The organism is Mycobacterium sp., assembly GCF_035506235.1.
Classification (GTDB): domain Bacteria; phylum Actinomycetota; class Actinomycetes; order Mycobacteriales; family Mycobacteriaceae; genus Mycobacterium.
The window spans coordinates 1-48,793 of record NZ_DATJPU010000099.1 but is presented as its reverse complement, the minus strand read 5'-3'; the positions used below and the strand labels follow the sequence as shown (position 1 = coordinate 48,793).

Annotated in this window: 48 protein-coding genes and 4 pseudogenes; 38 read left to right on the top strand and 14 right to left on the bottom strand. The window is 69.4% G+C overall.

Annotated elements, in window-relative coordinates:
- The first annotated feature begins 418 nt into the window (after positions 1–418).
- From infA to truA, 8 genes and pseudogenes are all read left to right on the top strand, one after another.
- Positions 419–640 (top strand): translation initiation factor IF-1, encoded by a 222-nt coding sequence (gene infA / locus VMD50_RS09225; RefSeq protein ID WP_003418601.1) that lies wholly within the window; start codon positions 419–421, stop codon positions 638–640.
- Between the two features lie 52 nt (positions 641–692).
- Complete coding sequence (gene rpmJ / locus VMD50_RS09220) at positions 693–806, top strand: 50S ribosomal protein L36 (protein WP_003879483.1); 114 nt, start codon at positions 693–695, stop codon at positions 804–806.
- Between the two features lie 156 nt (positions 807–962).
- Positions 963–1,337, top strand: a complete 375-nt coding sequence (rpsM, locus tag VMD50_RS09215; RefSeq protein WP_325427021.1) for a 30S ribosomal protein S13 — start codon at positions 963–965, stop codon at positions 1,335–1,337.
- A 3-nt stretch (positions 1,338–1,340) separates the two neighbouring features.
- Complete coding sequence (gene rpsK, locus VMD50_RS09210; RefSeq protein ID WP_325427019.1) at positions 1,341–1,760, top strand: 30S ribosomal protein S11; 420 nt, start codon at positions 1,341–1,343, stop codon at positions 1,758–1,760.
- Positions 1,761–1,770: 10 nt separating this feature from the next.
- Entirely contained in the window at positions 1,771–2,376 is a 606-nt protein-coding gene (gene rpsD, locus VMD50_RS09205) for a 30S ribosomal protein S4 (RefSeq protein ID WP_325427017.1), read from the top strand.
- 130 nt (positions 2,377–2,506) lie between these two features.
- Positions 2,507–3,550: a DNA-directed RNA polymerase subunit alpha gene (locus VMD50_RS09200; RefSeq protein ID WP_325427015.1), complete on the top strand. Its 1,044-nt coding sequence runs from the start codon at positions 2,507–2,509 to the stop codon at positions 3,548–3,550.
- 37 nt (positions 3,551–3,587) lie between these two features.
- Positions 3,588–4,139, top strand: a pseudogene (gene rplQ / locus VMD50_RS09195) (50S ribosomal protein L17); the annotation flags it as partial.
- Between the two features lie 94 nt (positions 4,140–4,233).
- Positions 4,234–5,088 carry a tRNA pseudouridine(38-40) synthase TruA gene (gene truA, locus VMD50_RS09190; protein ID WP_325427029.1) on the top strand — a complete coding sequence of 285 codons (855 nt, stop codon included), beginning with the start codon at positions 4,234–4,236 and terminating at the stop codon, positions 5,086–5,088.
- Between the two features lie 107 nt (positions 5,089–5,195).
- Here truA and VMD50_RS09185 read toward each other — a convergent pair whose 3' ends face one another.
- Together VMD50_RS09185 and VMD50_RS09180 are read right to left on the bottom strand one after the other, a co-directional pair.
- Positions 5,196–5,816, bottom strand: a complete 621-nt coding sequence (locus tag VMD50_RS09185; protein ID WP_414686030.1) for a cutinase family protein — start codon at positions 5,814–5,816, stop codon at positions 5,196–5,198.
- Positions 5,817–5,872: 56 nt separating this feature from the next.
- Positions 5,873–6,715: a cutinase family protein gene (locus VMD50_RS09180; RefSeq protein WP_325427011.1), complete on the bottom strand. Its 843-nt coding sequence runs from the start codon at positions 6,713–6,715 to the stop codon at positions 5,873–5,875.
- A 129-nt stretch (positions 6,716–6,844) separates the two neighbouring features.
- Between VMD50_RS09180 and eccB the strand changes: the two genes are divergently transcribed.
- Positions 6,845–8,236, top strand: a complete 1,392-nt coding sequence (gene eccB, locus VMD50_RS09175) for a type VII secretion protein EccB (RefSeq protein WP_325427009.1) — start codon at positions 6,845–6,847, stop codon at positions 8,234–8,236.
- Here eccB and mycP read toward each other — a convergent pair.
- Positions 8,201–9,502 carry a type VII secretion-associated serine protease mycosin gene (gene mycP / locus VMD50_RS09170; RefSeq protein ID WP_325427007.1) on the bottom strand — a complete coding sequence of 434 codons (1,302 nt, stop codon included), beginning with the start codon at positions 9,500–9,502 and terminating at the stop codon, positions 8,201–8,203. The genes eccB and mycP overlap by 36 nt on opposite strands.
- A complete protein-coding gene (eccD, locus tag VMD50_RS09165; RefSeq protein WP_325427005.1) occupies positions 9,499–10,851 on the bottom strand; it encodes a type VII secretion integral membrane protein EccD in 1,353 nt (450 codons plus the stop codon). Before eccD ends, mycP begins: the two co-directional genes overlap by 4 nt.
- Positions 10,852–10,980: 129 nt before the next feature.
- Between eccD and eccCb the strand changes: the two genes are divergently transcribed.
- From eccCb to VMD50_RS09120, 9 genes are all read left to right on the top strand, one after another.
- The gene (gene eccCb / locus VMD50_RS09160; RefSeq protein WP_325427003.1) at positions 10,981–14,619 is read left to right on the top strand and encodes a type VII secretion protein EccCb; all 3,639 of its coding nucleotides are present in this window, start codon (positions 10,981–10,983) and stop codon (positions 14,617–14,619) included.
- Positions 14,616–15,866 carry a type VII secretion-associated protein gene (locus VMD50_RS09155; protein WP_325427001.1) on the top strand — a complete coding sequence of 417 codons (1,251 nt, stop codon included), beginning with the start codon at positions 14,616–14,618 and terminating at the stop codon, positions 15,864–15,866. The genes eccCb and VMD50_RS09155 overlap by 4 nt, the downstream gene beginning before the upstream one ends.
- Before the next feature lie 50 nt (positions 15,867–15,916).
- Positions 15,917–16,228, top strand: coding sequence for a WXG100 family type VII secretion target (locus VMD50_RS09150; RefSeq protein ID WP_325426999.1), 312 nt, complete (start codon positions 15,917–15,919; stop codon positions 16,226–16,228).
- 14 nt (positions 16,229–16,242) lie between these two features.
- Complete coding sequence (locus tag VMD50_RS09145) at positions 16,243–16,539, top strand: WXG100 family type VII secretion target (RefSeq protein WP_325426997.1); 297 nt, start codon at positions 16,243–16,245, stop codon at positions 16,537–16,539.
- A gap of 217 nt (positions 16,540–16,756) precedes the next feature.
- Positions 16,757–17,200 carry a 50S ribosomal protein L13 gene (rplM, locus tag VMD50_RS09140; RefSeq protein ID WP_325426995.1) on the top strand — a complete coding sequence of 148 codons (444 nt, stop codon included), beginning with the start codon at positions 16,757–16,759 and terminating at the stop codon, positions 17,198–17,200.
- Complete coding sequence (gene rpsI / locus VMD50_RS09135; RefSeq protein ID WP_325426993.1) at positions 17,197–17,685, top strand: 30S ribosomal protein S9; 489 nt, start codon at positions 17,197–17,199, stop codon at positions 17,683–17,685. The genes rplM and rpsI overlap by 4 nt, the downstream gene beginning before the upstream one ends.
- Before the next feature lie 128 nt (positions 17,686–17,813).
- Complete coding sequence (gene glmM, locus VMD50_RS09130) at positions 17,814–19,151, top strand: phosphoglucosamine mutase (RefSeq protein ID WP_325426991.1); 1,338 nt, start codon at positions 17,814–17,816, stop codon at positions 19,149–19,151.
- 47 nt (positions 19,152–19,198) lie between these two features.
- On the top strand, positions 19,199–19,486 hold the full coding sequence (locus VMD50_RS09125; protein WP_325426989.1) for a hypothetical protein: 288 nt from the start codon (positions 19,199–19,201) through the stop codon (positions 19,484–19,486).
- Positions 19,487–19,488: 2 nt separating this feature from the next.
- Complete coding sequence (locus VMD50_RS09120) at positions 19,489–20,775, top strand: hypothetical protein (RefSeq protein WP_325426987.1); 1,287 nt, start codon at positions 19,489–19,491, stop codon at positions 20,773–20,775.
- A 4-nt stretch (positions 20,776–20,779) separates the two neighbouring features.
- On the opposite strand, the gene VMD50_RS09115 is transcribed toward VMD50_RS09120, so the two are convergent.
- The 3 genes from VMD50_RS09115 to VMD50_RS09105 are packed head-to-tail and all read right to left on the bottom strand — an operon-like array spanning position 20,780 to position 22,938.
- Positions 20,780–21,823: an LLM class F420-dependent oxidoreductase gene (locus VMD50_RS09115; RefSeq protein WP_325426985.1), complete on the bottom strand. Its 1,044-nt coding sequence runs from the start codon at positions 21,821–21,823 to the stop codon at positions 20,780–20,782.
- A gap of 46 nt (positions 21,824–21,869) precedes the next feature.
- Positions 21,870–22,709 (bottom strand): dienelactone hydrolase family protein, encoded by an 840-nt coding sequence (locus VMD50_RS09110; protein WP_325426983.1) that lies wholly within the window; start codon positions 22,707–22,709, stop codon positions 21,870–21,872.
- A gap of 25 nt (positions 22,710–22,734) precedes the next feature.
- Complete coding sequence (locus VMD50_RS09105) at positions 22,735–22,938, bottom strand: Rv1535 family protein (RefSeq protein WP_325426981.1); 204 nt, start codon at positions 22,936–22,938, stop codon at positions 22,735–22,737.
- Positions 22,939–23,542: 604 nt separating this feature from the next.
- Between VMD50_RS09105 and glmS the strand changes: the two genes are divergently transcribed.
- Positions 23,543–25,420: a glutamine--fructose-6-phosphate transaminase (isomerizing) gene (gene glmS, locus VMD50_RS09100; RefSeq protein ID WP_325426979.1), complete on the top strand. Its 1,878-nt coding sequence runs from the start codon at positions 23,543–23,545 to the stop codon at positions 25,418–25,420.
- A gap of 159 nt (positions 25,421–25,579) precedes the next feature.
- Entirely contained in the window at positions 25,580–26,287 is a 708-nt protein-coding gene (locus tag VMD50_RS09095) for a rhomboid-like protein (protein WP_325426977.1), read from the top strand.
- A 102-nt stretch (positions 26,288–26,389) separates the two neighbouring features.
- Here VMD50_RS09095 and VMD50_RS09090 read toward each other — a convergent pair whose 3' ends face one another.
- Positions 26,390–27,316 carry a class I SAM-dependent methyltransferase gene (locus VMD50_RS09090; RefSeq protein ID WP_325426976.1) on the bottom strand — a complete coding sequence of 309 codons (927 nt, stop codon included), beginning with the start codon at positions 27,314–27,316 and terminating at the stop codon, positions 26,390–26,392.
- A 70-nt stretch (positions 27,317–27,386) separates the two neighbouring features.
- Between VMD50_RS09090 and VMD50_RS09085 the strand changes: the two genes are divergently transcribed.
- The 8 genes from VMD50_RS09085 (at position 27,387) to tsaD (ending at position 35,324) form a co-directional block, all read left to right on the top strand.
- On the top strand, positions 27,387–28,817 hold the full coding sequence (locus VMD50_RS09085; protein ID WP_325426974.1) for an NAD(P)H-hydrate dehydratase: 1,431 nt from the start codon (positions 27,387–27,389) through the stop codon (positions 28,815–28,817).
- A gap of 27 nt (positions 28,818–28,844) precedes the next feature.
- Positions 28,845–30,227, top strand: a complete 1,383-nt coding sequence (gad, locus tag VMD50_RS09080; RefSeq protein ID WP_325426972.1) for a glutamate decarboxylase — start codon at positions 28,845–28,847, stop codon at positions 30,225–30,227.
- 214 nt (positions 30,228–30,441) lie between these two features.
- Positions 30,442–31,608 (top strand): alanine racemase, encoded by a 1,167-nt coding sequence (gene alr / locus VMD50_RS09075; RefSeq protein WP_325426970.1) that lies wholly within the window; start codon positions 30,442–30,444, stop codon positions 31,606–31,608.
- 52 nt (positions 31,609–31,660) lie between these two features.
- The gene (locus VMD50_RS09070) at positions 31,661–32,713 is read left to right on the top strand and encodes an alpha/beta fold hydrolase (protein WP_325426968.1); all 1,053 of its coding nucleotides are present in this window, start codon (positions 31,661–31,663) and stop codon (positions 32,711–32,713) included.
- The gene (gene tsaE, locus VMD50_RS09065) at positions 32,706–33,221 is read left to right on the top strand and encodes a tRNA (adenosine(37)-N6)-threonylcarbamoyltransferase complex ATPase subunit type 1 TsaE (protein WP_325426966.1); all 516 of its coding nucleotides are present in this window, start codon (positions 32,706–32,708) and stop codon (positions 33,219–33,221) included. Before VMD50_RS09070 ends, tsaE begins: the two co-directional genes overlap by 8 nt.
- Positions 33,218–33,838, top strand: coding sequence for a tRNA (adenosine(37)-N6)-threonylcarbamoyltransferase complex dimerization subunit type 1 TsaB (gene tsaB / locus VMD50_RS09060; protein WP_414686029.1), 621 nt, complete (start codon positions 33,218–33,220; stop codon positions 33,836–33,838). Before tsaE ends, tsaB begins: the two co-directional genes overlap by 4 nt.
- Positions 33,835–34,302, top strand: a complete 468-nt coding sequence (rimI, locus tag VMD50_RS09055; protein ID WP_325426962.1) for a ribosomal protein S18-alanine N-acetyltransferase — start codon at positions 33,835–33,837, stop codon at positions 34,300–34,302. Before tsaB ends, rimI begins: the two co-directional genes overlap by 4 nt.
- Complete coding sequence (tsaD, locus tag VMD50_RS09050; protein ID WP_325426960.1) at positions 34,299–35,324, top strand: tRNA (adenosine(37)-N6)-threonylcarbamoyltransferase complex transferase subunit TsaD; 1,026 nt, start codon at positions 34,299–34,301, stop codon at positions 35,322–35,324. The genes rimI and tsaD overlap by 4 nt, the downstream gene beginning before the upstream one ends.
- Before the next feature lie 15 nt (positions 35,325–35,339).
- Here the strand turns inward: tsaD and VMD50_RS09045 are convergent, their stop codons facing one another.
- Positions 35,340–35,969 carry a C39 family peptidase gene (locus VMD50_RS09045; protein ID WP_325426958.1) on the bottom strand — a complete coding sequence of 210 codons (630 nt, stop codon included), beginning with the start codon at positions 35,967–35,969 and terminating at the stop codon, positions 35,340–35,342.
- 301 nt (positions 35,970–36,270) lie between these two features.
- On the opposite strand from VMD50_RS09045, the gene groES reads away from it, so the two are divergent.
- Positions 36,271–36,573 (top strand): co-chaperone GroES, encoded by a 303-nt coding sequence (gene groES / locus VMD50_RS09040; RefSeq protein ID WP_156687331.1) that lies wholly within the window; start codon positions 36,271–36,273, stop codon positions 36,571–36,573.
- 80 nt (positions 36,574–36,653) lie between these two features.
- Positions 36,654–38,282, top strand: a complete 1,629-nt coding sequence (gene groL, locus VMD50_RS09035; protein WP_325426936.1) for a chaperonin GroEL — start codon at positions 36,654–36,656, stop codon at positions 38,280–38,282.
- Positions 38,283–38,850: 568 nt separating this feature from the next.
- Here the strand turns inward: groL and VMD50_RS09030 are convergent.
- Positions 38,851–39,333: pseudogene (locus tag VMD50_RS09030) on the bottom strand (LLM class flavin-dependent oxidoreductase); the annotation flags it as partial.
- Positions 39,334–39,722: 389 nt separating this feature from the next.
- Here VMD50_RS09030 and VMD50_RS09025 point away from each other — a divergent pair.
- Positions 39,723–40,190 carry a cupin domain-containing protein gene (locus VMD50_RS09025; protein WP_325426934.1) on the top strand — a complete coding sequence of 156 codons (468 nt, stop codon included), beginning with the start codon at positions 39,723–39,725 and terminating at the stop codon, positions 40,188–40,190.
- Positions 40,191–40,479: 289 nt separating this feature from the next.
- Positions 40,480–41,580: a ferritin-like domain-containing protein gene (locus VMD50_RS09020; protein WP_325426932.1), complete on the top strand. Its 1,101-nt coding sequence runs from the start codon at positions 40,480–40,482 to the stop codon at positions 41,578–41,580.
- Positions 41,581–41,631: 51 nt separating this feature from the next.
- On the opposite strand, the gene VMD50_RS09015 is transcribed toward VMD50_RS09020, so the two are convergent.
- Both VMD50_RS09015 and VMD50_RS09010 read right to left on the bottom strand, forming a co-directional pair.
- Positions 41,632–42,033, bottom strand: coding sequence for a styrene oxide isomerase (locus tag VMD50_RS09015; protein ID WP_325426930.1), 402 nt, complete (start codon positions 42,031–42,033; stop codon positions 41,632–41,634).
- A 168-nt stretch (positions 42,034–42,201) separates the two neighbouring features.
- Positions 42,202–42,729 (bottom strand): annotated as a pseudogene (locus VMD50_RS09010) (superoxide dismutase family protein).
- 137 nt (positions 42,730–42,866) lie between these two features.
- On the opposite strand from VMD50_RS09010, the gene VMD50_RS09005 reads away from it, so the two are divergent.
- The gene (locus VMD50_RS09005) at positions 42,867–43,286 is read left to right on the top strand and encodes a nuclear transport factor 2 family protein (RefSeq protein WP_325426928.1); all 420 of its coding nucleotides are present in this window, start codon (positions 42,867–42,869) and stop codon (positions 43,284–43,286) included.
- 60 nt (positions 43,287–43,346) lie between these two features.
- Here the strand turns inward: VMD50_RS09005 and VMD50_RS09000 are convergent, their stop codons facing one another.
- On the bottom strand, positions 43,347–43,655 hold the full coding sequence (locus VMD50_RS09000) for a WhiB family transcriptional regulator (RefSeq protein ID WP_067873618.1): 309 nt from the start codon (positions 43,653–43,655) through the stop codon (positions 43,347–43,349).
- 390 nt (positions 43,656–44,045) lie between these two features.
- Here VMD50_RS09000 and VMD50_RS08995 point away from each other — a divergent pair, with 390 nt between their 5' ends.
- The 3 genes from VMD50_RS08995 (at position 44,046) to VMD50_RS08985 (ending at position 46,275) form a co-directional block, all read left to right on the top strand.
- On the top strand, positions 44,046–44,834 hold the full coding sequence (locus tag VMD50_RS08995) for a hypothetical protein (protein WP_325426924.1): 789 nt from the start codon (positions 44,046–44,048) through the stop codon (positions 44,832–44,834).
- 81 nt (positions 44,835–44,915) lie between these two features.
- Positions 44,916–45,491: a sigma-70 family RNA polymerase sigma factor gene (locus VMD50_RS08990; protein ID WP_325426922.1), complete on the top strand. Its 576-nt coding sequence runs from the start codon at positions 44,916–44,918 to the stop codon at positions 45,489–45,491.
- Complete coding sequence (locus VMD50_RS08985; protein ID WP_325426920.1) at positions 45,484–46,275, top strand: anti-sigma-D factor RsdA; 792 nt, start codon at positions 45,484–45,486, stop codon at positions 46,273–46,275. Before VMD50_RS08990 ends, VMD50_RS08985 begins: the two co-directional genes overlap by 8 nt.
- Before the next feature lie 23 nt (positions 46,276–46,298).
- On the opposite strand, the gene VMD50_RS08980 is transcribed toward VMD50_RS08985, so the two are convergent.
- The gene (locus VMD50_RS08980) at positions 46,299–46,712 is read right to left on the bottom strand and encodes a DUF5319 domain-containing protein (protein WP_325426918.1); all 414 of its coding nucleotides are present in this window, start codon (positions 46,710–46,712) and stop codon (positions 46,299–46,301) included.
- A gap of 150 nt (positions 46,713–46,862) precedes the next feature.
- On the opposite strand from VMD50_RS08980, the gene guaB reads away from it, so the two are divergent.
- Complete coding sequence (gene guaB / locus VMD50_RS08975; RefSeq protein ID WP_325426916.1) at positions 46,863–48,461, top strand: IMP dehydrogenase; 1,599 nt, start codon at positions 46,863–46,865, stop codon at positions 48,459–48,461.
- Positions 48,462–48,475: 14 nt separating this feature from the next.
- Positions 48,476–48,793, top strand: a pseudogene (locus VMD50_RS08970) (GuaB3 family IMP dehydrogenase-related protein); the annotation flags it as partial.

Below are 48,793 nucleotides of genomic sequence, written 5' to 3'. Positions count from 1 at the left end.
AGCGTCTCCAGGGCGTCGGGACCCGACTCGGTGCGCACGATCCGGTGCCGGTCACCGTACTGGCGGCGCAGGTCACGGGCGACCGCGCGCGAGACCGAGGGGTCGTCGTCGACGGTCAGCAGGACGGGTTTGCGGGGCTCGGCGGTGGGGCCTGCGGCGCTGCTCATCGCCGTCAAGTATGCCCTCGTCAGGCACGGTTCGGCAGGTCGTGAAGACGGGGCCGATTTCTCCGGCGGCGATTTTGGGTAGGGCCCATTACCAGGTACCATTGACCAACGGTGCGATTTCCGCGCCGACTTTTTGTGTGCCCAGTCCCTAGGAATTTCCTGTCACCGGCTCACGTTCGAAGTCGGTGTGTACGTCGCGCCGATCCGGGCGCTGACGCGAACGAAACGAATGACGAGGATTTCTGACAAGTATGGCCAAGAAGGACGGTGCCATCGAGGTCGAGGGCCGCGTGGTCGAGCCCCTGCCCAATGCGATGTTCCGCATTGAGCTGGAGAACGGCCACAAGGTGCTCGCCCACATCAGCGGCAAGATGCGGCAGCACTACATCCGCATCCTGCCTGAGGACCGGGTGGTGGTGGAGTTGTCTCCCTACGACCTGTCCCGGGGCCGCATCGTGTACCGGTACAAGTGATACCTGCCCGAACCGATAACTGACGAGTAGACAAGAACAGGATCGACCAGCCGTGAAGGTGAACCCGAGCGTCAAGCCAATCTGTGACAAGTGCAGGGTGATCCGTCGGCATGGGCGGGTCATGGTGATCTGCTCGGATCCGCGCCACAAGCAGCGTCAAGGCTAGCGGGGATCGCGACACAACTGAATGCAGACCTCCCAGCACCAGTGAGCGGATACGCTGCTCATCCACGCCCGGACGGAGGCCGGGCCCCGCTTCAAACTTTGGGGCGGGAACGGGCTGGGATCAGACCTCCGCTTGAGATAAGAGGAAACGCCACCTATGGCTCGACTAGTAGGCGTCGATCTGCCGCGTGACAAGCGGATGGAGATCGCGCTGACCTACATCTACGGCATCGGCCGTACCCGTTCCAACGAAATTCTCACTGCCACCGGCATCGACAAGGACCTGCGCACCCGCGACCTCACCGATGACCAGGTGACCCACTTGCGCGACTACATCGAAGCCAACCTGAAGGTGGAGGGTGACCTGCGCCGGGAGGTGCAGGCCGACATCCGCCGCAAGATCGAGATCGGCTGCTACCAGGGTCTGCGGCACCGCCGCGGCCTGCCGGTGCGCGGCCAGCGGACCAAGACCAATGCGCGCACCCGCAAGGGCCCCAAGCGCACCATCGCAGGCAAGAAGAAGGCCAGGTAACCGATGCCACCGAAGAAGGCAAGCGGCTCGGCCCCCAAGAAGGGGCAGCACAAGACCCGTAAGCGGGAAAAGAAGAACATTCCGCACGGCGCCGCGCACATCAAGAGCACCTTCAACAACACGATCGTGACCATCACCGACCCGCAGGGCAACGTCATCGCCTGGGCGTCGTCCGGGCACGTCGGCTTCAAGGGCTCGCGTAAGTCGACCCCCTTCGCCGCTCAGCTGGCCGCGGAGAACGCCGCGCGCAAGGCCCAGGAGCACGGCGTGAAGAAGGTGGACGTGTTCGTGAAGGGCCCGGGCTCGGGCCGCGAGACCGCGATCCGGTCGCTGCAGGCGGCGGGCCTGGAGGTCGGCGCCATCTCCGACGTCACCCCGCAGCCGCACAACGGATGCCGTCCGCCGAAGCGCAGAAGGGTCTAGGGAAAGAATCATGGCTCGCTACACCGGACCCATCACCCGCAAATCGCGCCGGCTGCGCACCGACCTCGTCGGCGGCGACCAGGCGTTCGAGAAGCGCCCCTACCCGCCGGGCCAGCACGGCCGCGCGCGGATCAAGGAGAGCGAGTACCTGCTGCAGCTGCAGGAGAAGCAGAAGGCCCGCTTCACCTACGGCGTGATGGAAAAGCAGTTCCGCCGCTACTACGAGGAGGCCGTGCGGCAGCCCGGCAAAACGGGTGAGGAGTTGCTGCGGATCCTCGAGAGCAGGCTGGACAACGTCGTCTACCGCGCCGGTCTGGCGCGCACCCGACGGATGGCCCGCCAGCTGGTGAGCCACGGGCACTTCAGCGTCAACGGCGTGAAGGTGGACGTCCCCAGTTACCGGGTGTCGCAGTACGACATCGTCGACGTGCGGGACGGCTCGCTGAACACGGTGCCGTTCCAGATCGCGCGGGAGACCGCGGGCGACCGCCCGCTCCCGAGCTGGCTGCAGGTCGTGGGGGAGCGTCAGCGCATCCTGATCCACCAACTGCCGGAGCGCGCGCAGATCGACGTGCCGCTCACCGAGCAGCTGATCGTCGAGTACTACTCGAAGTAAGGACTTTCGAGCCGGCCGGCTCGAAAACCCGCGGCGATCGCAAGCGCGGCGAAGCCGGGCGTAGCGGGTCGCAGCGGGACAACACAGCGGCATCAAATAGCGGGTGCCGAGAAGGAGAAGAAGAAACACCATGCTGATCTCACAGCGACCCACACTGTCCGAGGAAGTCCTCACCGACACCCGGTCCCAGTTCGTCATCGAGCCGTTGGAGCCGGGATTCGGTTACACCCTGGGCAATTCGCTGCGGCGCACGCTGCTGTCGTCGATCCCCGGCGCGGCCGTCACCAGCATTCGCATCGACGGCGTGCTGCACGAGTTCACCACCGTGCCCGGCGTGAAGGAAGACGTCACCGACATCATCCTCAACCTCAAGGGCCTGGTCGTGTCCTCCGAGGAGGACGAGCCGGTCACCATGTACCTGCGCAAGCAGGGCCCGGGCGAGGTCACCGCGGGCGACATCGTGCCGCCCGCCGGTGTGACCGTGCACAACCCCGGCATGCACATCGCCACCCTGAACGACAAGGGCAAGCTCGAGGTCGAGCTCGTCGTCGAGCGCGGCCGCGGCTACGTCCCGGCGGTGCAGAACCGGGCCTCGGGTGCCGAAATCGGCCGCATCCCGGTCGATTCCATCTACTCGCCGGTGCTCAAGGTCACCTACAAGGTGGACGCCACCCGCGTCGAGCAGCGCACCGACTTCGACAAGCTGATCCTCGACGTGGAGACCAAGAGCTCGATCAACCCGCGCGACGCGCTGGCGTCGGCGGGTAAGACGCTGGTCGAATTGTTCGGCCTGGCACGCGAACTCAACGTCGAGGCCGAGGGCATCGAAATCGGGCCGTCGCCGGCGGAGGCCGACCACATCGCGTCGTTCGCGCTGCCGATCGACGACCTGGACCTGACCGTGCGGTCCTACAACTGCCTCAAGCGCGAGGGCGTGCACACCGTCGGCGAGCTGGTGAGCCGCACCGAGTCCGACCTGCTCGACATCCGCAACTTCGGCCAGAAGTCCATCGACGAGGTGAAGGTCAAGCTGCACCAGCTGGGCCTGTCGCTCAAGGACAGCCCGCCGACCTTCGACCCGTCGGAGGTCGCCGGCTACGACGTCGCGACCGGCACCTGGTCCACCGAGGCTGCTTACGACGACCAGGACTACGCGGAAACCGAACAGCTCTAAAGCCTTTGCTTTGAGTATCTAGACAGGAGCGACAGCAATGCCCAAGCCCACCAAGGGCCCTCGCCTCGGCGGGTCGTCTTCGCACCAGAAGGCCCTACTGGCCAACCTGGCGACGTCGCTGTTCGAGCACGGCCGGATCAAGACGACCGAGCCGAAGGCCCGTGCGCTGCGGCCCTACGCGGAGAAGCTGATCACGCACGCCAAGAAGGGCACGCTGCACAACCGCCGAGAGGTTCTCAAGAAGATTCGCGACAAGGACGTGGTGCACGCCTTGTTCGAGGAGATCGGGCCGTTCTTCGCCGACCGCAACGGCGGCTACACCCGCATCATCAAGGTCGAGGCGCGCAAGGGCGACAACGCCCCGATGGCCGTGATCGAGCTGGTGCGGGAGAAGACCGTGACGTCGGAGGCCGATCGGGCGCGGCGGGTGAAGGCTTCCAAGAAGTCTGCCGCGCCCGTGGCGGCAGCCGCGGCGCCGCAGGCTGCGGTGGAGCCCGAGGCGGCGGAGGGCCCGACGGCCGAGGAGGTCGTGGAACCTGCCGAGACCGAGGCCACGGAGACCGAGGCTGCGGAGGGCGAGGCGGCCGAGGCTACGGAGGCCCAAGCCAAGGCCGAGGAGAAGGCCGACAAGGCCGTGGCCGCGAGGGCCGAAGCCGAGGCCGCCCCCGAGGCGGACGACGAGGCTGACGAGAGTTAACGACGGCGTCCGTCTGCGGCTCGACATCGCTTATGACGGAACGGAATTCGCGGGCTGGGCGGCCCAGGCCGGGCAGCGGACCGTCGCCGGCGTCGTCGACGAGGCGCTGACGACGGTCTTCCGCGTTCCGGTGCGGCTGCGCGCGGCCGGGCGCACCGACACGGGAGTCCATGCCACCGGACAGGTCGCCCACGTCGACGTTCCCGCCGATGCGTTGGCGAACGCGTACCCGCGCGCATCGCGCGCCGGTGAGCCGGAGTTCCTGCCGCTGGTGCGCCGGCTGGGCCGATTCCTGCCCACCGATGTCCGGGTGCTCGACATCGCCCGCGCCCCAGCGGGTTTCGACGCCCGATTCTCGGCGCTGCGACGCCATTATGTGTACCGGCTATCGACGGCGCCCTACGGGGTGGAGCCGCAGCTGGCGCGTTACGTCACCGCCTGGCCCCGCGACCTGGACATCGACGCGATGGCCACCGCGTCGCGGGACCTGGTGGGGCTGCACGACTTCGCGGCGTTCTGCCGCCAGCGGGAGAACGCCACCACCATCCGCCACCTGCAGCGGTTGGACTGGTCACGCCACGGCGACCTGATCACCGCCCACGTCGCCGCCGACGCGTTCTGCTGGTCGATGGTGAGGTCTCTGGTCGGGGCGCTGCTGGCCGTCGGCGAGCACCGGCGCCCGGCGTCCTGGTGCCGCGAATTGCTTACGGCCACGGACCGCTCCAGCGACTTCGCCGCCGCGCCGGCGCACGGGTTGACGATGGTCGGCGTCGATTACCCGCCCGACGACCAACTGGCCGCGCGGATTCTGATCACGCGGGATCTCCGCACGCCCGGCTAGTGGCGATCGCGAGCGCGGCGTAGCCGGGCGATGCGGGTCGCCACCGTCGGGCTCGTGGCGATCGCGAGCGCGGCGTAGCCGGGCGATGCGGGTCGCCACCATCAAAACTAGACGCGGCCCGCGACGAAACTCGCGGCCTGGTTGGTCAATCCGGGCACGTAGCCCAGGTGCGCGCTCCACTTGTTGCCGTTGGAGCAGATCGGGTCGCCGGTGTTGCACAGGTCGATGGTTTTGCCGTCGAAATCCGGGGTCAGGGCGCTCATCAGCCCGCCCGCCCGGGCGGACGGGTTCCCGAAGAGGGCGACGGCCGCGACGTGGTCGGCGGCGACGGCGGGCAGAGGCTGATGGAAGCCGAGGCCCGGAAGCGGTGCGGCGGTGACGATGTCGATGACGGCCGCACCCTGCGAGTACCCACCGAGCACCATCTTGGTCTTCGGGCAGTTGTTGGCCATCTGCTGGACGTGGTTGCTGGCGTCGTCAGCGCCGTCGGTGGCGGCCAGGAAGTCCTTGTTGGCGGGGTAGTTAACCCCATAGGCGCCAACGCTTTTACGGGTGTCCTGGCGCAGCGAGTTGACGAAGGCCTGGCCCACCTTCCCGACGCCCGGCGGCTCGTCGGTGCCCCGGGCGAACACCACCTCGACGTCGGGACACGACGCCGAGGCCAGCGGCAACAGCTTCGGGACGACGAAAAGCCCGACCGCCGCAAGGAATGCGACGGTCAGCCCCAAGCGGATCAGCCTCACACAACGAGGCTACGGGCCCATGATCAAGCGCCGGTAACGATTTAGACAAGCGGCGCTTGAGGATTCGGCGTGGCCGGCGCGTTGGGCGGCGGGACGTTTCCGGGCATCGACGGGCCGGAACCCGGGGTCTGCGGCCCGTAACCGGGCGCTTGCGGGCCGTATCCGGGCGTTTGCGGCGCGTACTGGGGCCCGTAGCCGGGCACCTGCTGGTTGGACCCGGCCATCAGCCTGGACGCGACGTAGGCCGCCGCCTGCGTGGTGTACGCGGGAACGTAGCCCTCGGTGTGTCCGCTCCACTCGTTGCCCTGACCCGCGTGGCAGATCGGGTCTTGCGGATTGCACAGATCGATCGCCTTGGACCCGAGCAGCGCGCTCTGGGTCGGCAGCGTTCCGCCGGCGCGGTCGGCGATGTCACCGAAGGTGGCGACGGCCGCGATGTCGTTGGCGTATTGCGGCGGCAGCGAGTTGCCCCAGTTGATGCCGCCGATGGGAACCCCGGCCACGATGTCCATCACCGAGGCGCCCTGCGAGTAGCCGCCCAGCACGATCTTGGTGTTCGGGCACTTCTCCACGCTCTTCTTGACGCGGTCGATGGTGTCGTTGGCGCCGTCACCGCCATGCAGCTGCAGCTTGCTGGCCGCGTAGTTCACCCCGTAGGGCAGGATGTTCAGGCCGGTCTGTTGGCGCAGCGAGTCGACGAACGCGTCGCCGACACGGCCCAGGCCGGGTGGCTCGTTGGTGCCCCGGGCGAAGATGACCTCGACGTCCGGGCAGTCATCGGCGGCGGCGACCGGCGTCGCTGTTGGGGTGAGGAGCAGGCCGGCGGCGGTGAGCACTGCAGAAACCCCCGGGCCCACCCAGCGACCTAAGCGGTGGGAAGACACGCCGAGATGGTACCCGCAACCAACGAAGAGAAGAAAATTCGCTGCCCTGTGGATGGACGGAGCCGCGGCGGCCCACCTGCGGCTTAACTGGAGCGGGGAGACGGATTCCACAAATTCGCCGAGGGTATTTTGGACCGTTCACAGCTGCACGCGCCGACGACCCGGCTACAGGTCAGCGGTTACCGATTCCTGCTGCGCCGCCTCGAGTGTGCCTTGCTGGGCCGGGACATTCACACCGCGAACGAACCGCTGCGCACCCAGAGCGCATCGCTCACGGTCGGGTGCGCGGTGGCGGCCATTGCGGTGGCGGGATGCGCGTTGCTGGGTTTGCTGCGGCCGCAGGCGGATCTCGGTCAGGCCCGGATCGTCATGGGGCGACAATCCGGGGCGCTGTACGTGCGGGTGGGCGATGTCTGGCACCCGGTGCTGAATCTGGCCTCGGCGCGGTTGATCGCGGCGACGGCCGCCAACCCGCAGCCCGTGCAGGAGTCCGATTTGGCCCGCACCAAACGCGGTCCGTTGCTCGGTATTCCGGGTGCGCCGCAGTTCATCGGCGAAACGCTGCCCACGGACGCGTCGGCCTGGACGATCTGCGATTCAGACGGGACTGGCGCGACGACCGTCGTCGTCGGGCCCACCGGCGAATCGCCGGCCCACGGCCTCGCTTCCGGACGTGGCCTCCTGGTCGCACCCGCGTCGGGTTCGCCGGCCTACCTGCTTTTCAACGGAGAGCGGTCCGTGGTGGACCTCGCCGATGCCGCGGTGGTGCGCGCACTCCGGCTGGAGGGCCGTGCGCCGCGGATCGTGTCGCAGGCGTTGCTGAACGCGGTGCCCGAGGCCCCGCCGATCCAAACTCCACGGATTCGCGGCTTGGGCGCCGCGGCGCCCGGGCTGCCCGGATTTCCGGTCGGCAGCGTGCTGCGCATCCCGCGTGGGGATGCCGACGAGTTTTACGTCGTGTTGCCCGCCGGGGTCCAGCGGATCGGGCGGGTCGCCGCCGAGCTCCTGCGCTTCAGCGATTCGCAAGGAACCGCCAACACGATCACCGTCGCGCCCGACGCGATCCGCGCCGCAGCGGTCGCGAACGCGCTACCGGTGGCCGGTTTCCCCGACCGGGCACCGGAGTTGGACGGCGGCAGCACCCTGTGCGTCACGTTGCGGCCCGACCCATCCGGGGATTTCGACATCGCGTTTCTGATCGGCAGCGGCCTGCCGGTGCCGGCCGGCCGCGTGGCGGTGAACCTCTCCCAAGCCGATGGCCGCGGTCCGGCGCTGGACGCGGTATTCCTGCCGCCCGGCCGGAGTGCCTATGTGCGGGCCGGTAACCGGGTCGGCACGCGTTACCTGGTTGCCGACACCGGCGTGCGCTTCGCGATCCACGACGACGATGCGGCGCATGATCTCGGTCTTGCGGCCCCGGTTCCGGCGCCGTGGCCGGTGTTGGCCGCCCTGCCGTCGGGACCGGAACTGAGCAGGCAGAGCGCGTCAGTCGCGCGCGACACGGTTGCCGGAGCCCCGTAATCGCCCGGCTGCCAGCAATGCCAGCACCGCAACGAGGCAGATGGCCGCGCCGCGCAGCGCGATGCCGCGGGCGCGCGAATCCGGCGAGCGTGGAGGCGGCGGCGTGACGATCGGTACGGGCGCCGGTGTGGGTCTGGCGGTGGTTGCGGGCGGACTGGAGTCGGTGCTCGCTGCCGCCAGCACATCGATGGGGCCGTTGCCCACGAACGGATCCCACCCGGCGGGCGGGTGGTGGGCGGTCGACTCGATGCGCTGCATCACCTGCCGCGCGGTCAATGCGGGGAAGCGGGCCCGGATCAGCGCGGCCAAACCACTGACCACCGGCGCCGCGTAACCGGTGCCCGAAACCGGTTGTGCGCCAAGCGCAGTCACCTCCTCGCCGGTGGCCGCGACATCAACCCAGGGCCCGGCAAGCGTGAACGCCGACGGTGCCCCTTCGGCGTTGATGGAACCCACGGTCAGCACGTAGTCGTCGTACCAGGCCGGACTGGCCACGACCGTGAGCGTCTGCCAGGTCGGATCGGGCCTCTGACGCGGACATTGGCCGGTGCCGCCGGTGTTGCCCGCCGCGGTCACGACGACGGCGTTCTTGACGTCAACCGCGTACGCTAGCGCGGCGCCCACCGCGCGGTCCTCGAGTGCCGAGCCCACCGGAACGCAGGCCACGGAGGAGATGTTGACCACCGATGCGCCGAGATCGGCGGCCGTTCGGATGGCCTTGGCCATGGTGTCCACGTCGCCGACTCCGGTACGGGAACGTTCGGCGGCGGGGGCGAATTTCGAACTGGACTGGCGGATGCCGATCACGGTGGCCTCGGGCGCCACCCCGGTGAAGCTGTCGGCCTTGGGATCGGCTGCAGCCGCGATGATTCCCGCAACCAGGGTGCCATGCGCGTCACAATCCTCGGCGCCGTCGCCGGTTGATACGTAGTCGCCGCCGGGCACCACGTCGGGCAGCCGGGGGTGGGGCGAGACGCCGGTGTCGATGACCGCGACGCGTTGTCCCGCACCGCGGGTGAACTGCCAGACCCGGGGCAGGCCGACGAGGTCGGGGAGTTGATCGCCGCCCTTTGCCGGGCCCGTCGTCATCGTCGCGCAAACCTCGCGTTGCAGGGTCGGCCATGGCGGTGCCGGCAGCGTCGGCTTGGGCAGCCACTTGTCGTCGATACCCGGCGGCGAAACCGCCTGTGCGGCCGGCATACCCAGCTGAGAAACCGCCGCAAGCGCCGATACCGCCAAGAGGCGCGCGAGGCGGGACGCGTTCACGTGAGATTCCATCCGCGAACGGCGCTGTAGAGGCCGCATACCCAGCACGTCATGGGCACCATCGCCGCCAGGCCCAGACACTCCAGCGCGTCGACGCCGCGTCGCACCACGGGTGAGGGCGATATCGCCGAAGCGACAAAGCCCGGGTAAATCGCGGCCGCAACCAGCGTCGCCGTCATCGCGGCCGTCCACGCCGCATTGGACATCCGGAGGGCGGCTACGGCGAAAGTCGTTGCAATAACGACTGTTCCGCATGTGACAAACACCGGCCCCCTTCTCCCGTCGCCCGAGCGAGCGCGCAGCAGCAGCAACGCGCCGGTGAGGGCGCCGAACGCGATGTATTGCGGCCGCGGTGCGCCGGCGAGCGCGGTGACCACCGCACCCACGGCGGCCCCGGAAGCGAACGCGGCGAGCAGACTGGTCAGCCACCTGTCGGCGCGGACCGCCCTGGCGTCCAGGCCCGGTGCGGGCGGCAGGTGAGGTGATAACCCGGCCAGAACGATCGACATCCGCGCCGCCACACCGAGCAGGCCCAGGGATATCAACGCGGATACCGAGCCAATGACGCGCGGCGGTGCGGCGGTGAGCACACCAACCAACGCCGCGGCGGCGATAATGGTCGCGGTGCAGGAGATCGCGGTCAATGTCGTGGCGCCGCAGCCCGACAGGCGCATCGCCAAGACCGAGGTGGCGACCCCCGCCGTTGCGGCCAGCACCACGCTGGGGAGACCGGGGACACCGGGCACCGCGAGGTAGCCGGCGACCGCCGCGAATGCGGTGGCGATCACGCTGAGCGCCAGCCCGGCGATCGTATCCCCATACGTGCGGCGCGCAATCGCGGCACAGAGCAGGGCGACCAAACCGGCCGCTGCCGCGACGCCGACGCCGACGGCGACGCCGGTGGCGTTGGCGCTGAACGCGTTTCGGATGATCGCCAGCCCACCGATGCCGGTAAGGACGCCCGCCGCGATCGCGCCGGTCAGACGGGCCGCTTGCCGGGTGTGGCTCCCGGGCCGGGCCGTCGAGCCCAGCGTCGCCGACACCGCCTCGGCCAGGTCCTCGTAGCGCGGAGCGGGCGGGGGGTCAGCGGACTCGGTCAGAACCAGCACCTCACCGTCCCGGATGCCGTTCTGCTCCAGCGTTCCCGTCAAAACGGTTGCGCCGGGCCGGGACAGCTGGTAGCGCGTCGCCACCAATGCACCGGAACCCTCGACGCCGCGGCCGTCGAGGATGTCGACGATCGACGGCATCAGGACGCCGACCGGGACGCCCGCCGGCAGGGCCAAGTCGACGACGGCGGCGCCGGCGTGGATCGACACGCGGCGCAGCCCCCGAGCGGATCCAGGCAACGGTGACCCCTTCAGTAGGACTAGGGGCACGGTAAGCGGTTCCCGATCTCGCGGTGTCCGCTTATCCACAGCTGACTTGCCACCGATTTCGGCGCTGCTTACCGTCGCCCAACGGTGAGAGGGACCGAGATGACTCAGTGTTTCGTGCCCGTGGCGCGGCGCCTGCCACCGGCGGTCGCGACGGCGGACATCGCTGTCGAGGCGCCGCCCAGCCCTCCGCCGCCCCGATCACCCAGGTGGCTACCGGTTGTCGTGTCCATCGCGGGTCTCGGGGTGATGGCGGCCGCCTCCTTCTCGGGGTCGACCGTCGCCCGCAGTCCGACTCTCCTGGCCTTCCCGGCGGTGACGCTGATATCGGTGGCGGTGGCCGCCGCGCGTGGCCAACGGCAGGGGCGTGGCATCGACGCCGACCGCCTCGAGTACCTCGGATACCTCAGCCGGCTTCGGGCGACTGTCACCGAAACAGCGAGCGCACAGCGCTTTTCGCTGATGTGGAGCCATCCCGACCCCGATACGCTGTGGACGTTGATCGGCGGTCCGCGAATGTGGGAGCGGAGAGCGTCCGATCCCGATTTCTGCGTCGCCCGCGTCGGGCTCGGGACACGGCCGCTTTCCACCCGCCTGGTCGCCCCGGAGAGTCCAGCCGGTGAACCCTCGGATCCCGTCACCGCGGAGGCGCTCCGTCGCTTCCTCCAAGCGCATTCGGTCGTCGCGGACGCGCCCGTCACGGTCGGCATGTTCGGGGTTGGGACGGTGACGATCGAGGGGGATTTGGCCGCGGTACGCGGACTGTTGCGCGCGGTGATCTGCCAGCTGGCCGTGCTGCACCCTCCGGATCAGTTGCTGATCGCCGGCGCGATCAGTGATCCGAATCGAGAACGCTGGGAGTGGCTGAAGTGGCTGCCGCACAATCAACATCCGACCGCCACCGCTGCCATGGGATCCGCCCGCATGGTGTATCGGAGCCTGGCGGAGGCACAGTGTGCGCTCGGCGATGCGGTACCCCACGCGATCGTGGTCGTAGACCTGGGCGAGCGCGCGACCGTCGGCGCTATCACGGCAGCAACCCTCCTCGAGGTGGGTGCCCGCCCCGACGGCACAGCGGTGATGATCCGACGGGGTGACGAACCTCAACCGTTGCCGTGTCCCGACCGGATGGAATTGGTCGACGCGCTGACATGTGCCCGCCGGCTCGCCGCATACCGGGTCGGCCCGGCGGGCGCGGCGAACGGCGCCTGGCCGGATCTGGTGGGGCTGGGCGACCTCGCCGATTTCGACCCGATTACGTTGTCGCGCGGCAGAAACCACCGCGATCGGCTCCGAGTTCCCCTGGGAACGACGCTCGACGGCGCACCCCTCGAACTGGACATCAAAGAAGCGGCGGAAAACGGTATGGGCCCGCACGGGCTTTGCGTGGGCGCCACCGGGTCGGGCAAGTCTGAGCTGCTACGCACCATCGCGCTGGGGATGGTGACCCGGAACTCACCGGAAGCGCTCAATCTGCTGCTTATCGACTTCAAAGGGGGCGCAACGTTTCTCGATTTGGCGCGGGCGCCGCACGTCGCGGCCGTCGTCACCAACCTCGCCGACGAGGCGCCCCTGGTGGCGCGCATGCGCGATGCGCTGGGCGGTGAGATGGACCGCAGGCAACGGGTGCTGCGAACGGCACGCTGTGCCAGCGTCGGGGCCTACGAAGGCGCGCGCGTTGCCGGCGGCCGGTTGGACGCCCTGCCGACGTTGATGATCATCATCGACGAGTTCTCCGAAATGCTCAGCCAGCACCCCGAGTTCGCCGACGTGTTCGTCGCGATCGGCCGCCTCGGCCGGTCGCTGGGCATGCATCTGTTGCTGGCCAGTCAGCGGCTCGACGAGGGCCGCCTGCGCGGCCTGGAAGCCCACCTCTCCTATCGGATCTGCCTGAAGACCATGACTGCCGCCGAATCGAGAGCGGTGATGGGAACGCCTGACGCATACCAATTGCCGAACACCCCCGGCGTGGGCCTGCTGCGCGCGGGCAGCGGCGAGCCGATCCGCTTTCAGGCCGCGTTCGTCTCGGGAGCGCTGCCGGCGGACAGGCCCGCGGATGCGCCGACGGCGACGGCGCGGGTGTTCAGCACGCGGGCGGCCGGCCCGGTCACCCGCGCGTCCGGGAGGGACGGGCCGGCCAGTCGGACCGTGCTGGAATCCGTCCTCGATCGGCTGACCGGACTGGGACCGCCCGCGCACCAGGTCTGGCTGCCCCCGCTCGGGGCGCCACCGGCGCTCGACGCCCTGCTCCGCGACGCCGCACCGGCGCCGGGCGGCCTCACCGTGCCGATCGGCGTCGTCGACCGGCCCTTCGACCAACGCCGCACGCCGCTGATGGTCGAATTGTCCGGAGCGGCGGGCAATGTGGCGATCGTCGGCGCGCCCCAAACGGGCAAGTCGACGGCACTGCGCACGCTCGTCACGGCGTTTGCGGCCACCTACGGTCCGGGGCGGGTGCAGTTCTACTGCCTGGATTTCGGCGGCGGAGCGCTGGGCTCGGTGGGCGCTCTGCCGCACGTGGGCGCCGTCGCCGGCCGGGCCCAACCGGAGCTGGTCCGGCGCGTGGTCGCCGAGATGGAATCCGTTGCCCGGCAACGCGAGGACCGTGGAGCTCGTGCGGCGGGGGACAGCGATCCTTTCGGCGACGTCTTCCTCGTCGTCGACGGCTGGGCGAGCCTGCGTCAGGAGTTCGAGGAACTCGAGGCGCCGATCAGCTCCCTTGCAGCCCAAGGACTTTCGTTCGGCGTCCACGTGGTGTTGTCGGCGTCGCGCTGGGCCGAGATCAGGCCGTCGCTGAGGGATCAGATCGGCACCCGCATCGAGCTGCGGCTGGGCGACCCCGCCGAGTCCGACATTGACCGCAAACGGGCGCAGCAAGTACCCCCCGACAGGCCGGGCCGCGGACTGTCCCGCGAGGGCCTGCACATGGTCATCGCGCTGCCCACCGACCGGTTCTGTCAGGGTGGATCGGCCGCGCCGCCGATACCGCTGCTTCCCCGGCACGTCGCCCACGACGCCGCCGTGCAGGCAGCGGGTGCGGAATTCGGTGCGCGGATCCTGCTCGGTCTGGAAGAGCGCGGATTGGCGCCGGTCCCCGTCGATTTCGGAAACCACTCGCACCTCGTGATCCTCGGGGAAAACGAGTGCGGAAAGACCACCACGCTGCGGACCCTGTGCCGCGAAATCGTTCGGACCAAGACCGCCGCGGAAGCCCGACTGCTCATCGTCGATTTCCGCCGCTCCCTGCTGGGCGTCGTCGAATCCGAACACCTCGGCGGCTACGCCGCGTCCCCGGCCGGGCTGGGCGCGCTGGTGCCGGACCTGCTCGACGTTCTGCGGCGGCGGACGGCGCCGCCGGACGCCGGCCAGGCACAGCTGCGAGCCGGGTCCTGCTGGTCCGGGCCCGACCTCTATGTCCTGGTCGATGACTACGACCTGGTGGCCACGCCGGCGGGCAACGCGCTCGCCGATGTCGCCGAATTTCTGCCCTACGCAAAGGATCTGGGGTTGCATCTGGTGGTGGCGCGGCGCAGCGGTGGCGCCGAGCGCGCCCAGTTCGAGCCGCTGTTGGCGGCCCTGCGTGACCTCGGCTGCATGACGCTGATGATGAGCGGGTGCCCGGACGAAAGGGTGTCGTGGGGGTCCGGGCGTCCGCAGCGGCTGCCGACGGGCCGTGGCGTTCTGAGGACTCGCGCCGGTGACGAACGGCTTGTCCAAGTGGCCTGGAGCCCGCCGCCGTGACACGCCATCGGGCAGTCCTCGAGGCCGGCCCCGGCACGATCCGCCGATTATGTTGTGGGACAGGTGAGGTCGCAGACCGCGACACCTCCGAGATCGTGCGGGAGGCGCTGGGCGCGATAGACGATCGGGTCGCGTTGGTCGGTGGGCGCCCGGTCGCCGTCGATTCGCTGTGGCGCGCGGCGCTGCGGTCGGTGATATGTGCGGACCGCGACGGCGTGGTCGTCGTGCACCCGTCCTGGTGGCCGTCGACCCGTGTCGACGTGGTGACCCGGGCCGCCAAGGCGCTGGCCGCTGACGCGCTGGCACGTCCCCGGTCGTGGCTGCTCACGCGTGCGTCCGATGCCCGCAGCGGGGAGACGGTGGTGGTGGAGATCGCCGAGCGGCTGGTGGCGATCACCGGCGCGGAGGTCGCCGCGATACCGCGCGGTGCACAACCGCATCCGGTTGCCGAGGAGGTCGCGGCGGTCATCGCCGGCATGACCAGACATCCATCGGCGGTCGTCATGATCGACGCGCCCGGCACGGTGGCCGGGTCGCCGCCCCTCGCGGTATTGATCGCCGGGGCGGTGCGGGGTAGCGGGTGCGCGGCGGTGGAGATCGGTGACGCCCGGCTGGCACGGCTTGCGCGGCTGGCGCCGGACGAGGGGTGCGCGGTACCCGGGGTCAGCGCCGGAACCGGGGGTGTCCGACCCCGCGCACGCACGATCGGCGGGCTTGCGGCGGCCGTCGTCGCGCTGACGGTGTTGCCGCTGGCGATCTCGGGCGGGGCGCCCGGCGGCCCCGAGGGCGCGTCGCCGCCGGGCACAGTGCAGACGTTGCCCACGACATTTCTGGTCGAAGGCCGCATCGCGCTGACGGTGCCCGCGAACTGGCCGGCGCAGCGGGTGGTCACCGGGCCCGGGTCGGCACGGGTACAGGTCACGTCGCCGACGGATCCCGAGGTCGCGTTGCACGTCACGCAGTCGCCGGTGCCCGGCGAGACGCTGAGCGGCACCGCCGAGCGGTTGAAACGCGCGATCGACGCGGAGGCCACCGGGGTGTTCGTCGATTTCAACCCCTCCGGAAGCAGCGCCGGCCGGCCCGCGGTGACGTACCGCGAAGTGCGCGCCACACACCAGGTGCGCTGGACCGTGCTACTGGACGGGCCGGTCCGGATCAGCGTCGGGTGCCAGAGCCGTCCCGGCGATGAGCAGGCCGTCCGGGACGCGTGCGAGCAGGCGGTGCGGTCCGCCCACGCGATCGGATGAGTCGGCAAATCGGGCGGAACCGAATGCGGCCCTATGCGGTCCAATCTGATATGGCGAACACACTGAGCACAGACTTTGGCCTCATGCGCTCGGTCGCGGCCACGACGGACGCGCGCAACGACGAGATCCGGGCGATGCTGCAGGCCTTCATCGGCCGCATGAGCACAGTGCCGCGCTCGGTGTGGGGTGGGCTCGCGGCCGCGCGGTTCAAAGATGTGGTGGATCGCTGGAATGCCGAATCGACGCGGCTGTACCACGTCCTGCACGAGATCGCCGAGACCATCCGGCGCAACGAGGCAGCGCTGCTGGAGGCCGGCGAGAACCACGCCGATCACGTCGCGGCCGCTTGCGGAAACCTGTGAGGAAGGGATCCCCCGTGGACCAGGTTCTGTCCTACAACTTCGGCGAAATCGAATACTCGATCCGCCAGGAGATCCACGCGACGGCGGCCCGCTTCAACGCGGCGCTGGACGAGTTGAACTCGCAGATCGCCCCGCTGCGGGAGCTGTGGACCCGCGAGGCCGCCGCCGCGTACCAGGCCGAGCAGCTGAAATGGCACCAGGCGGCCACGGCGCTGAACGAGATACTGGTCGACCTGGGAAACGCGGTGCGCGACGGCGCGGAAGAGATGGCAGACGCGGACCGCCGGGCGGCCGGCGTCTGGGCACGGTAATTGCTTCTGGCCCCTGTGTGGTCCCGGCGGGGGAGAGCCGCTGGGACCACACAGTCATTTTGACCTGCGGGGACGACGATCGGTAAGCTGCTCCGTTGGCGTGCGGTACGCCGGGGCCTCGGGTCAATGTCGGTCGCCGAGATCAAACCCCACCGTGAACGCCTGACCGGCACCCGGCTCGACCCGGGATCCACCTCGAGAAGAAAAGGTAAGCGCTGTGCCCACCTATGCGCCCAAGGCGGGTGACACCACGCGGTCGTGGTACGTCATCGACGCCACGGACGTGGTGCTTGGCCGCCTTGCCGTCGCGGCAGCCAACCTGCTGCGCGGCAAGCACAAGCCGACGTTCGCCCCCAATGTCGATGGCGGTGACTTCGTCATCGTCATCAACGCCGATAAGGTCGCCCTGTCCGGCGACAAACTGCAGCAGAAGATCGCTTACCGCCACTCGGGGTATCCCGGCGGGCTGCACAAGCGCACGACCGCCGAGCTGATGGAAAAGCACCCGACCCGGGTCGTGGAGAAGGCGATCGTCGGCATGCTGCCCAAGAACAAGCTCAGCCGCCAGATTCAGCGCAAGCTTCGCGTCTACGCCGGCCCGGAGCATCCCCACGCCGCTCAGCAGCCGGTTCCGTACGAGATCAAGCAGGTGGCCCAGTGACCGAAACAACCGAGGCCCTGGAGACCCCGGCGACCCCGGAGACCCCGGAGGCGCCGGCGGAGGCTCCGGCCGCCCGGCCCGCCGACGCGTTCGTGTTCGAACGGCCCATCCAGACCGTCGGCCGCCGCAAGGAGGCCGTCGTGCGGGTGCGCATCGTGCCCGGCACCGGCAAGTTCGACCTCAACGGCCGCAGCCTGGAGGACTACTTCCCCAACAAGGTGCACCAGCAGCTGATCAAGGCCCCGCTGGTCACTGTCGACCGGGTGGAAAGCTTCGACGTCTTCGCCCTCCTGCACGGCGGCGGGCCGTCGGGTCAGGCCGGTGCGCTGCGCCTGGGCATCGCCCGGGCGCTGATCATGGCCTCGCCGGAGGACCGGCCGGCCCTGAAGAAGGCCGGCTTCCTCACGCGTGACCCGCGTGCCACCGAGCGCAAGAAGTACGGGCTGAAGAAGGCGCGCAAGGCGCCGCAGTACAGCAAGCGCTGATCGACCATCACTTTCTGGCCGCAACTTCGCAACGTTGCGGCGTGTCTGCGTACCGACGGACAAGGTTTCGGTCAGAAAAGAACGGGCACGTTAGGTGAACGACCGCCAACTGTGAGAGGTTTTTCGGCATGGGTCGACTATTCGGCACCGACGGTGTTCGCGGGGTCGCCAATCGCGAGTTGACCGCCGAGCTGGCGCTGGCCCTGGGCGCCGCGGCGGCCCGGCGGCTGGCGCGTTCCGGTGGACCGGGCCGGCGGGTCGCCGTGATCGGGCGCGACCCCCGGGCCAGCGGCGAAATGCTGGAGGCCGCGGTGATCGCCGGGCTGACCAGCCAGGGCGTCGACGCGCTGCGGGTCGGGGTGCTTCCCACCCCCGCCGTGGCGTACCTGACCGGCGCCTACGACGCCGACTTCGGGGTGATGATCTCCGCGTCGCACAACCCGATGCCCGACAACGGCATCAAGATCTTCGGTCCCGGCGGCCACAAGCTGGACGACGACACCGAGGATCAGATCGAGGAGCTCGTCGCGGGCGGGCCGGGCTTGCGTCCGTTCGGCGCCGGGATCGGCCGCCGCATCGACGCCGAGGACGCCGCCGACCGCTACCTGCGCCACCTCAGCAAGGCCAGCACGCTGCGGCTGGACGGGCTGACCGTGGTGGTCGACTGCGCGCACGGCGCCGCATCGTCGGTGGCCCCGCGCGCCTACCGCGCGGCCGGCGCCCGGGTGATCGCGATCAACGCCGACCCCAACGGCCTCAACATCAACGACGGCTGCGGCTCGACGCACCTGGACTCGCTGAAGGCGGCCGTCATCGAGCACTGCGCCGATCTCGGCCTGGCGCACGACGGCGACGCCGACCGCTGCCTGGCTGTCGACGCCAACGGGAACCTCGTCGACGGCGACCACATCATGGTGGTGCTCGCGCTCGCGATGCGCGAGGCCGGCGAACTGGCCTCCGACACGCTGGTGACCACCGTGATGAGCAACCTCGGGCTGCACCTGGCGATGCGCGCGGCCGGCATCGCGGTGCGCACCACCGGCGTCGGCGACCGCTACGTCCTGGAGGAGTTGCGCGCCGGCGACTACAGCCTCGGCGGCGAGCAGTCCGGCCACATCGTCATGCCCGCGGTGGGCTCCACCGGCGATGGCATCGTCACCGGGCTGCGGCTGATGACCCGCATGGTGCAGACCGGCTCGTCGCTGGCCGACCTCGCCTCGGCGATGCGGGCGCTGCCGCAGGTGCTGATCAACGTCAAGGTCGCCGACAAGGCCACCGCCGCCGCGGCGCCGTCGGTGCAGGCCGCCGTCGAGAAGGCCGAGGCCGAACTGGGTGACAGCGGACGAATCCTGTTGCGCCCCTCGGGAACCGAGCCGATGATCCGCGTCATGGTGGAGGCGCCCGAAGAGGGCATGGCGCAGCGGGTGGCCGCCGCGGTCGCCGAAGCGGTGAGCGCCGCGCGCTGATCGGTTAGCGCGGGAACCCCGGCGCGGGGTCGGGCGTCGGATTAGGCATGGAATTCGATAGCTCGGGCGTCTACAGAGTCGCTGACCAGCTAAGTGCGGCCGCCGAACTCCTCGATCGCGCCGTGGGAGATCACCTGGCGCGCTTGGCTTTCGGCGGGGCCAGCGCCGGCCGTGCGCACACCGCCCGCGGCGACGCCCTGCGCGTCCAGCTGGAGCGACTGACGGCCGAGGTGACGCGGTGGTCGCGGGCGACAATCGAAGCCGCCGCCGCGCTGCGCTCCGGCGCCGGCCGCTACGGCGACGCCGAACTGTACGCCGCGGCGCGGATCGCCTGATCATGGCCGCGCGGTTGGACGTCGCCGAGCGCCTCGCCGAGGGCCGGCCCGCCGTCGAGCACACCGAGTCCTATGTGCGGGCCTGCCATGCGCTCGGCTACCAGTACCCCGAAATGACCTCGAACCCCTCCCGGATTCGCGATTGGTACGACAGCGAAGGCGGCCTCGACCTCCGCGCGCTCGATCGCGACTGTGGGGAACTGCGGGCGGCGGGCGTGGCGGTCATGGAGGCGCTGCGGATCCAGCGTGCGCAGATTTCCGAGCTGGCCGCGGCGTGGGCCGGCCCGGGCGGGGACTCCGCGGTTCGGTTTCTGGAGCGCCATTGCGACGCCGCGAGCGCCGTGGCCCTGGAGGTCCGCGCGGCGGCCCAGCGGTGTGAGTCCCTGCGGGACAACCTGTGGTACCTGGTCGACTCGAAGGTCGCGACGGCCATCGCCATCGACGATCGCACGCGGGCGCAGCAGGCGGCGTGGTTGGCCGCTGCCGCCGCGATCACGACCGGGGCGGGGGACCGGGCGAGCGCCGAGGAGGTGGTCCGCGCGCAGATACAGCCGTACGTGGACAACGAGATTCGCGACGACTGGCTGGCGACGATGCGTTCGACGGTGGAAGGGGTCGACACGTCCTACGACATGGTCATCGACCGGATGGCCGCCGCGCCGGCAGCGCACTTCGAGGTCCCTGCCGATCTCGGCCCCGGCTACCAACCACGCGCGGCAAGCGCGCCGGCTCCGGCGGCAGTGGTCGCGCCCGCCGCGTCCCCCGGCCCAACCGTGAATCCTGCGCCCGCGCCGACGTTGGCGGCCGCTGCGCCGGTCCCCGGCCCCGCGATCCCGGCTCCGCCTCTGCCCGACCTGGGGACCGCTTCGGGCATGCCGACGGCCGACGTGGGCGGCGGCCTGGGTGGGCTGGGCGGCCTGGCCAGCCGGATCGTCGAGGCGATGAGCTCGCTGCTGGGATCGGCCGACGACCGGCCGGGCATCGCGGATCCTTTCGGCGACGAGGATCCGTTCCAGGCCGGCGACCCTGAGGACGGCGAGGACAAGCCCGACAAGCCCGACGAGGTCAAAGAGGTCGACAAGGCCCCGGCCACCGAGACGGCCAAGCCCGCCGAGGCGCCGCCCGCCCCGGTCGATGCGGCGGCCGCCCCGGTGGCCGCGCCGCCTGCCTCAGTCGATGCGCCGGCCGCCCCGGTTGCCGCGCCCCCGACCCCGCCGGCGCCACCGGTCGACGAGAAGAAAACGCCGTGCGAGATCGCTGCGGACCAGCTTCCACAGGCGGGGCGATGACGGGTCAGGCGGGCCGCAGCGCGAGCACGTCCTCGACGAAGCGCACGCCTTCGCCCGGGTCGGCGGCCAGCGGGCTCACCAACAGCGTCGTCACGCCGGCCTCGGCGAAGGCGGCCAGGCGCTCGGCGACGTATCCGCGGGGGCCGACGAGCGACATCCCGCGCACCAGTTCGTCGGGCACCAGGGCGATGGCCTCGCCCTTGCGGCCAGACAGGTACAGCTCCTGGATGCGGTCGGCGACCTCGCCGAACCCGTAGCGGGTGGCCAGGTTGTGATAGAAGTTGCGGCCCTTGGCCCCCATCCCGCCGATGTAGAGGGCGAGCTGCGGCTTGACCCAGGCCAGTCGCTGTTCGACGTCCTCGCCGATGGCCAGCGACGCGTGCACCATGACGTCGAGCGGCCCCAGCGCCGGATCCCGTTTGGCGGCCCCGGCGGCCAGCGCCTCGCCCCACACCAGATGGGCCTTCTCCGGAAGGTAGAAGACGGGCTGCCAGCCCTCGGCGATCTCGGCGGTGAGCTCGACGTTCTTCGGGCCCAGCGCCGCAATGGTGATCGGAATGCGTTCGCGCACAGGATGATTGATGAGCTGAAGGGGCTTGCCCAGGCCCGTCCCGCGGTCGGCGGGCAACGGGATCTGGTAGTGCTTGCCGGCGTACTGCACGCGCTCGCGTCGCCACACCTGCCGGCAGATCTCCACGATCTCGCGGGTGCGGCCCAGCGGGGCGTCGAACTCGACGCCGTGGAACCCCTCTATCACCTGGGGCCCGGACGTGCCGATGCCGAGGCGGAATCGCCCGTCGGACACGAAATCCAGGCCCGCCGCGGTCATCGCCAGCAGCGACGGCGTGCGGATGTAGATGGGAAACACCCCCGACGCCAGCTCGACTCTGCTGGTCTTGGCGGCCAAATACCCCAGTTGGCTGACCGCGTCGAAGGAATAGGCCTCGGCCACCACCGCGATGTCGATGCCGGCCTTTTCCAGTTCGACGATGCGGTCGACGCCTTCGTGAAACCCGCCCGAATAATCCAGAGCGATCCCGATTCGCACCACCGAGAGATACCACGACGGGTGCGGGGCGCCACGGCGGGGCGCGTTACTTCAGCAGCGCGACGACCTTCTCTTCGAGGGCGATCGGCTCGGCCTCGGGATCCACCGGGTCCGTGCGCGGCAGCTTCGCGTCGGGGTCGGCGAAGTCGCGGTACGTCTTGTCCCCGCCCAGCGCGTAGAGCAGGTAGCCGGTCAGCAGCGCGCGGACCGAGCGCTGCGTGCGCCGGTCCGGGCCGGCCAGCCCGAACACCTTGGCCAGTCGGCGGCCCTCGACGAGCCCGCCGGATTCGGCCTTGTGCACGATGCGCAGCGTCGCCGTGTCCCACGCGGCGGCCAGAGCCAACGCGTTGGAGTTCAGCGATTTCGGATCTCCCGGCGCGGTCAGGATCAGGCCCGGAACCTTCAGCGTCGCGGCGGGCTGCTCGGGCGGAGGACTGGTGACCGACGGGAAGAGCGCCGCCGCCGCCGCGGGTTTGTCGGGCATGCCGGCCGCGGCGAACACAGCGGCCGAGCCGCCGAAACCGTGGCCCACGACGCCGAGCTTGGCGGGATGCACGCTGATGTCGCCGGGCCCGAGGCGCACACCGGCCACGATGTCGAGGGCGGTGCCGAGGTCGAAGGCGAAGTTGAGCACCGAGGGCGCCAGGCCCCGCTGGGTGTCGGGCGCCCCGGCGACGATGCCCCACGACGCCAGGTGCTCGAGCAGGCCCGAGTAGCGTGCGGCGCCGGCGAGCCAGTCGTGGCCGAACGCGACGCCCGGCAGGTTGAGCCCCGCCTCGGGCGTGTACACCACGCCCGGCAAACCGGCGAAGGCCAGGTCACCGCGCAAAACCCGGTGTGGACCACGGCGGCTGAGGGCTGCGACGAGCTTGCGGATGCGGGCCACCCGTCGACGTTAGCGCATAGCGTCGCTAGGCCGTGACCTCGATCAGACCCACCCGCCAGAGCACCGCGTACAGGTGGCGCAGCGGGATGCTCAGCAAACGAGAGGCCGCGTCCACCATCGGGTCGCCGCCGGCGACCGGCGGGCGGGGGTTCCGCTTCGGGGCGGGCGCTACGGCCGCCCGCGGCGCGGCCGGGGCGGTCACCGCGTCCTCGACCAGAACAGCGGTCATCATTCCCTCCTAAAGGTCCAGACGGGCGGTCGGAGCAGAAGTCGGCTATTCGAATGCGATCCGCTCCCGGATTCCCGAATCAGGTTTTAACATTTGCTAGACGGTTATTTTCGTGACGTTGACGAATAGTTGAACTATTGGAGATTGGCTGCTATCGGAAAGTTATGTCGGAAGACCGTTGGCTGGATTTGACAGCGCGTCCTGTTACGTTAACACCCTGTCGTCTAATGCAATTCGCCGGTAGGGCCGCTGAAAGACACTTCCGATCGTGATCAGGCGAGCGTCACCCCCGTTATTTCTTCCGCTGGCCGCGGGTTGTAGCCAGCTTCGACCCGACATTTCGCAGTGTAAGGCGGCCGGTTGCTGGCTACCGGAAGCCAACGGTAACGACACGAATACATCAGGTGAAATTAGCGCCGATCGTTTGTTAAGTCGGTGTGAATGCATCGCCACGGTCCTTCCCCCATGCCGGTTCGATGACCACAGCGTCCCGCCCGCACCTGGTGGGATTCGCAACGCATTCCTGGCGCGACGGGCGCGCGGTATCCGCTGGTCGGGCCCGTGCTGGCGTGTCCGCCGCGGCCGCTGCACTACCCTGTTCAGGATGTGCGGGATTGTCGGCTACGTCGGGCAGCGCCCGGCCTGCGAGGTCGTCATGGACGCGCTGCGCCGGATGGAGTACCGCGGGTACGATTCATCGGGGATCGCACTGGTCGACGGCCAGGGCAAACTCACCGTCCGGCGTCGCGCCGGCCGGCTGGCCCACCTGGAAGAGGCCATCAAAGAAACGGCCGAGACGACACCCGGGTCGCTCGCCGGCACCACCGGCCTGGGCCACACCCGCTGGGCCACCCACGGCCGTCCCACCGACCGCAACGCGCACCCGCACCGCGACGCCGCCGGCAAGATCGCCGTCGTCCACAACGGCATCATCGAGAACTTTCCGGCGCTGCGCCACGAGCTGGAGGCGGCCGGCGTGGAGTTCGCCAGCGACACCGACACCGAGGTGGCGGTGCACCTGGTGGCGCAGGCCTACCGAAATGGGGCGACTGCTGGTGATTTCGAGGCCTCGGTGCTGGCGGTGCTGCGCCGGCTCGAGGGCCACTTCACCCTGGTGTTCGCCAACGCCGACGAGCCGGGCACCATCGTGGCGGCCCGCCGTTCGACGCCGTTGGTGATCGGGGTCGGCGACGGCGAGATGTTCGTCGGCTCCGACGTGGCGGCGTTCATCGAGCACACCCGTGACGCCGTGGAACTCGGCCAGGACCAGGCCGTGGTGATCAACGCGGACGGCTACCGCATCACCGACTTCGACGGCAACCCGGATGACGCGAATGCCCGCGTCTTCCACATCGACTGGGATCTGGCCGCGGCCGAGAAGGGCGGCTACCCGTACTTCATGCTCAAGGAGATCGCCGAGCAGCCCACCGCGGTGGCCGATACCCTGCTCGGGCACTTCGTCAACGGCCGGATCGTCCTCGACGAGCAGCGCCTGTCCGATCAGGAACTCCGCGAGATCGACAAGGTGTTCGTGGTGGCCTGCGGCACCGCGTATCACTCCGGGCTCCTGGCGAAGTACGCGATCGAGCACTGGACGCGGCTGCCGGTGGAAGTGGAGCTGGCCAGTGAATTCCGCTACCGCGACCCGGTGCTGGACCGCAGCACGCTGGTCGTCGCGATCTCGCAGTCCGGCGAGACCGCCGACACGCTGGAAGCGGTCCGGCATGCCAAGGAACAGAAGGCCAAGGTGCTGGCGATCTGCAACACCAACGGCTCGCAGATCCCGCGCGAATGCGACGCGGTGCTCTACACGCGCGCCGGCCCGGAGATCGGCGTGGCCTCCACCAAGACCTTCCTGGCGCAGATCGCCGCCAACTATCTGGTCGGCCTGGCCCTGGCGCAGGCCCGCGGCACCAAGTACCCCGACGAGGTCGAGCGCGAGTACCGCGAGCTGGAGGCGATGCCCGACCTGGTGGCCCGGGTGCTGGCGACGATCGAGCCGGTGGCCGCGCTGGCGCACCGGTTCGCCCAATCCTCGACCGTGCTGTTCCTGGGCCGCCACGTCGGCTACCCGGTGGCGCTGGAGGGCGCGCTGAAGCTCAAGGAGCTGGCCTACATGCACGCCGAGGGCTTCGCCGCCGGCGAGCTCAAGCACGGCCCGATCGCGTTGATCGAGGACGGCCTGCCGGTCATCGTCGTGATGCCCTCGCCCAAGGGGTCGGCCACGTTGCACTCCAAGCTGCTGTCCAACATCCGCGAGATCCAGACCCGCGGCGCGGTGACCATCGTGATCGCCGAAGAGGGCGACGACACCGTGCGTCCCTACGCCGATCACCTCATCGAAATCCCCTCGGTGTCAACGCTTTTGCAGCCGCTGCTGTCCACCATCCCGCTGCAGGTGTTCGCCGCGTCGGTCGCGCAGGCCCGCGGTTACGACGTCGACAAGCCGCGAAACCTCGCCAAGTCCGTCACCGTCGAATAGCGGCAGCCGCTTCTTCCGTTGCCCCGCGGGCAGGGCGGTGCTGGTGATCTCGATGCTGCTCTACATCGCCTGCTGGTGGCGCCAGCTCAGGCCGATGCGTAGCCGGCAGTATCAGCCGAAGTTGTACGGCGCACCGCCGGGCGTGCAAAAGTTGAACTCGTGGCGAACGCATCGGTGGGGACGCGGCTGCGGCGGATCTGGCTCGCGGTGTGGCATTTCGTCATCGGCGCGCCGCTGACCTACGCCTGGCTGCTCGTGCTGACGATCACGACGATCATCCAGAACCAACTGCCCGGGCGACAGCTGCACTGGTTGCTACTGCACCGTTCCACCAACATTCACGCGCTGGGAACCGATCCGCTCGACGTGCTGTTTTCCAGCCTGCTGTGGCTCGACGGCAAAAACCTGGAACCGTACCTGCTGCTGTTCACCCTATTTCTCGCGCCCGCCGAACACTGGCTTGGCCAATTGCGTTGGCTCACCGTCGGATTGACCTCCCACATCCTGGCCACCTATATCAGCGAGGGCATCCTCTACTACGCGATCGAGGAACACGCGGCGCCGGAGAGGCTGGTGCACGCCCGCGACATCGGGGTCAGCTACTTCCTGGTGGGCGTGATGGCCGTGCTGACCTACCATATCGCGCGCCCGTGGCGCTGGGGCTACCTCGGCGTGTTGCTGGTCATCTTCGGCTTCCCGTTGCTGACGATGAGTCGCCACGGGGTGAACTTCACCGCGATCGGTCACTTCTCCGCGATCCTGATCGGGCTCTGCTTCTATCCGATGGCACGCGAACGCAAGCGCCCGCAGCTGGATCCGGCAAGCTTCCGAGCGGCTTTCCGGCGGGTCGGTTCGCGTGAGGGGTAGCGATGGTGCACCAGGTCCGCGCGCTCTCGTCAAGCGCGAGAACCACGCGGCGCTGGCCGCGGCGATGACCGAATGGCTGACCGGGGCGTTCGCCCGGCCCGGCTAGGTTCGCTTGGCGGTGACGTACTGCAGACCGGCCATGGTCTCGGTCCCGGGGTCAGCACTGCTCGGCAACGAAAGGCCATGCGCTGCAGCCAATTCCGGGATACCGACCGCGGCCGTTGCCCAGCCGTGGGTGCTCAGGTAGTCGACGACGTCGTTGCGGTCGCCGGCGTACCACAGGTCGGTCATCTCGATGTCGAAGCCGTGTTTCCGCCATTGATCGGTGACCTCGCGCATGCGATCCGCCATCGTCTGCACAGCATCGCCGGCCCCCCGCAGGTTCTCGGTGGCCAGCTGACTTCCCTGCGGGCTCAGCGCAGTGATGTTGTCCAGCAGGCGATCCTGGGCGTCCGGCGGCAAGAACGGCAGCAGGCCTTCGGCGCTCCACGCCGTCGGTTGGGTGGGATCCAGTCCGGCCGCGCGCAGGGCCGCGGGCCAGTCGTTGCGCAGGTCCACGGGCACCGCCCGCCGGTCGGCGGTTGGGGCGGCGCCCAGGTCGGCCAGGGTCGCGGTCTTGAACTCGATGACCTGAGCCTGGTCGATCTCGAAGACCGTGGTGCCGGCCGGCCACGGCAGCCGGTAGGCGCGGGCGTCGAGGCCCGAGGCCAGGATCACCGCCTGCCGAATCCCGTCATCCACTGCGGCCATGAAGAAGTCGTCGAAGAAACGGGTGCGCAAGCCCATCATGACGCCCATCCGCGCCATCCCGAAGTCGCCATTGTCGTCGACCTCGGCGGGATTCAATTCGCCGCTGGCCAGCCGGGTGAAGAAGTCCACCCCGACCGCGCGCACCAGCGGCTCGGCGAACGGGTCGTCGATCAGTGGGTTGGCGCCGCGGCCGGCCAGCGCGCGCCCCACCGCGACGCCGGTTGCGGTGGCGCCCACGCTGCTCGCCAGGTCCCAGGTGTCGTTGTCGGTCCGTGCCATCCGCCCCCCTTGTTGCCGTTTGATTCGAGCCGTGCGCGAGGGTACGCCTCGACGTGGAATGCTTGCGGTGATGCGGCATTACTACTCCGTGAACGCGATCCGCGACGCCGAAGCTCCGCTGCTGGCCAGCCTGCCCGACGGCGCTTTGATGCGCCGCGCGGCATTCGGGCTGGCCACCCAGATCATCGCCGAGTTGACCGCCCACACCGGCGGCGTCGCCGGGCGCCGGGTGTGCGCGGTCGTCGGCTCCGGCGACAACGGCGGTGACGCGCTCTGGGCGGCGACCTTCGTGCGCCGTCGCGGCGCGGCCGCCGACGCGGTGCTGCTCAACCCCGAGCACACCCACCGCAAGGGGCTCGCCGCGTTCCGGAGAGCTGGTGGGCACGTGTTGGAGAACACTGAGACTGTCTCGACGACAACCGATCTCGTCATCGACGGGGTGGTGGGGATCTCCGGTTCGGGTCCGCTGCGACCGGCGGCGGCGCAGTTGTTCGCCGCTGTGGACGACGCGGGCATCCCGGTGGTCGCCGTCGACATCCCCAGCGGCATCGACGTGGCGACCGGCGCGATCACCGGGCCCGCGGTGCACGCCGCGCTGACCGTCACCTTCGGCGGGCTCAAACCCGTACACGCGCTCGCCGACTGCGGGCGCGTCGAGCTGATCGACATCGGCCTCGACCTGCCCGACACCGACTTGCTCGGCTTCGAGGCGGCCGACGTCGCGGCGCGCTGGCCGGTGCCCGGACCGCACGACGACAAGTACACCCAGGGCGTGACCGGCGTGATGGCCGGCTCGTCGACCTATCCGGGCGCCGCCGTGCTGTGCACCGGCGCGGCGGTCGCGGCCCACTCCGGCATGGTCCGCTACGCCGGCAGCGCGCACAAGGAGGTCCTGGCCCGGTGGCCCGAGGTGATCGCGTCGCCCGGCCCGGCGGCGGCCGGGCGGGTGCAGGCCTGGGTCGTCGGGCCGGGATTGGGCACCGACGAGGCCGGGGCCGCGGCGCTGTGGTTCGCGCTGGACACCGACCTTCCGGTGATCGTGGACGCCGACGGGCTGACCATCCTGGCGGCGCACCCCGAGTTGGCGGTCAATCGCGCCGCGCCGACCGTGCTGACCCCGCACGCCGGTGAATTCGCCCGGCTGGCGGGTAACCCGCCGGGGGACGACCGCGTCGGCGCGTGCCGCAAGCTGGCCGACACGTTCGGCGCCACCGTGCTGCTGAAGGGGAACGTCACGGTCATCGCCGACCCCGGCGGGCCGGTGTACCTGAATCCCGCCGGGCAGTCCTGGGCGGCCACGGCGGGGTCCGGCGACGTGCTGTCCGGGATGATCGGCGCGCTGCTGGCGTCGGGGTTGCCGGCCGCCGAGGCGGCCGCGTCCGCGGCCTTCGTGCATGCGCGCGCGGCGGCGCTGTCGGCCGCCGACCCAGGCCCCGGCGAGGCGCCCACGTCGTCGTCGCACATTTTGACGCACATCAGAGCGGCCGTGGCCGCCCTGTAGCAGCAAGCCAACGAGAAAGGATCCGCCGTGTCCAGCCATCCGTCCGTGCCGGGGCATTCGATCGCTCCCGCCTACACCACGCGCATGTTCAGCGCGCCGATCCCCGCGCTGCGGCTGCCCGACGAGTCGATGGATCCCGAAGCCGCCTACCGCTTCATCCACGACGAGCTGATGCTCGACGGCAGTTCGCGGCTGAACCTGGCGACGTTCGTCACCACCTGGATGGATCCCGAGGCCGGCAAGCTGATGGCCGAGACGTTTGACAAGAACATGATCGACAAGGACGAGTACCCGGCCACCGCGGCCATCGAGCAGCGCTGCGTCTGCATGGTGGCCGACCTGTTCCACGCCGAAGACCTGCGCGACGACGACCCCTCGAGCGCCATCGGGGTGTCGACCATCGGGTCCAGCGAGGCGGTGATGCTGGGCGGGCTGGCGCTGAAGTGGCGCTGGCGGCAGAAGGTCGGTAAGGACTGGAAGGGCCGCACGCCCAACCTGGTGATGGGCTCCAACGTGCAGGTGGTGTGGGAAAAGTTCTGCCGCTACTTCGACGTCGAGCCGCGCTATCTGCCGATGGAGCGGGGGCGCTACGTGATCACCCCCGAGCAGGTCGTCGACGCCGTCGACGAGGACACCATCGGGGTGGTGGCGATACTGGGCACCACCTACACCGGCGAGCTCGAGCCCATCGCGGAGATCTGCGCGGCGCTGGACAAGCTGGCGGCCGCCGGTGGTGTGGACGTCCCGGTGCACGTCGACGCGGCCAGCGGCGGCTTCGTGGTGCCGTTCCTGCATCCGGATCTGGAATGGGATTTCCGGCTGCCCCGGGTGGTGTCGATCAATGTCAGCGGCCACAAGTACGGGCTGACGTATCCCGGCATCGGGTTCGTGGTGTGGCGCAGCGCCGAGCACCTGCCAGACGAACTCGTCTTCCGGGTCAACTACCTGGGCGGCGACATGCCAACCTTCACGCTGAATTTCTCCCGCCCCGGCAACCAGGTGGTCGGCCAGTACTACAACTTCCTGCGGCTGGGCCGCGAGGGATACACCAGGGTCATGCAGACCTTGTCGTCAACCGCGCGCTGGCTGGGCCAGCAGCTGCGCGAGGGCGAGCACTGCGAGCTGATCTCGGATGGCTCGGCTCTCCCGGTGGTCAGCTTCCGGTTGGCCCGCGACCGCGGGTACACGGAGTTCGACGTCTCCCACGAGCTGAGGGGATACGGCTGGCAGGTGCCCGCCTACACCATGCCGGACAACGCCACCGACGTGTCGGTGCTGCGCATCGTGGTGCGGGAGGGGCTTTCGGCCGACTTGGCGCGCGCGCTGCACGACGACGCCCGAAACGCGCTGGCATCCCTGGACAAGGTCAAGCCCGGCGGCCACTACGACGCCCAGCACTTCGCGCACTGAGGCGGGCGGTCGAGCGTCGTCGTGTCGCATCCGTCACATCGGCCCCGGCTCGGGAAGGGATGCTCTTTTCGTCCACCTAGCAGCGACAGGCCTGCGACGTAGGAATTTTGTCGCTCGAAGGCGGGGAAACCGTGCGCCTGCCGGGATAGAGACTCCTGTGGCGGCTGTGACCGGGGAGCGCTCGATCCCGCCCGACTCTGGGAGAATGGCGGCCGTGGCCGTTACGCCGATATCCCTGACGCCCGGCGTCCTCGCCGAGGCCGTGGTGGACCTGGGCGCCATTGCGCACAACGTCCGGGTGCTCCGCGAGCACGCCGGTGGCGCGCAGGTGATGGCCGTCGTCAAGGCCGACGGTTACGGCCACGGCGCCACCCGGGTCGCCCGCGCCGCGCTGGCGGCAGGGGCGGCCGAGCTGGGTGTCGCCACCGTCGACGAGGCGCTGGCGCTGCGCGTCGACGGAATCACCGCGCCGCTGCTGGCGTGGCTACATCCCCCCGGCATCGACTTCGGGCCGGCGCTGCTGGCCGACGTGGAGATCGGCGTGTCCTCGGTGCGCCAGCTCGACGAGGTGGCCGACGCGGTGCGCAGGACCGGCCGTACGGCGACGGTGACCGTCAAGGTGGACACGGGCCTGAACCGCAACGGCGTCCCCCCGGCGCAGTATCCGGCGATGCTGACCGCGCTGCGCCGGGCCGTCGCCGAGGACGCCATCCGGCTGCGGGGGCTGATGTCGCACATGGTGTTCGCCGACCAGCCCGAGAACCCCGTCAATGACCTTCAGGCCCAGCGCTTTTCCGACATGCTGACGCAGGCGCGCAGCGAGGGCGTGCGGTTCGAGGTTGCGCACCTGGCGAATTCGTCGGCCACGATGTCGCGCCCCGACCTGGCCTTCGACCTGGTGCGTCCCGGCATCGCGGTATATGGCCTGAGCCCGGTACCCGAGCTCGGCGACATGGGCTTTATACCGGCGATGACGGTGAAATGCCCTGTCGCGCTGGTAAAGTCGATTCGTGCTGGCGAGAGCGTGTCCTACGGGCACACCTGGACGGCGCAACGGGACACCAACCTGGCGCTGCTGCCGATCGGCTACGCCGACGGCGTGTTCCGCGCGCTGGGCGGGCGCCTGGAGGTGCTGATCAACGGCGCGCGGCGGCCCGGCGCCGGCCGGATCTGCATGGACCAGTTCGTCGTGGACCTGGGTCCCGGGCCCGTCGATGTGGCCGAGGGCGACGAGGCGATCCTGTTCGGGCCCGGCACCCAAGGCGAACCCACGGCACAAGATTGGGCCGACCTGCTCGGCACCATCCACTACGAAGTGGTCACCAGCCCCCGGGGGCGGATCACCCGAACCTATCGCGAGGCCGAAACCGTTGAGCCCTGACAAAACCCGCAGGCGCCACAGGGGCAGGGCCTGGCTTGCGGGAGGCGCCGGGGTGACCGCCGTCGCCACCATCGTCGGAGCCTCCGCCCGCCGGTCGATGATCCAGCGCGCCACCGCGCTCGAAGACCCTTACGCCGATGAGGATTTCGACAGGATCGAGGACGACCGCGCCTACGTGGTGACCACACCCGACGGGGTGCCGCTCGCGGTCCGCGAGGCCGGCCCGGTGGACGCGCAGGTCACCATGGTCTTCGTCCACGGATTCTGCCTGCGCATGGGCGCCTTCCATTTCCAGCGGACCCGCCTGCCCAACCGGTTGGGTGCGCCCGTCCGGATGGTGTTCTACGACCAGCGCGGGCACGGGCGCTCCGGCGCCGGCGAGCCCGAGACCTACACGCTGACCCAGCTGGGCGAGGACCTGGAATCGGTGCTGATGGAGGTCGCGCCACGCGGGGTGGTTGTGCTGGTCGGCCATTCGATGGGCGGCATGACGGTGTTGTCGCACGCCCGCCAGTTCCCCGAGCAGTACGGCGGCCGGATCGTGGGCGCCGCGATCATTTCCTCTGCGGCCGAAGGGGTCACGCGTTCCCCGCTGGGCGAGATCCTGAAAAACCCCGCGCTGGAAGCCTTCCGGTTCACGGCCCGCTCCGCACCCAAGCTGATGCACCGCGGCCGCAACGTGTCGCGGTCGCTGATCGGCCCGATCCTGCGGGCCGCGTCCTACAGCGACCTGCAGGTCAGCCGGAGCCTGGACGCGTTCTCGCAGCGGATGATGAACGGCACCCCGATCGCCACCATGGTGGGCTTCCTGGACGCCCTGGAAAAGCACGACGAAACCGCCGGGCTGTGGACGCTGCTCAAGGTCCCCACCCTGATCGCGTGCGGGGACCACGACCTGCTCACCCCGGACGAATACTCGCGCAAGATGGCGGCTTCGCTGCCGTTGTCGGAGCTGGTGATCGTCAGCGGCGCAAGCCATCTGGCGCTGCTGGACAAGCCCGAGGCCATCAACGACGGGCTGGTCCGGCTGGTGCACCGCGCCGTCCCGGGCAAGATGGCCCTGCGCTACCGGCGCCTGCGGGAACGGTTGCGGCGCCATGGCTAATGGCGGCGACCCGCCGCGCCCGGCTTCGCCGCGCTTGCGGTCACCGCGGGGTGAGCCTTCCGGCACGGCGACGCTTGAGCGCGTCGAGGACACCGTCGCGCTGGGCTCGCGGCTGGGCGAGCAGCTGCGGGCCGGCGACGTGGTGGTGCTCTCCGGTCCGCTGGGTGCGGGAAAGACAGTGCTGGCCAAGGGAATCGCGGCGGCGATGGACGTCGACGGGCCCGTCACGTCGCCGTCGTACGTGCTGGCGCGGGTGCATCCGCCGCGGCGGCCCGGCGAGCCGGCGATGATTCACGTCGACATGTACCGGTTGCTGGATCACGGCGCGGACCTGCTGGGTGAGCTCGACTCGCTCGACCTGGACACCGATCTCGACGACGCCGTCGTCGTGGTCGAGTGGGGCGAGGGCCTCGCCGAACGCCTCTCGGAGCGGCACCTCGACGTCCGCCTGGAGCGGGTCAGCCATTCCGACGTGCGGATCGCGACCTGGCAGTGGGGGCGGTCGTGAACCTGGTGCTCGCCCTCGACACCGCCACCCCGGCCGTGACGGCGGGCGTCGTGCGCCTGCCCGATCAGGTGCTGGCCGAGCGGGTCACCGTCGACGCCCGGGCGCACGCCGAGCGGCTGACGCCCAACGCGGTGGCCGCCCTCGCCGACGCCGGGCTGACGATGGCCGATCTCGACGCCGTCGTGGTGGGCTGCGGGCCGGGCCCGTTCACCGGTCTGCGGGCCGGGATGGCGACCGCCGCCGCCTACGGGCACGCGCTGGGCGTCCCGGTGCGCGGGGTGTGCAGCCTGGACGCCATCGGGGTGCGCACCACCGGCGACGTCCTGGTGGTGACCGACGCCCGCCGGCGCGAGGTGTACTGGGCCCGCTACCGCGACGGCGTGCGGACCGACGGCCCGGCCGTCAACGCCCCCGCCGACGTCGACCCCGGCACCGCCCGCGCGGTGGCCGGCTCGCCCGAGCACGCGGCGCTGTTCGGCCTGCCGGTGTGCGGGCCCGTCTCGCCCACGCCGGCCGGCCTGGTCGCGGCGGTGCCCGACTGGTCAGAGCGCCCGCTCCCGCTCGTGGCGCTTTACCTGCGCCGGCCCGACGCCAAGCCCCTGGCGGCCCCCCGATGACGGCCTGCAGCGAGCCCGTGACCATCGGCGCACTGACACAAGCCGACGCGCAGCGGTGTGCCGCGCTGGAGGCCCAGCTGTTCCCCGGCGACGACCCGTGGCCGGCGGTGGCGTTCAACCGGGAGCTGGCGGCCAAGCACAACCACTACGTCGGCGCGCGCGTCGCCGGCACGCTGGTCGGCTACGCCGGCATCTCGCGGCTGGGCCGCACCCCGCCGTTCGAGTACGAGGTGCACACCATCGGGGTGGACCCGGCCTATCAGGGCCGGGGCATCGGCCGCCGGCTGCTCGACGAGCTGCTTGCCTTCGCCGCCGGCGGGGCCGTCTACCTGGAGGTGCGCACCGACAACGAGGCGGCCATCGCGCTGTACCGCAGCACGGGATTCGAGCAGATCGGCCTGCGCCGGCGCTACTACCAGGTCAGCGGCGCGGACGCGTACACGATGCGGCGGGAGGCCCGATGACGGTCATCTTGGCCATCGAAACCTCTTGCGACGAAACGGGAGTCGGCATCGCGCGCCTAGACTACGACGGCACCGTGACGCTGTTGGCGGACGAGGTCGCCTCCAGCGTCGACGAACACGTCCGCTTCGGCGGCGTCGTCCCCGAGATCGCCTCGCGCGCGCACCTGGAGGCGCTGGGCCCGGCCATGCGCCGGGCGCTGGCCGCCGCCGGACTGACCAAGCCGGACGTCGTCGCGGCCACCATCGGGCCCGGGCTGGCCGGCGCCCTGTTGGTGGGAGTCGCCGCGGCCAAGGCGTATTCGGCGGCCTGGGACGTGCCGTTCTACGCCGTCAACCACCTGGGCGGGCACCTGGCCGCCGACGTCTACGAACACGGGCCGCTGCCCGAGTGCGTGGCGCTGCTGGTGTCGGGCGGGCACACCCACCTGCTGCGCGTGCGGTCCCTCGGCGAACCGATCGTCGAGCTGGGCAGCACCGTCGACGACGCCGCCGGCGAGGCTTACGACAAGGTGGCCCGGCTGCTGGGCCTGGGCTATCCGGGCGGCAAGGTGCTCGACGACCTGGCCCGCTCCGGCGACCGGGATGCCATCGCGTTCCCACGCGGCATGACGGGCCCGGCCGACGACGCGTACGCGTTCAGCTTCTCCGGGCTCAAGACCGCCGTCGCGCGGTATGTGGAGAGTCATCCCGACGCCGCGACCGCCGACATCGCCGCCGGCTTCCAGGAGGCCGTCGCCGATGTGCTGACCAGAAAGGCGGTGCGCGCGGCGAGCGCGCTGGGCGTTTCGACTCTGCTGATCGCCGGGGGAGTCGCCGCGAACTCGCGATTGCGGGAGCTGGCCACCCAGCGTTGCGCGGCGGCGGGCCTGACGCTGCGCATTCCCCGGCCTCGGCTGTGCACCGACAACGGGGCGATGATCGCCTCCTTCGCCGCGCACCTGGTGGCCGCGGGGGCGCCGCCGTCGCCCCTGGATGTGCGTAGCGACCCCGGCCTGCCGGTGGTCAAAGGGCAGCTGCCGTGATGGGTGATTCCCGGTCTACTGGGTGACGATGAGCAGGTCGTTGCCGGTGGCCCAGGCCTGGGTGAAGGTGCCCAGGGGGATCTGCTCGTCGCGGCCGTTCGGGGTGCCGCTGTCGTTGAGGTGGACGACGTCGGTGCGGGTGTCGACTCCGGTGACTACCACCGCGTGATCGGCCTCCGTACGCGTCCCCTGGCCCGACGGGTAGTTCCAGATGGTTTCGGCGTTGAGCGCGGCGATCACTTTGTGGCCGCCCGCCAGATCCTGTTCCAGTCCGCCCATGGTGTTCCCGGTCGTGAGCTGGGATTGAATGCCGTATTTGCCCAGCAGCACCACCAGGTCTTCGGGGGCGGTGCCGTCAAAGCGGTAGATGCGGCCGCGATGGGCTTCGCTCTTAGTGAACGCGCCGCGTAGCTCGATGCCGATTTGGGTGGGCTCTCTTCCGGTGATCTGGCCGACCACGTCGGCCACAGCCATCAGGCCGCAGTCTTGCTGGTGCTGGTAGCGCCAGTAGCGCGCCGCGGCTTGGGGATTGCCGTACATCTGCCCATTTGCGTCGGCGTGCGCGTCGGCCAATCCGATGGCGACCGCGACGACGAGCATGGACAGGCCCGCGGCGCGGGCCCGGTTTAGGATGCCGCTGAACATGACCTAATTGTTAGCACTCGGCGGATTCCCGGGGCCGAAAATTAGAAGCACCGGGGCGGCCTTGAGTGCTAGCACTCGCATGTATAGAGTGCTAGGTGGCAATCGGCCGAGCCCTGTGCCGGCACCCGCGACGACGGCGCTCGGGCAACGGACGGATGCTGGATCAACTGATGATTCGGGCGGTTCGGGGCTGGCCCCGGACCGGCCGCCAACTCCGGCCGGGGCACCCCGCCCCGGACCGAGATCTACAAATTCCGGGGTGAAGGCCCCGGACCCGACTAACTAGTGGAGGGCTCCAATCGTGGCGAAGGTGAACATCAAGCCACTCGAGGACAAGATTCTCGTGCAGGCCAACGAGGCCGAGACCACGACCGCGTCCGGTCTGGTCATTCCTGACACCGCCAAGGAGAAGCCGCAGGAAGGCACCGTCGTCGCAGTCGGCCCCGGCCGGTGGGACGAGGACGGCGAGAAGCGGATCCCGCTGGACGTTTCGGAAGGTGACACCGTCATCTACAGCAAGTACGGCGGCACCGAGATCAAGTACAACGGCGAGGAGTACCTGATCCTGTCCGCCCGCGACGTGCTGGCTGTCGTAAACAAGTAAGGACCGTGTTCCGCCCCGGCGATCCCCGTCATTGCGCGGGTGATTTCCGGGGCGGCATGCGTTCGGCGTGAAGGAGCCTGATGAGCAAAATTATCGAGTACGACGAAACCGCGCGCCGCGCCATGGAGGCCGGCGTGAACAAGCTCGCCGACACGGTGCGCGTGACGCTCGGGCCGCGCGGCCGGCATGTGGTTCTGGCCAAGGCATTCGGCGGCCCGGCGGTGACCAACGACGGCGTCACCGTCGCGCGCGAGATCGATTTGGAGGATCCGTTCGAGAACCTGGGCGCCCAGCTGGTGAAGTCGGTGGCCACCAAGACCAACGACGTCGCCGGCGACGGCACCACCACGGCGACCGTGCTCGCGCAGGCGTTGATCAAGGACGGCCTGCGCATGGTCGCCGCCGGTGTCAACCCCATCGAGCTCGGCGTGGGAATCGGCAAGGCGAGCGACGCGGTGTCCGAGGCGCTGCTCGCGGAGGCCACCCCGGTGGCCGGCAAGGAGGGCATCGCGCAGGTGGCGACGGTGTCATCGCGCGACCAGCACATCGGTGAGCTGGTCGGCGAGGCGATGACCAAGGTCGGTGCCGACGGCGTGGTCAGCGTCGAGGAATCCTCCACGCTGAATACGGAGCTGGAGTTCACCGAGGGCGTCGGCTTCGACAAGGGCTTCCTGTCGGCGTATTTCGTGACCGACTTCGACTCGCAGGAAGCCGTGCTCGACGACCCCGTGATCCTGCTGCACCAGGAGAAGATCAGCTCGCTGCCGGACCTGCTGCCGATGCTCGAGAAGATCGCCGAGACCGGCAAACCGCTGCTGATCGTCGCCGAGGACATCGAGGGCGAGGCCCTGGCGACGCTGGTCGTCAACTCGATTCGCAAGACGCTGAAGGCCGTGGCGGTCAAGGCGCCGTTCTTCGGCGACCGCCGCAAGGCGTTCCTCGAGGACCTCGCGGTGGTCACGGGCGGCCAGGTGATCAACCCCGACGCCGGCCTGCTGCTGCGCGAGGTCGGCACCGACGTGCTGGGCTCGGCGCGGCGCGTGGTGGTTGGCAAGGACGACACCATCGTCGTCGACGGCGGCGGCTCCAAGGAGGCGGTCGAGGGCCGCATCAAGCAGCTGCGCGCCGAGATCGAGAGCAGCGACTCCGATTGGGACCGCGAGAAGCTACAGGAACGGCTGGCCAAGCTGGCCGGCGGCGTGGCCGTCATCAAGGTCGGCGCCGCCACCGAGACCGCGCTCAAGGAGCGCAAGGAAAGCGTCGAGGACGCCGTCGCGGCCGCCAAGGCCGCCGTCGAGGAGGGCATCGTCGCGGGCGGCGGAACGGCGCTCATCCACGCCCGCAAGGCGCTGAAGGAACTGCGCGGGACGCTGAGCGGCGACGAGGCGCTCGGGGTCGACGTGTTCTCCGAGGCGTTGGCGGCGCCGCTGTACTGGATCGCCGCCAACGCCGGGCTGGACGGCGCGGTCGCGGTCAACAAGGTCAGCGAGTTGCCCGTCGGGCAGGGGCTGAACGCCGAGACGCTCGCCTATGGCGACTTGCTCGGTGCCGGCGTCATCGACCCGGTCAAGGTGACCCGGTCGGCCGTCGTCAACGCGGCCTCGGTGGCGCGCATGGTGCTCACGACCGAGACGGCGGTGGTCGACAAGCCGGCCAACGAGGAGGGTGACCACGGCCATGGCCACGGTCATGGGCATCACCACCACTAGAAGCACCTTGTAACGAAGCACCCCCGGTTCTCGCCGGGGGTGTTTTCGTACTGCCGCTGGCGCGACGTGAATCGAACGCAGGCGGAGCAGCTCTGTCTGTTCGGCGCTACTGCGCAGCAGCTGGAGTAGGTAGCCGGGGTCGAAGTTGACCCTCATCACTAGCCGAGTCGGTGCCCCATGACCTCACAGCAGATAGGTAGCTGTGGCCCAGCCCGCCGTGACTACGAAGCGGTAAACATTCGTTGTGGGGCATCAAACCCCGCGACCGCGTGCATCTCGAGGAGAGGGATGACATGACAACTCAGCACTACCAAGTGATCACGAAAATAATGGTCGGCGCCGCTATCACTCTCGGCTTCTGTGTTGTGGGAGCAGCGCCGGCCAGCGCCGACCCGAACCCGTTTGGCGGCCTCAGGTGTAGCTGCCGAGAGACAGCTCCAGCCGGCAGCCCGGCTCTGATGGCCGAGATCGATCGGGGAATCCAGGAAGGTCACTCGGCCTGGTTGCCAGGGCTAGCGCCACCGGCCCAGCCCAGGCAACCGGTGCAGTAACCACCGAGACGGCCTCGTGGAGAAGACTGCCGAGGAAGACGACCACCGCCACGGCCATCGCCACGGCCCGACAGCTTCAGCACCCGCGGTCCAAGCGCGGCGAGCACACGTTGATTCGCCGGTACGCCGTATTCGTCGAGCTCATCGAGGTACGACACCAGCGCGTCGTACGGCTTGCGGTACTGCGCCTGGGCTTCGGGATGGCCGACTCCGACGCCGAGCACGAAGCGGCCCGGGTAGGCGGTGTTGATGCGGTGGAACGACTCGGCGACGGGCTTGGCGGCCGCCGTCCAGATGTTGACGATGCCGGTGGCCACCTTCAGGGAGCGAGTCGACTCCAAAAGTGGTTCAACGAAGGACAATTCGGCCGGAGGTGAACCGGCGACCCAAATCGCGCCGTAGCCAAGCCGTTCGATTTCCTGGGCCTGCTCGGGGGTGGCGCCCATTCCGAAGAGACCGAATCGGCCGAGGTTGGTTGTGACGGTGTCTGGTGCGGTCATTGTTGTTGCAACCCCCGCATTGCGCACACCTATTCCGCCGCGGGGGGCGACTTCAGCGGGCAACTCCGCGTCAGGGGGCGCGCCTCGGCTGTAATCCAACACCACCGAGACGGCAGTGGTCGAGAAGCCCGCCGACGCCGACGAGCACGACCACGGCCATGGCCACGGTCACCACCACCACTAGAAGCGCCTTGCACGAAGCACCCCCGGCCTTTGGTCGGGGGTGCTTCGATTTCCGGTCGTGTATCGCAAAGCATCCGGTGGGGTTGCACTCGCACATCACGCAATTGCTTCGCCGAGGCTACTGTCGACATCCGACATTGAAGTCGCCCAACTGACCGACTCGCGAGCACCTCGGTGCTCCCGCCGACAACGAAAAGGGGCGGCGCATGAGCATGGCATACTTGGCGCAACCTGAGCAGCAGCAGCAGTTGGAATGGCTCGACGGCGGCACGCTGGCGATCTTGCTCGACGGCAAGGCCACAGATGGCCAGCTGATGATCGGACGCTTCGATGTCAGCGAGGGCGAGGCACCCCCGTATCACAAACACACGCGTGAGGATGAGGTCTTCATGCTGATCAAGGGCACTGCGTTGCTCTGGTGCGACGACCAGGAGATGGAGCTATCGGAAGGCGGCATCGTCTTCTTGCCCAAGAACATTCCGCACGCATACCGCATCACATCCAAGAAAGCGGATCTGCTCATGATCAACACTCCCGCGGGAATCGAAGGAATGTTCCGCTACGCCGGTCGTGACAAAGCAACACCGCGCCCGGACGGTTTCGAAATCTCGCCCGCACGGATGGCCGAGGGAGCGGACAAGTTCGGACAGGTCATTCTTGGCCCCCCGCGCTGACCTCGCCAGGCGGCATCGGCTGCAATCGGCCACCACTGACACGGCGGTTCGACAAGCCCGCCGAGGCGGAAGACGACCACGGCCACGGCCACGGTCACCACGACCACTAGAAGGCTCCTTTCAACGAAGGCCCCCCGGTCAATTGGCCGAGGGTGCCTTCGTTTGTTGGGCGTTGGAGCACGCCCGGTCAAGTTGGCCCGCCCGTCAGGGTTGACGCGCTGCCGCAAGCGGCGCAATGTGATACCCATCATATGACCACCGGTCATACCGGGCAGGGAGGCGGGAGCTCATGACCACGAGGGACAAGTACACGGACGTGCCCGCGCCCTACTCGTGGGAGGTCCCCAGCGCCGGCGACGCGCGCTTCACGTGGGAGTACGACGAGGGGCGCGCGCGGCTCCTTTCCCTGTACCAGAAGGGAAAGGACAAGCAATGGGATGCCCAGACGCGCATCGACTGGGCCCAAGACGTCGACCCGATGAACCCGGTCGGGCTGCCCGACGAGTTCCATCCGCTGTTCGGCAGCCCGATGTGGGAGGCGGCCGACGAATCACGCCGCGTTGAGATGCGCCTGCACTCTCAGGCCTGGCAGTTCTCGCAGTTCCTGCACGGCGAGCAGGGGGCGATGATCTGCTCCGCCAAGATCGTCGAGGTGGTCCCGGACCTGGACGCGAAGTTTTACGCGGCCACCCAGACCATGGACGAGGCCCGCCACGTCGAGGCGTTCTCGCGGTTCCTGCAGGAGAAGGTCGGCCTGGTCTACCCGATCAACAAGAACCTGACCGCACTGCTGGACGACACCCTGCGCGACTCGCGCTGGGACATGCCCTACCTCGGGATGCAAGTGCTGATCGAAGGGCTCGCGCTCGCCGCGTTCGGGGTGTTGCGCGACATGGCGCCGCAGGACTCGCTGGCCAAGCAGTTGCTTGCCTACGTCATGCAGGACGAAGCCCGCCACGTCGCCTTCGGCCGAATCTCGCTGAAGGACTACTACTCCGCGCTGACCGACGCCGAGCGGGACGAGCGTGAAGAGTTCGTCGTCGACGCCTGCTACCTGATGCGTGACCGGTTCCGCGGAGAGGAGGTTTTCGAGACCCTCGGCCTCGACGTCAAAGCCTGTGCCGACTGGGTCGACACGTCGCCGCTGATGATCCAGTTCCGCTCCCACCTGTTCAGCCGCATCGTGCCGATCGTCAAGGACATCGGGTTGTGGGGTGACAAGGTGCAGAAGGCATTCACGGACATGAATGTTCTCGACATGGCCGGCTTCGACATCGAGACGCTGATGAAGGCCGACGAAGATCAGGCCGACGCGCTGGACAAGGCACACGCCGAGATGGCCGGCCGGGCGCTCGAGGTGGACGAGGTGATCGCAGCGGGCGCGGGCTGACCACGTCCGGTTCGCCGAGAAGGTCGGCGTTACTGTGCCGGCAGGTCGTCGTCAGAGCCCGACGATGACAATGCCCACGCCGACCACGATCGCCAGCGAGAGCGACACCAACAGGAAGCTGACAAAGCGTTCCTGTCCCGGTGAGGCCACGTGGCCGGCCGCCGCGATCGGCGCGAGTTTGCGCCCGGCGCCCCACGCCGCGGCGAGCAGCGCCGCCACCCAGTTCGCATAGGCGGAGTACACGATAAGCACGACTGCCGTGACTCCCCAAGCGTCGGGCAGGCGGATGTGCGGCCAGAGCAGGCCGAGCAGCACGAGGAACATGCCGTTGAGCACAGCCTCGAGATGGCTGGACAGCGCCATGCGCGGGTTCTTTAGGGCGGGGACGGCGAACCCGGTGAGCAGGCCAACGAGGAACAGGACCAATCCAAGTGTGAAGAGCGCCGTCTGCATGTCACAGAAAGGGTATCCAGCCGCGCGCACCTCGGGTCATGGCGATCGGCTTACTTCTCGAAACTGAAGCCACTGCGGGCGTCCTCGGCGTGTCTGCGTACAGGTTTATGTGTCGCGGTGGCTGTCATCGAACACCGCCCCATAGGCCCCACCGTCGGCCTTGGCGCGTCAGTGGTTGGGCGGAAGGCTGGGAGGGGTCGTCACGGTGTAGACGGCGTGGACGTGACGCTCGGGCCGCTGGTGACCGTGACGGTGCTGGTGCTCGTGCTGGTCGACGGCGGCGGCACGGCGGTCGTGGTCGTGACCGTGGTGACGCTGGTCGTCTCCGTGGTGGACGAGGTCGTCGTCGCGGACGCCGCGGCAATCACACCGCAGGCGATGCGCTTGCTCGATTCACCGGCGGGGGTGCTGCCGAGGTTGTCCGCAGATTTGGAGCCCATGGAAACCGGGGCAGAGGACCTGGTTGGGGCCGGCCTCCACGGTCACGGTCGCGTAGCCGTTCGCGAAATCGAAGGTGGCGTTGGCGACCTGCGTCCCGTCGGCGCTCTTCACCTGCGTGATCATCCGCTCGGTGCCGGGCGGCGCGCCGGAGGACGGTGAGGTGGTGGCCTGGTTACCGCCCTGGTTTGCGCATCCGGCTAACGGCGCGATGGATGCGGCAAGCGCCGCGGCGGCAAACGCCAAGCCCTTGTTCATGGCCGGTCTTACCCCGATTAGCCGATGTCGAAACGACCGCGACTGGTGCCGGCAACTGAGTTAGCCGAACACGCTATGCAAACTCGTCCACGCGCGTAATGCTCGTCGGAGACGGGGACCGCACCAGGAGGAACGAGATGTCAGCACCCACCGCCGAGGAGATCCGCGCGGCAGTCGAGCGGCACGTGGAATTGTGGAACGCCGGTGATAAGGAGGCGTGGCTCGCGCACTGGAAGCGCGTCGTGCCGGGGGAGGTCACCATGGAGGACCCCGTGGGCACGCCGGTCAAGCGGGGGTGGGATGTCATGGGTGAGGTGTGGGACGCCTCGCCGAACGCCGACTGGAAGCTGGGCATCGGCCTGCTCTACGTGTGCGGGACGACCGGCGCGGCCGTCATTCGCAACTCGGGCACCGTGAACGGCGAACCAGCGCTCATTCAGAGCATCGAGATCTACAAGTTCGGCGACGACGGCTCGTTGCACACGTCGACCTTCTGGGACCTCTCGGCCGGCAACGAGTACGCGCAGTGGACGGCGGAGACCGGCGAGGCGCGCTGATTCAGGCCGGCCCGGGCGACGATGCAGCCCGCGTAAGCGGGATGGGGTGGAGCGGGCCGATCAGGCCGAGCGGCGGATGCCGCGGCTGCGGCCGATATCGCCCTTCAGCAGCAAATCGCGCTCGGATTCGGACAGGCCGCCCCAAACGCCATAGGGCTCACCGACCTCCAGCGCGTGCGAACGGCACTCCTGGATGACCGGGCACTGCCGGCACATCTCCTTGGCGCGCTGCTCGCGCTGCATGCGGGCGCGACCGCGCTCGCCGTCGGGGTGGAAGAACATCGACGAGTCGACGCCGCGGCACAGGCCTTGCAGTTGCCAGTTCCAGATGTCGGCGTTGGGCCCAGGTAGCTGCTCCGGCTGTGGCATAGGATCGTTCCCTCTCTGCACGGCACGCCCAGAAGGACAGGTTTGCGAAAGCGAGTGTGCGACTGATTTGGAGTGGCGTCACCGATGACTACCCGACAAACGTAGAACTTAGGGGCGGCGGCGAATTTCCGTCAATAGCCGCTTAGATCGGCAAAGTATGTAAGCGTTGCGGCAAAATTAACTCGCCGTTCATCTGCAAACCAATTCGTGCGCGAAGACCCTGCTACCAGGCCCTTGATCGAACCGAGATTTCGCAGCTCAGCGGGCGGGACGGTCGCGGGAGTAATTAGTACATGGCGGATCGTGATTAACAGTTCGGTAACACAGACACCACGAAGTGTTTACTACTATCACCCTGATTGAAACTCGTCACACTTGGTTGGATAGAGGGTGATTCAGCGCACACTGGCCGACGCCGCCTTCGGGGACCGGCCGGGACGTTGGCCGTTGCCGGCGGCAACCACGCCGGAGCAACTGTGGTTGCGCGCCGTCGCGGCGGGCGGGCAAGGCCGCTACGGCAGCGCCTATCGCGACCTGGCGGCGCTGCGACGCGACGCCGCGGAAGGCCGGTTGCTCTCGCTGGCCCACAGCACCCAGGGGTCGTTCCTGCGCCAGCTCGGTTGGCACACGTCGGCGCGGGGCTGGGACGGCCGCGCCATGGCGCTGGCCGGCGCGGATCCCGAGGCCCGCGCCGACGCGCTGATCGGGCTGGCGGCCGACGCGCTGGGCGTCGGCCGCTTCGCCGCCGCGGCAACGTTGTTGGGTCGCGTGAAGTTCGGCCGCGGCGCGGTTCCCGACCGGCTGCCGGTGCGCCGAGGGTGGGTGGCCGCCGAGCTGACGATGGCCTCCGGCGACGGCACGTCGGCTGTGCGGCACGCCGAAGAGGCGGTGGAGCGGGCCGGCGCGATGGCCGTCCCGTCGGCGCGACACCGGGTGAAAAGCGACGTGGTGCTGGCGGCCGCGCTGTGCAGCGCCGGCGACATCGAGCGCGCCCGCGCGGTCGCGGAGGCGGCGTTGGACGCCACCGGCCGTCTGGGCCTGATACCGCTTCGTTGGGCGCTGGCTTGCTTGCTGATCGACATCGAAAGCGTCACGTTTTCAGCACAAAAACTGCGCGAAATTCGCGATATCTGCGCAGGCCAGGTGCGGCGCGCCGGGGGCGCGTGGCGTTGCGCTTAAAACGGCCTTCCGCCCGCTATTGTCATTTCGACAGTTAGCCCGCGATGTGTCCCATTTGTAACGTTGGAGATACCGCCGTCGATGACAATTCAAGGCGAACGTCTCGACGCTGTGGTTGCGGAGGCCGTGGCGGGGGACCGCAACGCACTACGGGAGGTGCTGGAGACCATCCGTCCGATTGTCGTGCGATATTGCCGGGCGCGAGTCGGCACAGTAGAACGGGGTGGCCTGTCAGCAGACGACGTGGCTCAGGAGGTGTGCTTGGCCACCATCACGGCGCTGCCGCGGTACCGGGAGCGCGGGCGCCCGTTCCTTGCCTTCCTCTACGGCATCGCTGCCCACAAGATCGCCGACGCGCACCGCGCGGCCGGCCGTGACCGCGCCTACCCCGCCGAAACCGTCCCGGAGCGCTGGTCCCCCGAGGCGGGCCCGGAACAGCGGGCCATCGAGGCCGACTCGGTCAGCCGGATGAACGAATTGCTCGAGATCCTGCCCTCCAAGCAGCGCGAGATCCTGATCCTGCGGGTGGTCGTCGGCCTGTCCGCCGAGGAGACGGCCGCCGCCGTCGGCAGCACCACCGGAGCGGTCCGCGTGGCCCAGCATCGCGCGCTGTCACGGCTCAAGTCCGAAATCGTCGCGGCAGGTGACTATGCCTGAATCCCTGGACGAGTTCGCCCGCACCGACTTGCTCCTCGACGCGCTCGCCGAGCGCCGGTCGGTTGATCTTGACGATCCCGGCGACCCCGATTTCGAAGCGCTGGCCGTCCTGCTGGAGGACTGGCGCGACGACTTGCGGTGGCCGCCGGCCAGCGCGCTGGTGTCGCCCGAGGAAGCCATCGAAGCGCTGCACACCGGGCTCGCCGAGCGGCGGCGCGCCCGCCGCGGCCTGGCGACGATCGGATCGGTCGCCGCGACGCTGCTGGCGCTGAGCGGGTTCGGCGCCATGGTGGTCGAGGCGCGTCCCGGGGACACGCTCTACGGCCTGCACGCGATGTTCTTCGACCAGCCGAGGGTCAACGACAGCCAGATCGAGCTGTCCGCCAAGGCCGAACTGGCCAAGGTTCAGCAAATGATCGACCAGGGGCAGTGGACGCAGGCCCAGAGCCAGCTGGCCGAGGTCAGCAGCACCGTCCAATCGATGAACGACGGGGCCAGCAGAAACGACCTGCTGGACGAAGTGAACCTGTTGAACACCCGCGTCGAATCGCGCAACCCGAACGCGACGCTGCCGCCCGCCGCGCCAAAACCCAAGGCGCCGGCCGCCTCGTCGACTTCGCCGGCCGCGCCCACCGGAACCACCACACCGCCGACGCCGGCCGGCACGACGGCTCCGGCACCGAGTGCATCGGTGACTCCCTCGACGAGCCCATCCTCGGGCCGGCACCGGCATCACGGACACTCGTCCACGCCGTCCACGGCGGCACCGGACGACACGCCCTGACCGGGCGGGCAGGCTTGGGGCGCTCAGTGGCGGCGGTGAAATCCGTCCGCGTCTGACGTCGCTTCGTTGAGCGAGGCGTCGGCGTATCCCCGGCAGTAATCCCACGTGACGTAGGAGTCCGGTTCGGGGTCGTAGGCGGGCTCGTGCGGGCGGACGGTGCCGTCGATGAGCAGCTGCAGCAGGTTGGCCCGCAACATGTCCCAGTCGTGGTAGTGGTCTTGCTGGCACTCGTCGCAGCACACCACGAGCCCGCGAATGCCCTTGTGCGCCAACAGGGCCTCGTACACGGCCAGATCGGCCAGGTCGGCCTCGACCGCCATCCGCTCCTGCTGATCCAGGGGTTGTCCCGGCTCGACGGCTTCGAGCGCCGCCGACGGATCGCAGGGGTCGTCGGCGAACGGGTCGGGTGGCAAACCCGGCGGGAGGTGGTCACGCACGCTCCTAGCCTACGCAGGCGGGCCGTCATCGCGCCAGCAGGGACATGCCCGCCGTCCGGCGTCGGCGGCACGCCCGGGCAAGCGGGTCCGGGGGCCGCGGGAGCCGATAGGATGGGCTTCTCACTCCGCGTGCGTATGGAGGGCCTCCCGATGACCCGTGGCATGTCCCACTTAGATGAGAGCTCCGACCTGGTTGTCGGCTCGTACGTGCGCGACCCCCATCTCGCGGGACTGGCCGAGGACCCGGTGCCGACGGGCGGCGACAACCCGTACAAGATCGCGATGCTCGGCCTGACTTTCGATGATGTTTTGCTGTTGCCCGCGGCCTCCGACGTGGTCCCCGCGACCGCGGACACGTCCAGCCAGCTGACCAAAAAGATCAGGCTCAAGGTGCCGCTGGTCAGTTCGGCGATGGACACCGTCACCGAGTCGCGGATGGCCATCGCGATGGCCCGGGCCGGCGGCATGGGCGTCCTGCACCGCAACCTGCCGGTCGCCGAACAGGCGGGCCAGGTCGAGATGGTGAAGCGCTCGGAGGCCGGCATGGTCACCGACCCGGTCACCTGCCGCCCCGACAACACGCTGGCTCAGGTCGACGCGCTGTGCGCCCGCTTCCGGATCTCCGGGCTGCCGGTGGTCGACGAGTCCGGCGCGCTGGTCGGCATCATCACCAACCGCGACATGCGCTTCGAGGTGGACCAGACCAAGCAGGTCGCCGAGGTCATGACCAAGGCCCCGCTGATCACCGCCCAGGAGGGCGTCAGCGCCGACGCGGCGCTGGGACTGCTGCGGCGAAACAAGATCGAGAAGCTGCCCGTCGTCGACGGCCACGGCCGGCTGACCGGGCTCATCACCGTGAAGGACTTCGTCAAGACAGAACAGCACCCGCTGGCCACCAAGGACAGCGACGGGCGGCTGCTGGTCGGCGCCGCCGTCGGCGTCGGCGGTGACGCCTGGGTCCGCGCCATGATGCTGGTCGACGCCGGGGCCGACGTGCTGATCGTCGACACCGCGCACGCGCACAACCGGCTGGTGCTCGAGATGGTCGGCAAGCTCAAGGCCGAGGTCGGCGACCGCGTCGAGGTGATCGGCGGCAACGTCGCCACCCGCGCGGCGGCCGCGGCGCTCATCGACGCCGGGGCCGACGCGGTCAAGGTCGGTGTCGGACCCGGATCGATCTGCACGACGCGGGTGGTGGCCGGCGTCGGCGCGCCCCAGATCACGGCGATCCTGGAGGCCGTCGCGGTGTGCCGGCCGGCGGGCGTGCCGGTCATCGCCGACGGCGGGCTGCAGTACTCCGGCGACATCGCCAAGGCGCTGGCCGCCGGCGCGTCGACGGCCATGCTCGGCTCGCTGCTGGCCGGCACCGCCGAGGCGCCCGGCGAGCTGATCTTCGTCAACGGCAAACAGTTCAAGAGCTACCGCGGCATGGGGTCGCTGGGCGCCATGCAGGGTCGCGGCGGCGGCAAGTCCTACTCCAAGGACCGCTATTTCGCCGACGACGCCCTCAGCGAGGACAAGCTGGTGCCCGAGGGCATCGAGGGTAGGGTGCCGTTCCGCGGGCCGCTGTCGTCGGTGATCCACCAGCTGACCGGCGGCCTGCGGGCCGCGATGGGATACACCGGCTCGCCCACCATCGAGGCGCTGCAGCGGGCGCAGTTCGTCCGGATCACCGCGGCCGGCCTTCGCGAGAGCCACCCGCACGACGTCGCCATGACGGTCGAAGCCCCAAACTACTTCGCGCGGTGAGCAGCGAACTGGCCATGGTCGAGATCGGGATGGGCCGCGCCGCCCGTCGCACCTATGAACTCAGCGAGATCAGCATCGTGCCGTCGCGGCGCACCCGCTCGTCGCAGGACGTCTCGACGGCCTGGCAGCTGGACGCTTACCGGTTCGAGATCCCCGTCATCGCCCACCCGACCGACGCGCTGGTGTCACCGGAGTTCGCCATCGAGCTGGGCCGGCTCGGCGGGCTGGGCGTGCTCAACGGCGAGGGGCTGATCGGCCGGCACGCCGACGTCGAGGCCAAGATCGCGCAGCTGCTCGAGGCCGCCGAAAAGGAGCCCGAACCGTCGGCGGCG

Bases quoted from the DNA above. Each gene is read 5' to 3' on its own strand.
- rimI (WP_325426962.1), top strand. From the start codon at position 33,835: ATGACGGCCTGCAGCGAGCCCGTGACCATCGGCGCACTGACACAAGCC.
- VMD50_RS09200 (WP_325427015.1), top strand. From the start codon at position 2,507: ATGCTGATCTCACAGCGACCCACACTGTCCGAGGAAGTCCTCACCGAC.
- VMD50_RS09025 (WP_325426934.1), top strand. From the start codon at position 39,723: ATGAGCATGGCATACTTGGCGCAACCTGAGCAGCAGCAGCAGTTGGAA.
- glmS (WP_325426979.1), top strand. From the start codon at position 23,543: ATGTGCGGGATTGTCGGCTACGTCGGGCAGCGCCCGGCCTGCGAGGTC.
- VMD50_RS09090 (WP_325426976.1), bottom strand. From the start codon at position 27,316: ATGGCACGGACCGACAACGACACCTGGGACCTGGCGAGCAGCGTGGGC.
- VMD50_RS08985 (WP_325426920.1), top strand. From the start codon at position 45,484: ATGCCTGAATCCCTGGACGAGTTCGCCCGCACCGACTTGCTCCTCGAC.
- tsaD (WP_325426960.1), top strand. From the start codon at position 34,299: ATGACGGTCATCTTGGCCATCGAAACCTCTTGCGACGAAACGGGAGTC.
- guaB (WP_325426916.1), top strand. From the start codon at position 46,863: ATGACCCGTGGCATGTCCCACTTAGATGAGAGCTCCGACCTGGTTGTC.
- VMD50_RS09000 (WP_067873618.1), bottom strand. From the start codon at position 43,655: ATGCCACAGCCGGAGCAGCTACCTGGGCCCAACGCCGACATCTGGAAC.
- VMD50_RS09085 (WP_325426974.1), top strand. From the start codon at position 27,387: ATGCGGCATTACTACTCCGTGAACGCGATCCGCGACGCCGAAGCTCCG.
- glmM (WP_325426991.1), top strand. From the start codon at position 17,814: ATGGGTCGACTATTCGGCACCGACGGTGTTCGCGGGGTCGCCAATCGC.
- VMD50_RS09005 (WP_325426928.1), top strand. From the start codon at position 42,867: ATGTCAGCACCCACCGCCGAGGAGATCCGCGCGGCAGTCGAGCGGCAC.
- VMD50_RS09125 (WP_325426989.1), top strand. From the start codon at position 19,199: ATGGAATTCGATAGCTCGGGCGTCTACAGAGTCGCTGACCAGCTAAGT.
- VMD50_RS09020 (WP_325426932.1), top strand. From the start codon at position 40,480: ATGACCACGAGGGACAAGTACACGGACGTGCCCGCGCCCTACTCGTGG.
- rpsM (WP_325427021.1), top strand. From the start codon at position 963: ATGGCTCGACTAGTAGGCGTCGATCTGCCGCGTGACAAGCGGATGGAG.
- rpsK (WP_325427019.1), top strand. From the start codon at position 1,341: ATGCCACCGAAGAAGGCAAGCGGCTCGGCCCCCAAGAAGGGGCAGCAC.
- VMD50_RS08990 (WP_325426922.1), top strand. From the start codon at position 44,916: ATGACAATTCAAGGCGAACGTCTCGACGCTGTGGTTGCGGAGGCCGTG.
- eccCb (WP_325427003.1), top strand. From the start codon at position 10,981: ATGACTCAGTGTTTCGTGCCCGTGGCGCGGCGCCTGCCACCGGCGGTC.
- VMD50_RS09105 (WP_325426981.1), bottom strand. From the start codon at position 22,938: ATGACCGCTGTTCTGGTCGAGGACGCGGTGACCGCCCCGGCCGCGCCG.
- tsaE (WP_325426966.1), top strand. From the start codon at position 32,706: ATGGCTAATGGCGGCGACCCGCCGCGCCCGGCTTCGCCGCGCTTGCGG.
- VMD50_RS09120 (WP_325426987.1), top strand. From the start codon at position 19,489: ATGGCCGCGCGGTTGGACGTCGCCGAGCGCCTCGCCGAGGGCCGGCCC.
- infA (WP_003418601.1), top strand. From the start codon at position 419: ATGGCCAAGAAGGACGGTGCCATCGAGGTCGAGGGCCGCGTGGTCGAG.
- VMD50_RS09045 (WP_325426958.1), bottom strand. From the start codon at position 35,969: ATGTTCAGCGGCATCCTAAACCGGGCCCGCGCCGCGGGCCTGTCCATG.
- VMD50_RS09015 (WP_325426930.1), bottom strand. From the start codon at position 42,033: ATGCAGACGGCGCTCTTCACACTTGGATTGGTCCTGTTCCTCGTTGGC.
- groL (WP_325426936.1), top strand. From the start codon at position 36,654: ATGAGCAAAATTATCGAGTACGACGAAACCGCGCGCCGCGCCATGGAG.
- VMD50_RS09150 (WP_325426999.1), top strand. From the start codon at position 15,917: ATGGCGAACACACTGAGCACAGACTTTGGCCTCATGCGCTCGGTCGCG.
- rpsD (WP_325427017.1), top strand. From the start codon at position 1,771: ATGGCTCGCTACACCGGACCCATCACCCGCAAATCGCGCCGGCTGCGC.